The 53299-nt window shown below is 62.8% G+C and carries 61 protein-coding genes and 5 pseudogenes (2 of these 66 only partly in view); 33 read left to right on the forward strand and 33 right to left on the reverse strand.

Going from position 1 to position 53299, the window contains the following annotated elements; translation table 11 throughout:
* Positions 1 to 43: the beginning of an AAA family ATPase gene (locus EWH10_RS12080; protein ID WP_083198951.1), read on the reverse strand. Its footprint begins 1292 nt before the window's first position; only the first 43 of its 1335 coding nucleotides appear in the window; it begins with the start codon at positions 41 to 43; the stop codon falls past the left edge of the window.
* Positions 44 to 54: 11 nt separating this feature from the next.
* Here EWH10_RS12080 and traF point away from each other — a divergent pair.
* Positions 55 to 462: pseudogene (traF, locus tag EWH10_RS12085) on the forward strand (conjugal transfer protein TraF); the annotation flags it as partial.
* A 53-nt stretch (positions 463 to 515) separates the two neighbouring features.
* Here traF and EWH10_RS12090 read toward each other — a convergent pair.
* Both EWH10_RS12090 and EWH10_RS12095 read right to left on the reverse strand, forming a co-directional pair.
* On the reverse strand, positions 516 to 914 hold the full coding sequence (locus tag EWH10_RS12090; RefSeq protein ID WP_044660699.1) for a type II toxin-antitoxin system VapC family toxin: 399 nt from the start codon (positions 912 to 914) through the stop codon (positions 516 to 518).
* Positions 911 to 1162 carry an AbrB/MazE/SpoVT family DNA-binding domain-containing protein gene (locus EWH10_RS12095; RefSeq protein ID WP_044660700.1) on the reverse strand — a complete coding sequence of 84 codons (252 nt, stop codon included), beginning with the start codon at positions 1160 to 1162 and terminating at the stop codon, positions 911 to 913. The genes EWH10_RS12090 and EWH10_RS12095 overlap by 4 nt, the downstream gene beginning before the upstream one ends.
* Positions 1163 to 1226: 64 nt before the next feature.
* On the opposite strand from EWH10_RS12095, the gene EWH10_RS12100 reads away from it, so the two are divergent.
* The 4 genes from EWH10_RS12100 to EWH10_RS12115 are packed head-to-tail and all read left to right on the forward strand — an operon-like array spanning position 1227 to position 2623.
* Positions 1227 to 1664, forward strand: coding sequence for a hypothetical protein (locus EWH10_RS12100; RefSeq protein WP_065846177.1), 438 nt, complete (start codon positions 1227 to 1229; stop codon positions 1662 to 1664).
* Positions 1665 to 1692: 28 nt separating this feature from the next.
* Positions 1693 to 1920: a hypothetical protein gene (locus EWH10_RS12105; RefSeq protein ID WP_065846178.1), complete on the forward strand. Its 228-nt coding sequence runs from the start codon at positions 1693 to 1695 to the stop codon at positions 1918 to 1920.
* Positions 1921 to 1928: 8 nt separating this feature from the next.
* The gene (locus EWH10_RS12110) at positions 1929 to 2123 is read left to right on the forward strand and encodes a hypothetical protein (RefSeq protein WP_083198954.1); all 195 of its coding nucleotides are present in this window, start codon (positions 1929 to 1931) and stop codon (positions 2121 to 2123) included.
* Complete coding sequence (locus tag EWH10_RS12115) at positions 2090 to 2623, forward strand: alpha/beta fold hydrolase (RefSeq protein ID WP_207212582.1); 534 nt, start codon at positions 2090 to 2092, stop codon at positions 2621 to 2623. The genes EWH10_RS12110 and EWH10_RS12115 overlap by 34 nt, the downstream gene beginning before the upstream one ends.
* A 63-nt stretch (positions 2624 to 2686) precedes the next feature.
* Here EWH10_RS12115 and EWH10_RS12120 read toward each other — a convergent pair whose 3' ends face one another.
* Entirely contained in the window at positions 2687 to 3412 is a 726-nt protein-coding gene (locus tag EWH10_RS12120) for an SDR family NAD(P)-dependent oxidoreductase (RefSeq protein ID WP_065846179.1), read from the reverse strand.
* A gap of 80 nt (positions 3413 to 3492) precedes the next feature.
* On the opposite strand from EWH10_RS12120, the gene EWH10_RS12125 reads away from it, so the two are divergent.
* On the forward strand, positions 3493 to 3900 hold the full coding sequence (locus tag EWH10_RS12125; RefSeq protein WP_065846180.1) for a winged helix-turn-helix transcriptional regulator: 408 nt from the start codon (positions 3493 to 3495) through the stop codon (positions 3898 to 3900).
* A gap of 19 nt (positions 3901 to 3919) precedes the next feature.
* Here the strand turns inward: EWH10_RS12125 and EWH10_RS12130 are convergent, their stop codons facing one another.
* A complete protein-coding gene (locus EWH10_RS12130) occupies positions 3920 to 4810 on the reverse strand; it encodes a LysR family transcriptional regulator (RefSeq protein WP_065846181.1) in 891 nt (296 codons plus the stop codon).
* A gap of 109 nt (positions 4811 to 4919) precedes the next feature.
* Here EWH10_RS12130 and EWH10_RS12135 point away from each other — a divergent pair, with 109 nt between their 5' ends.
* Complete coding sequence (locus EWH10_RS12135) at positions 4920 to 5984, forward strand: SDR family oxidoreductase (protein WP_229742574.1); 1065 nt, start codon at positions 4920 to 4922, stop codon at positions 5982 to 5984.
* Between the two features lie 500 nt (positions 5985 to 6484).
* The gene (locus EWH10_RS12140; protein WP_044660721.1) at positions 6485 to 6856 is read left to right on the forward strand and encodes a VOC family protein; all 372 of its coding nucleotides are present in this window, start codon (positions 6485 to 6487) and stop codon (positions 6854 to 6856) included.
* A 116-nt stretch (positions 6857 to 6972) separates the two neighbouring features.
* On the opposite strand, the gene EWH10_RS12145 is transcribed toward EWH10_RS12140, so the two are convergent.
* Entirely contained in the window at positions 6973 to 7605 is a 633-nt protein-coding gene (locus EWH10_RS12145) for a tyrosine-type recombinase/integrase (protein ID WP_044660722.1), read from the reverse strand.
* A 118-nt stretch (positions 7606 to 7723) separates the two neighbouring features.
* Here EWH10_RS12145 and EWH10_RS12150 point away from each other — a divergent pair, with 118 nt between their 5' ends.
* Both EWH10_RS12150 and EWH10_RS12155 read left to right on the forward strand, forming a co-directional pair.
* Positions 7724 to 7960 carry a ribbon-helix-helix domain-containing protein gene (locus tag EWH10_RS12150; RefSeq protein WP_044660723.1) on the forward strand — a complete coding sequence of 79 codons (237 nt, stop codon included), beginning with the start codon at positions 7724 to 7726 and terminating at the stop codon, positions 7958 to 7960.
* Positions 7960 to 8286, forward strand: coding sequence for a type II toxin-antitoxin system RelE/ParE family toxin (locus tag EWH10_RS12155; protein ID WP_044660724.1), 327 nt, complete (start codon positions 7960 to 7962; stop codon positions 8284 to 8286). The genes EWH10_RS12150 and EWH10_RS12155 overlap by 1 nt, the downstream gene beginning before the upstream one ends.
* 332 nt (positions 8287 to 8618) lie before the next feature.
* Here the strand turns inward: EWH10_RS12155 and EWH10_RS12160 are convergent, their stop codons facing one another.
* Positions 8619 to 9101, reverse strand: coding sequence for a carboxymuconolactone decarboxylase family protein (locus EWH10_RS12160; protein WP_229742572.1), 483 nt, complete (start codon positions 9099 to 9101; stop codon positions 8619 to 8621).
* Between the two features lie 198 nt (positions 9102 to 9299).
* Between EWH10_RS12160 and EWH10_RS12165 the strand changes: the two genes are divergently transcribed.
* A complete protein-coding gene (locus EWH10_RS12165; RefSeq protein ID WP_274054253.1) occupies positions 9300 to 10163 on the forward strand; it encodes a sigma-70 family RNA polymerase sigma factor in 864 nt (287 codons plus the stop codon).
* Between the two features lie 177 nt (positions 10164 to 10340).
* On the opposite strand, the gene EWH10_RS12170 is transcribed toward EWH10_RS12165, so the two are convergent.
* On the reverse strand, positions 10341 to 11270 hold the full coding sequence (locus EWH10_RS12170; protein WP_044660725.1) for an AraC family transcriptional regulator: 930 nt from the start codon (positions 11268 to 11270) through the stop codon (positions 10341 to 10343).
* Between the two features lie 102 nt (positions 11271 to 11372).
* Between EWH10_RS12170 and EWH10_RS12175 the strand changes: the two genes are divergently transcribed.
* From EWH10_RS12175 to EWH10_RS12190, 4 genes and pseudogenes are all read left to right on the forward strand, one after another.
* Positions 11373 to 11807, forward strand: coding sequence for a nuclear transport factor 2 family protein (locus EWH10_RS12175; RefSeq protein WP_044660726.1), 435 nt, complete (start codon positions 11373 to 11375; stop codon positions 11805 to 11807).
* A gap of 54 nt (positions 11808 to 11861) precedes the next feature.
* A pseudogene (locus tag EWH10_RS22115) lies at positions 11862 to 12188 on the forward strand (alcohol dehydrogenase catalytic domain-containing protein); the annotation flags it as partial.
* Between the two features lie 197 nt (positions 12189 to 12385).
* A pseudogene (locus EWH10_RS12185) lies at positions 12386 to 12769 on the forward strand (alpha/beta fold hydrolase); the annotation flags it as partial.
* Positions 12770 to 12835: 66 nt separating this feature from the next.
* Positions 12836 to 13669 (forward strand): SDR family NAD(P)-dependent oxidoreductase, encoded by an 834-nt coding sequence (locus EWH10_RS12190; RefSeq protein ID WP_044660729.1) that lies wholly within the window; start codon positions 12836 to 12838, stop codon positions 13667 to 13669.
* A gap of 323 nt (positions 13670 to 13992) precedes the next feature.
* Here EWH10_RS12190 and EWH10_RS12195 read toward each other — a convergent pair whose 3' ends face one another.
* Entirely contained in the window at positions 13993 to 14382 is a 390-nt protein-coding gene (locus EWH10_RS12195; protein ID WP_065846182.1) for a type II toxin-antitoxin system VapC family toxin, read from the reverse strand.
* On the reverse strand, positions 14369 to 14641 hold the full coding sequence (locus tag EWH10_RS12200; RefSeq protein WP_065846186.1) for an AbrB/MazE/SpoVT family DNA-binding domain-containing protein: 273 nt from the start codon (positions 14639 to 14641) through the stop codon (positions 14369 to 14371). The genes EWH10_RS12195 and EWH10_RS12200 overlap by 14 nt, the downstream gene beginning before the upstream one ends.
* Before the next feature lie 168 nt (positions 14642 to 14809).
* Between EWH10_RS12200 and EWH10_RS12205 the strand changes: the two are divergent.
* Positions 14810 to 15441, forward strand: a pseudogene (locus tag EWH10_RS12205) (tyrosine-type recombinase/integrase).
* A gap of 147 nt (positions 15442 to 15588) precedes the next feature.
* On the opposite strand, the gene EWH10_RS12210 reads toward EWH10_RS12205, so the two are convergent.
* Positions 15589 to 15891, reverse strand: a complete 303-nt coding sequence (locus EWH10_RS12210) for a hypothetical protein (RefSeq protein ID WP_130029988.1) — start codon at positions 15889 to 15891, stop codon at positions 15589 to 15591.
* A gap of 11 nt (positions 15892 to 15902) precedes the next feature.
* Here EWH10_RS12210 and EWH10_RS12215 point away from each other — a divergent pair, with 11 nt between their 5' ends.
* Positions 15903 to 18722 (forward strand): TonB-dependent receptor domain-containing protein, encoded by a 2820-nt coding sequence (locus tag EWH10_RS12215; protein WP_130029989.1) that lies wholly within the window; start codon positions 15903 to 15905, stop codon positions 18720 to 18722.
* 103 nt (positions 18723 to 18825) lie between these two features.
* On the opposite strand, the gene EWH10_RS21750 is transcribed toward EWH10_RS12215, so the two are convergent.
* Positions 18826 to 18996 carry a hypothetical protein gene (locus tag EWH10_RS21750; protein ID WP_165363360.1) on the reverse strand — a complete coding sequence of 57 codons (171 nt, stop codon included), beginning with the start codon at positions 18994 to 18996 and terminating at the stop codon, positions 18826 to 18828.
* 281 nt (positions 18997 to 19277) lie between these two features.
* Complete coding sequence (locus tag EWH10_RS12225; protein ID WP_065846726.1) at positions 19278 to 21839, reverse strand: AAA family ATPase; 2562 nt, start codon at positions 21837 to 21839, stop codon at positions 19278 to 19280.
* Positions 21840 to 21989: 150 nt separating this feature from the next.
* Here EWH10_RS12225 and EWH10_RS12230 point away from each other — a divergent pair, with 150 nt between their 5' ends.
* The 3 genes from EWH10_RS12230 (at position 21990) to mddA (ending at position 23213) form a co-directional block, all read left to right on the forward strand.
* Positions 21990 to 22262 carry a DUF4242 domain-containing protein gene (locus EWH10_RS12230; protein ID WP_065846724.1) on the forward strand — a complete coding sequence of 91 codons (273 nt, stop codon included), beginning with the start codon at positions 21990 to 21992 and terminating at the stop codon, positions 22260 to 22262.
* A gap of 11 nt (positions 22263 to 22273) precedes the next feature.
* Positions 22274 to 22402 (forward strand): hypothetical protein, encoded by a 129-nt coding sequence (locus EWH10_RS22120; protein ID WP_257557231.1) that lies wholly within the window; start codon positions 22274 to 22276, stop codon positions 22400 to 22402.
* 79 nt (positions 22403 to 22481) lie between these two features.
* Positions 22482 to 23213: a methanethiol S-methyltransferase gene (mddA, locus tag EWH10_RS12235; protein WP_065846722.1), complete on the forward strand. Its 732-nt coding sequence runs from the start codon at positions 22482 to 22484 to the stop codon at positions 23211 to 23213.
* 129 nt (positions 23214 to 23342) lie between these two features.
* Here mddA and EWH10_RS12240 read toward each other — a convergent pair whose 3' ends face one another.
* Positions 23343 to 24266 (reverse strand): LysR family transcriptional regulator, encoded by a 924-nt coding sequence (locus EWH10_RS12240; protein WP_065846720.1) that lies wholly within the window; start codon positions 24264 to 24266, stop codon positions 23343 to 23345.
* A 140-nt stretch (positions 24267 to 24406) separates the two neighbouring features.
* On the opposite strand from EWH10_RS12240, the gene bdcA reads away from it, so the two are divergent.
* Entirely contained in the window at positions 24407 to 25120 is a 714-nt protein-coding gene (gene bdcA / locus EWH10_RS12245; protein WP_065846718.1) for an SDR family oxidoreductase, read from the forward strand.
* Between the two features lie 310 nt (positions 25121 to 25430).
* Here the strand turns inward: bdcA and EWH10_RS12250 are convergent, their stop codons facing one another.
* From EWH10_RS12250 to EWH10_RS12270, 6 genes are all read right to left on the reverse strand, one after another.
* The gene (locus EWH10_RS12250; RefSeq protein WP_229742570.1) at positions 25431 to 26189 is read right to left on the reverse strand and encodes a UPF0149 family protein; all 759 of its coding nucleotides are present in this window, start codon (positions 26187 to 26189) and stop codon (positions 25431 to 25433) included.
* A 115-nt stretch (positions 26190 to 26304) separates the two neighbouring features.
* Positions 26305 to 26577: a hypothetical protein gene (locus EWH10_RS12255; RefSeq protein ID WP_229742568.1), complete on the reverse strand. Its 273-nt coding sequence runs from the start codon at positions 26575 to 26577 to the stop codon at positions 26305 to 26307.
* Entirely contained in the window at positions 26540 to 26671 is a 132-nt protein-coding gene (locus EWH10_RS22125; protein WP_268236504.1) for a hypothetical protein, read from the reverse strand. Before EWH10_RS22125 ends, EWH10_RS12255 begins: the two co-directional genes overlap by 38 nt.
* A gap of 43 nt (positions 26672 to 26714) precedes the next feature.
* The gene (locus EWH10_RS12260; RefSeq protein ID WP_130029990.1) at positions 26715 to 27179 is read right to left on the reverse strand and encodes a hypothetical protein; all 465 of its coding nucleotides are present in this window, start codon (positions 27177 to 27179) and stop codon (positions 26715 to 26717) included.
* 241 nt (positions 27180 to 27420) lie between these two features.
* Positions 27421 to 28008 carry an alpha-ketoglutarate-dependent dioxygenase AlkB gene (locus EWH10_RS12265; RefSeq protein ID WP_229742566.1) on the reverse strand — a complete coding sequence of 196 codons (588 nt, stop codon included), beginning with the start codon at positions 28006 to 28008 and terminating at the stop codon, positions 27421 to 27423.
* 25 nt (positions 28009 to 28033) lie between these two features.
* Positions 28034 to 28552: an SOS response-associated peptidase family protein gene (locus tag EWH10_RS12270; RefSeq protein ID WP_065846716.1), complete on the reverse strand. Its 519-nt coding sequence runs from the start codon at positions 28550 to 28552 to the stop codon at positions 28034 to 28036.
* 61 nt (positions 28553 to 28613) lie between these two features.
* Between EWH10_RS12270 and EWH10_RS12275 the strand changes: the two genes are divergently transcribed.
* Together EWH10_RS12275 and EWH10_RS12280 are read left to right on the forward strand one after the other, a co-directional pair.
* On the forward strand, positions 28614 to 29237 hold the full coding sequence (locus EWH10_RS12275) for an SOS response-associated peptidase family protein (RefSeq protein ID WP_065846714.1): 624 nt from the start codon (positions 28614 to 28616) through the stop codon (positions 29235 to 29237).
* Complete coding sequence (locus EWH10_RS12280) at positions 29234 to 29653, forward strand: DUF1810 domain-containing protein (RefSeq protein WP_065846712.1); 420 nt, start codon at positions 29234 to 29236, stop codon at positions 29651 to 29653. Before EWH10_RS12275 ends, EWH10_RS12280 begins: the two co-directional genes overlap by 4 nt.
* Positions 29654 to 29698: 45 nt before the next feature.
* Here EWH10_RS12280 and EWH10_RS22000 read toward each other — a convergent pair whose 3' ends face one another.
* Complete coding sequence (locus tag EWH10_RS22000; protein ID WP_229742564.1) at positions 29699 to 29905, reverse strand: hypothetical protein; 207 nt, start codon at positions 29903 to 29905, stop codon at positions 29699 to 29701.
* Between the two features lie 110 nt (positions 29906 to 30015).
* Here EWH10_RS22000 and EWH10_RS22005 point away from each other — a divergent pair, with 110 nt between their 5' ends.
* Both EWH10_RS22005 and EWH10_RS12290 read left to right on the forward strand, forming a co-directional pair.
* Entirely contained in the window at positions 30016 to 30513 is a 498-nt protein-coding gene (locus tag EWH10_RS22005; protein ID WP_229742562.1) for an ImuA family protein, read from the forward strand.
* A complete protein-coding gene (locus EWH10_RS12290) occupies positions 30431 to 31306 on the forward strand; it encodes a Y-family DNA polymerase (RefSeq protein ID WP_229742560.1) in 876 nt (291 codons plus the stop codon). Before EWH10_RS22005 ends, EWH10_RS12290 begins: the two co-directional genes overlap by 83 nt.
* Before the next feature lie 341 nt (positions 31307 to 31647).
* Here EWH10_RS12290 and EWH10_RS12295 read toward each other — a convergent pair whose 3' ends face one another.
* From EWH10_RS12295 to EWH10_RS12320, 7 genes and pseudogenes are all read right to left on the reverse strand, one after another.
* Positions 31648 to 33939 carry a TonB-dependent receptor gene (locus tag EWH10_RS12295; protein ID WP_065846708.1) on the reverse strand — a complete coding sequence of 764 codons (2292 nt, stop codon included), beginning with the start codon at positions 33937 to 33939 and terminating at the stop codon, positions 31648 to 31650.
* A 10-nt stretch (positions 33940 to 33949) separates the two neighbouring features.
* Complete coding sequence (locus EWH10_RS12300) at positions 33950 to 35785, reverse strand: methyl-accepting chemotaxis protein (RefSeq protein ID WP_130029991.1); 1836 nt, start codon at positions 35783 to 35785, stop codon at positions 33950 to 33952.
* A 274-nt stretch (positions 35786 to 36059) separates the two neighbouring features.
* A complete protein-coding gene (locus EWH10_RS12305) occupies positions 36060 to 37025 on the reverse strand; it encodes a carbon-nitrogen hydrolase family protein (RefSeq protein ID WP_065846704.1) in 966 nt (321 codons plus the stop codon).
* Between the two features lie 61 nt (positions 37026 to 37086).
* Positions 37087 to 37488, reverse strand: a complete 402-nt coding sequence (locus EWH10_RS12310) for a ketosteroid isomerase-related protein (RefSeq protein ID WP_065846734.1) — start codon at positions 37486 to 37488, stop codon at positions 37087 to 37089.
* Between the two features lie 5 nt (positions 37489 to 37493).
* A pseudogene (locus EWH10_RS22230) lies at positions 37494 to 37665 on the reverse strand (2Fe-2S iron-sulfur cluster-binding family protein); the annotation flags it as partial.
* A gap of 48 nt (positions 37666 to 37713) precedes the next feature.
* On the reverse strand, positions 37714 to 38571 hold the full coding sequence (gene fghA, locus EWH10_RS12315; protein WP_065846702.1) for an S-formylglutathione hydrolase: 858 nt from the start codon (positions 38569 to 38571) through the stop codon (positions 37714 to 37716).
* A gap of 69 nt (positions 38572 to 38640) precedes the next feature.
* Complete coding sequence (locus EWH10_RS12320; protein ID WP_048576202.1) at positions 38641 to 39753, reverse strand: S-(hydroxymethyl)glutathione dehydrogenase/class III alcohol dehydrogenase; 1113 nt, start codon at positions 39751 to 39753, stop codon at positions 38641 to 38643.
* A 144-nt stretch (positions 39754 to 39897) separates the two neighbouring features.
* Here EWH10_RS12320 and EWH10_RS12325 point away from each other — a divergent pair, with 144 nt between their 5' ends.
* Positions 39898 to 40821 carry a LysR family transcriptional regulator gene (locus tag EWH10_RS12325; protein ID WP_065846700.1) on the forward strand — a complete coding sequence of 308 codons (924 nt, stop codon included), beginning with the start codon at positions 39898 to 39900 and terminating at the stop codon, positions 40819 to 40821.
* Here EWH10_RS12325 and EWH10_RS12330 read toward each other — a convergent pair.
* Entirely contained in the window at positions 40796 to 41371 is a 576-nt protein-coding gene (locus EWH10_RS12330) for a TetR/AcrR family transcriptional regulator (RefSeq protein WP_065846698.1), read from the reverse strand. The genes EWH10_RS12325 and EWH10_RS12330 overlap by 26 nt on opposite strands.
* A gap of 241 nt (positions 41372 to 41612) precedes the next feature.
* Here EWH10_RS12330 and EWH10_RS12335 point away from each other — a divergent pair, with 241 nt between their 5' ends.
* Positions 41613 to 42419 carry an SDR family NAD(P)-dependent oxidoreductase gene (locus EWH10_RS12335; RefSeq protein WP_025550200.1) on the forward strand — a complete coding sequence of 269 codons (807 nt, stop codon included), beginning with the start codon at positions 41613 to 41615 and terminating at the stop codon, positions 42417 to 42419.
* A 36-nt stretch (positions 42420 to 42455) separates the two neighbouring features.
* Here EWH10_RS12335 and EWH10_RS12340 read toward each other — a convergent pair whose 3' ends face one another.
* Complete coding sequence (locus EWH10_RS12340; protein WP_229742558.1) at positions 42456 to 42602, reverse strand: pepsin/retropepsin-like aspartic protease family protein; 147 nt, start codon at positions 42600 to 42602, stop codon at positions 42456 to 42458.
* 15 nt (positions 42603 to 42617) lie between these two features.
* On the opposite strand from EWH10_RS12340, the gene EWH10_RS12345 reads away from it, so the two are divergent.
* The 3 genes from EWH10_RS12345 (at position 42618) to EWH10_RS12355 (ending at position 44598) form a co-directional block, all read left to right on the forward strand.
* Complete coding sequence (locus tag EWH10_RS12345; protein ID WP_065846696.1) at positions 42618 to 43163, forward strand: autotransporter outer membrane beta-barrel domain-containing protein; 546 nt, start codon at positions 42618 to 42620, stop codon at positions 43161 to 43163.
* A 164-nt stretch (positions 43164 to 43327) separates the two neighbouring features.
* A complete protein-coding gene (xth, locus tag EWH10_RS12350; protein ID WP_065846694.1) occupies positions 43328 to 44131 on the forward strand; it encodes an exodeoxyribonuclease III in 804 nt (267 codons plus the stop codon).
* Entirely contained in the window at positions 44131 to 44598 is a 468-nt protein-coding gene (locus EWH10_RS12355) for a GFA family protein (RefSeq protein ID WP_083199127.1), read from the forward strand. The genes xth and EWH10_RS12355 overlap by 1 nt, the downstream gene beginning before the upstream one ends.
* Positions 44599 to 44712: 114 nt before the next feature.
* Here EWH10_RS12355 and EWH10_RS12360 read toward each other — a convergent pair whose 3' ends face one another.
* From EWH10_RS12360 to EWH10_RS12370, 3 genes are read right to left on the reverse strand one after another with little or no spacing between them, the layout of a single operon-like run.
* Entirely contained in the window at positions 44713 to 46263 is a 1551-nt protein-coding gene (locus EWH10_RS12360; protein WP_083199124.1) for a sulfatase family protein, read from the reverse strand.
* Positions 46263 to 47681 (reverse strand): sulfatase family protein, encoded by a 1419-nt coding sequence (locus EWH10_RS12365; RefSeq protein WP_065846690.1) that lies wholly within the window; start codon positions 47679 to 47681, stop codon positions 46263 to 46265. The genes EWH10_RS12360 and EWH10_RS12365 overlap by 1 nt, the downstream gene beginning before the upstream one ends.
* 6 nt (positions 47682 to 47687) lie before the next feature.
* Positions 47688 to 50132 carry a TonB-dependent receptor gene (locus tag EWH10_RS12370; RefSeq protein ID WP_065846688.1) on the reverse strand — a complete coding sequence of 815 codons (2445 nt, stop codon included), beginning with the start codon at positions 50130 to 50132 and terminating at the stop codon, positions 47688 to 47690.
* Between the two features lie 259 nt (positions 50133 to 50391).
* Between EWH10_RS12370 and treA the strand changes: the two genes are divergently transcribed.
* From treA to glgX, 3 genes are all read left to right on the forward strand, one after another.
* Positions 50392 to 51972: an alpha,alpha-trehalase TreA gene (treA, locus tag EWH10_RS12375; RefSeq protein ID WP_229742556.1), complete on the forward strand. Its 1581-nt coding sequence runs from the start codon at positions 50392 to 50394 to the stop codon at positions 51970 to 51972.
* A gap of 126 nt (positions 51973 to 52098) precedes the next feature.
* Positions 52099 to 52311 (forward strand): DUF2934 domain-containing protein, encoded by a 213-nt coding sequence (locus EWH10_RS12380; RefSeq protein WP_025550207.1) that lies wholly within the window; start codon positions 52099 to 52101, stop codon positions 52309 to 52311.
* Positions 52312 to 52341: 30 nt separating this feature from the next.
* Positions 52342 to 53299: the start of a glycogen debranching protein GlgX gene (gene glgX / locus EWH10_RS12385; protein ID WP_065846686.1), read on the forward strand. It continues 1148 nt past the right edge of the window; only the first 958 of its 2106 coding nucleotides appear in the window; its start codon is at positions 52342 to 52344; its stop codon lies beyond the right edge, outside the window.

Below are 53299 nucleotides of genomic sequence, written 5' to 3' on the forward strand. Positions count from 1 at the left end.
GTTCGATCGCGCCTGTCTGCTTGTTGTCGCCGAGGAAGAGAATCCGAGCGCCGGTATGCCCTCGTCATGTTCAGCCGGACAAGCTGTGGCTATTGCCGCGTGCAGTGGCCGATCGCCCAGCGCTTCCAGGAGGAGTTTGGCTGGCAGGTGATCCGCCAGGATCTCGATACCCATCCTGAGCTGGGTCAACGATTCGGCGTCGAGGTGACGCCAACGACCATGGTCATCAAGCGCGACAGTCAGCAGCGGATGATCATCGCCAGCGGGGTGGAGGCATATCCCAATCTCTCGGCAATGGCCTATCAGGCGGTGCGGCTATTGAACGGCGACATCCGGCCCGAGCAGTTCATGACGGGCGCAGGCGAGGAAGGTGGCTTCTTCGACGCGCTAGCCAATGGTCCGGTTTCCGCCAGCGCGGCTGATGATGCGCCCGGCGCCACCGAACAACGGGCTGACCGGTAATGAGCGCGCCCTTCCCTTTGAACTCCACTCCATGGGCTGAGCGCATATCCCTCTCAATCGGGATGGGCGGCGTTATGCCCTGTGGCCTGCAGAAGCTTCACAGCCTTTTTGTCAAAGCTCATGAAGACATCGGCGCCCAGCCACTGGCCATCATGCGCGATGACGCCATCGGCAAAGTCGCCGCCAGCATCGAGCAGGGCCAGGCCGGCCTCTGCCGCTCCCCGATCCATGACGACATTGCCGGCGTTCAGCAGCAGCCGAACAGAGTTCGCAATCTCCGCAGAGCTCAATTTGTAGCCGACCTTGAGAACCCAGCAGAACTCGCAAAGTGCCGAAAGCGGCACAGCGACCAGTTCCGCGCTCGACACGAGCTTACGAGCAATTGGTCCTTGTTTCGCATCATCCTGCGTGGCCGCGCGAACCAGAATGTTGGTGTCCGCCGTGACCTTCACAGCTCTCCGGCCCAGCCTTTGCCGATGATCTCGTTCATTTCTTCGATCGAAAGAGACCGCTGCCCTTCCCGCTTCAGCGATCCGCAGAAATCGGCAATGCTTCCCGAAGGCCGCTCGGCCCGGATCCGGATTTCGCCTCCCGGCATCTTGTCGATGCTGAGCTTGTCGCCGGGATGGATACCCATATGCTGGAGCAAATCCCTCTTAAGCGTGATTTGTCCTTTGGCGGTGACGGTAAGCGCGTTCATCCGGATAATCCTTTCAATCTGTCATGTAATGGAAACTTCCATTACATTCAAGCCGCGAGGGCTCATGGCATTCCTTCCCCTCGCGCTGCTGACCGTGTCCACGTACGCAAATGCCGCGGGGAATGACAAGGCCAAGGCTGAGCGCGCAGCGATCCATCCTGTCACGACACCCCGCGAACTGAGCGCCTGGCTGGCAAGGGTTCCTCGCACGCGAGATTTTCCCGCGGATCTCGACCCGACCTTGCGCGCGGAGGGCGGAACTTTTGTCGTCGAGATGAGCTCGGCTCCCGGCTGCCTACCTTGCGGCGATCTTTGGACGCGCCTCCTCCGCTTCGGCCGCAGCTATGGCTGGCAGGTCCGCACCATTTCCTCCAGTGAAGCGCTGCTACGTTCCGGACGGCTTGGGCTTCCATGGGTTTCCGCCAACTATGCCGGCCTCCTTCGTCAGCGCGACCAGGATGCCCGCAACGCCGCCGGCGTCGCCGCCAGTCGCAATCGCTGAAGGGAAAGGCTGACCCATGCATACTATAATGCGCCCTGCCCTTGCGTCCCGGCTGACCAGCACGCTGGCAGCGGCCCTTGCCGCCCTCCCCTCGCCTGCCCTGGCGCTGGAGGCGAGCTATCACAGCTATGACGGCTTTGAGGAAACGGTCGATGCCTTCCGCCTCGTCTCGATGATCTTTGCCGAACTGGCTGCCCATCCGCTGCGCGTCGGCCTGTCGATGGAAGCCGAGATCGACGTCTCGGGGAAGGAATAGGTGACGCCATGACTGCCAACGCATCTACTCCGGCACCGCTCAGCGGCACCACCTTGATACTTGCCGGGGTGGTGCTGGCGGTGACCAATTTCATGGTCGTGCTCGACACGACGATCGCCAACGTTTCGGTCGCCCATATGCGCTCGCCTATCCCGACGAGGTGCAGCGGTTGGCGCTGTTCGATGCCGGCATTCCCGGCGTGACTTTGCCGGATCTGCTGCCCGCCGCGCCGGACCGTGCGTGGAAGACGTGGCACTTCGCCTTCCACACCGTCCCCGATTTGCCGGAGGCGCTAATCACCGGGCGCGAGCGGGAATATCTCGACTGGTTCCTGCGTCGCAAGGTCGCCGATCCACGCAGTATCGGCGATGCCGATCTTGACGAATATGTCAGGATCTTCACGCTTCCCGGCGCACTCAGGGCGGGCTTGGCCTATTATCGCGAGGTCGGTGTGTCCGCCGAGCAGAACCGGGCGCTCGTACGAGACGGCAAGCTGACCATGCCGGTGCTCGCGGTCAGCGCGGACCAAGGGTCCATCCCAGACATGGCGGCGCCGCTCCGAGCTTATGCCGATGACGTGCGGGGTGAGACCGTGGCTGACAGCGGGCACTTCATTCCCGAAGAGCAACCCGAGGCGGTTGCCGCGCTCCTCGCCTCCTTCTTTCAGGGGCGCGCCGAAGCCGGTTGCCCGATCGGCGCTTAGTGCCTGTGGAAGGCTCGCGTCCTTAATCTGCCCCCCCTTTCATGCTGACGGCGTTTGACCGCGCTAAACCTGCGCCATACCACCGTCGACCGGCAGTTCGGTGCCCGTGATGAAACTGCTTTCCTCGCTGGCGAAGAACAGCGCAGCTGAAGCAACCTCGCTGGCCCGGGCCATGTGCCCAAGCGGGATCAGCTTTGTCAGGGTGTCACGCACTTCGTCGGAAGCCGCCGCCATCATGGCCGTGTCGGTCGGTCCTGGCGCCACGACGTTGACGCGGATTTTGCGGGGGGCGAGTTCGTTGGCCCAGGTACGCGCGAACGAGCGTACCGCCGCCTTAGTCGCACCGTAGACCCCATACCCCTTGGTGCCGATTCCATCAGCAATCGAACCCACCAACACCACCGAGCCGCCATCCGGCATGATCGCGGTCGCGGCCTTGGTGGCGAACAGCAGCGCACGCACGTTGAGGCCGAACGTCCGGTCGAAGTGATCCTCGCTGACCTCGTCCAGGGTCGCGAACTCGGAGATCCCCGCGTTCACGGCCAGGACATCCACCCGGCCCGCCTCGTGCCGCACCGCCTCAAAGAAGGCGCCCAACTCGGCCAGATCGGAAGCATCGACGCGGCGCGGTCTCGGCACGCCAGCCCCATGCGCCGTCTCCCCTTCCGCCGCGCGCCGGCTTGTGGCGTAGACTGTGGCGCCTTCCGCCGCGAAGCGCTCGGCAATGGCGCCGCCAATGCCTTCATGGCCGCCGATGACGACTGCGATCTTGTTTGAAAGGCTACCCATGATTCCTCACGTCATTGATGATGACGCGTAGATATATTCGCTATATCTACGCGCAAGAACGCACCGAGGAGTGACTAGATATGGCTGTGTATACTCGCGACCCCTGCGCTATCGAACTGCCGCTGGATGTGACCGCGACGCGACCGATTCTCGAACAGATCGCCAATAAGTGGACGGTGCTGATCCTCAGCGTGCTGTGTACGCAACCGGCGCGGTTCAATGACCTTAAGCGCCGACTCGACGGAATCACCCACAAGGCGCTGTCAGATGCGTTGAAACGGCTGGAGCGCGACGGCTTGATCAGCCGCAAAATCCTGCCGACGCAGCCGATCGGCGTCGAATATGCCATCACCGCGCTCGGGGCCTCTCTGCGGGAGCCTTTCGCCGCGCTCTACAACTGGTCGCTCGTCCACGGCACCGCGCTGGCTAATGCCCAAGCGGCCTATGATGCATCGAGAAAGGGCGACGGCCTGTCGGCAGCGGCATGAGCGAGTGGGGCTGAGGCTTTCACTTGCCGATGTAAGCGGCCAGCTCGTCAGGCGTCCCGTTCGGAAAGGCACGCCTGAGATGATCGAGGAAGGCCGAGACCCGCGCGCTCAGCAGCCGCCTGGTCGGATACAGCGTCCATAGCGCGATATCGGGTGTATCCGCGTCACCCCAATGGTTGAGCGTACCGTCGGCGATATCGTGACTGACCAGCGAAATCGGCAAGCGCGCGGCGCCAACGCCGCTGCGCACCGCATCGCGGATCATGATGAGCGAGGACAGGCTCAACACCGGTTCGATGGCGATGCTCGCGGGCCCCGAGGACGACTTGACCCGCCACGCTGCGGCGTCGGCCGGCGTGCGCACGACTGCGGGCACGGCTGCGCCCCCGACCGGCGGCGTCAGTCCCGGCGGGGCGACCACCACCAGACGGTCACGCAAGAAGGCGCGGCCGACCAGAGTCTCGTCGGCGTCGGGGTTCACGCGGATCACGAGGTCGAACCCTTCCTCGATCATGTCGACCGCGCGATCCTCGGTCGTCACCTCAAGCCGGACGTCAGGGAAGCGCCGCGCGAAGTCGGCGGCTAACTTGCCCATCGCGGTCTGACAGAACAGAAGCGGCGCGCTGATCCGCAGCCGCCCGCGCGGGCGCTCGCCACCCGAGGCGATGGCCGCTGCGGTTTCCTCCAACTCGCTAAGAAGCCTGCCGGCACGCTCGAAGAGCGCCCGCCCTTCTTCGGTCAGCTTGAGGTCCCTTGCGCCGCGTTCGAACAGGCGCAGGTTGAGCCTCGCCTCCAGTTCGGCGACGCGCCGGGACAAGGTGGCCTTCGGCCGTCCGGCGGCGCGCGCGGCTTTTCCGAAGCCCCCGTACCGGGCCACCAGGTTGAAATCGGCGAGGGCTAGCAGATCCATACTGTTCCACCATAGAGACGGACAGTCTAAACATAGCATCTATTTGCAGGAATATGGATCGATCATTTTCGGAACTGCCAACCGGCTCAACCGAAAAGGAGTGACCCTCATGACCATTCTCGTAACTGGCGCGACCGGCAATGTCGGACGTAATGTCGTCGATCAGCTTGTCCGCCGCGGCGCCAACGTGCGCGCCCTTGTCCGCGATCCCGCGAAAGCCGGCCTGCCGGCAGATGTCGAACTGGCGAAGGGCGATCTGCTCGACGTCGATGCGCTCCGCTCGGCCATGTCGGGCGTCTCTACGCTGTTCCTGCTCAACGGCGTCGTCGCGGATGAATTCACGCAGGCGCTGATCGCGCTGAACGTCGCCCGAGACGCCGGGGTCGAGCGGGTCGTCTATCTCTCGGTCATCCACAGCGATGTCTATGTCAACGTGCCGCACTTCGCCGGCAAGTTCGGCGTCGAGCGAATGATCGAGGCCATGGGCTTTAGCGCCACCATCCTGCGCCCGGCCTATTTCATGGAAAACGAAGCCACCATCAAGGACGTGGTATCGAGCTATGGCATCTATCCGGTGCCGATCGGCGACAAGGGCCTCGCCATGATCGATGCGCGCGATATCGGCGAGATCGCCGCGATCGAGCTCATCCGCCGCGAGCAATCGCCCGAGTCGCTGCCGCTGACCCGCATGAACCTGATCGGGCCCGATACCCTGACCGGCGCCGATGCCGCCGCGATCTGGTCCGACGTGCTTGGCCGTCCGATCGCCTTCCCGGGCAACGACACGGCCGGCTTCGAGCAGAACCTTCGCCAGTTCATGCCCGCGTGGATGGCCTATGACATGCGCCAGATGGCCGAGCGCTTCCAGACCGACGGCATGGTTCCCGAAGCGGGCGACGTCGAGCGCCTGACAGCGCTGCTCGGCCGCCCCTTGCGGACCTATCGCGATCATGTGGCCGAGCTCGTCGGCTGTACTGAGTGGTCGGGGCGACGAGCTCATAGAACTCGCCAAGACCAATCTTCGATAACCGTGATCGGCAGATGGTCGCTTCATCTGGAAGCGCCCAGGTGCGATCAGAGCATGGGGTTAAAGCGGACGGGCAGCTTCAATCGGTTCGGTACCAAGACCGGACCGAGCAGTTTCCCACCACAGTTGCGCGTTACGCGCCGGTGATCGATCCAGGTGGTAATGACCGCTTCCGTAAGAAGCCGCCGTCGCCACGAAGCTCAGGGAATGGCGGCTTTGTCCGACATTGCAGCCACGAGCACGAGCTGATTTTATGTCCGCTTTCGGTAGATCGGCCCAGATGCTTCCACGACCGAAGTGGGGCGCTTTGCCGACCTTCTGCTTTCCCCTCAGCGATAGGCAGGTTTTGGTTTGATGCGACATTCACTGCTGCAAGCCTGAGCGACCGGGTCTGGTCGGCAGTCGCCAACATAGCCGACCTTCATGGCCCCGAAGACGATTGCCGTTGGTTCATTCAGCCTAGCCGGGGCTATTCGTGTTCATCTGTAGGGCGACAGCCAAAGTGACCGCAATGGGCGCTGGAAGTCTGGTTTCTGGAGGCAGCTGCCCATTCAGCGCTGGTCATCCGGCGGTAGATGGATTCGACCTGCCGGATCCTGTCTGCGAATTGCGCGTTTGGAATAACGATAAAGGAGGAGGCTCCTGTGATGATCCATCACGTATCGCTCGGCACCAACGACGCTGATCGCGCAATCCGCTTCTACGATCCAGTGCTCGCGGTAATTGGAATGTCGCGCCGGAGCCTGAAGGGTGGGTCGGTTGGATATGGCAGCGCCGCACACGAATATCTTTTCGCTCTGGAGAAGCCTGTCGATGGTAAGCCGGCGACCGTTGGTAACGGTGTGCACATCGCGTTGGCCGCTGCTCGTCGGACGGTTTACCGGGTCGCTCTCGCCAATGGTGGCACAGACGGCGGCGCACCTGCCCTACGGCCTGAATACGATGGCAATTATTACGGAGCCTTCGTTCACGATCTCGATGGCAACAAGATTGAGGTCGTCACCTACTCGGCAAGCTAGCCATGGCCCGGGGTCGCCGACATAGCGGTCGTTCTCGGGGTCAGCAGCACTCGTGATACCTGCGGGTCGTACATATGGTGAACCGGCTTCCCAGAAATATCAGGAAGCCGGAAATTTCAAATTTCAGTCCGTTCGGACAGCGTCAGAGCATCATCGACATCTACGCCGAGGTATCTGACTGTATTTTCGATGTTGGTATGGCCAAGCAGGATTTGCACAGCGCGGAGATTGCCTGTGGTTTTATAGATCAGCGCCGCCTTGGTCCGTCGCATCGAGTGCGTGCCATACTCTCGTCTGTCGAGGCCGATCGTCGAGACCCATTCGTCGACGAGACGCGCATATTGCCGTGTGCTCAAATGACCAAGGTAATCGATCCTGCTTGGGAATACGAAGTCGCGGATCGTCCCGCCGCGCCGATCAAGCCATGCTTTGAGGCTCTTACGTGCCTCGGTCATGATCTCGAATTGCACCGGACGACCGGTCTTTTGCTGGATAACCGTCGCGCGATCGCGAAATGACCCTGCGCTCATCAGGTCGCCTATCCTGATCTTGACCAGGTCGCAGCCACGCAATTTGCTGTCAATCGCAAGATCGAACAGGGCCCGGTCGCGCAGGCGCCTGTGTTCGTCTAGATAGAAACGGATTGCCCAGATATCGCGCGGCTTCAGAGGGCGCTTCGGCCCCACATTCTGCCCTGCATTCCAAGGGCGCCGATCATGTATGGCGGGGTCGAGGTCCGAATGTCCCATGATAGTTCTCCGATAGCCGGAATTGGCCGATCGGAAGGTATCGGAACGTTGCTATGTTCGGCGACTGGAGCCTCGCGGCATCTTGCCAAATTTTGCCAAACCTCCTATATCATAGTCCATGTCGACGATGAACATCTCGCTTCCGGATGCGCTCAAGGCGTTTGTTGACCAGCAGGTCAACATGCGTGGTTATGGCACGAGCAGTGAGTATGTGCGGGAATTGATCCGTAAGGACCAGGACATTCAGCGCCTTCGTGAAATGCTCTTGGACGGCGGCAGTTCTGAAGCCTCAGCACCGGCCGATGCCGGATATTTTCAAGGCCTTCGTGACCGTGTGGCGCAACGCGCCGGGTAGTGACTGCAAAACCGATCATACCGCGCGCCAAAGCGCGGGCGGATGTCGACCTTGCGGTCGAACATTACGCTGATGTAGCCGGCGCTGATGCCGCCTTCGGCTTCATTGATGCACTTGAACAGGCCTATACTTTCATCGGGGAAATGCCGGCGGCAGGCTCTCCGCGATGGTCTCACGAGCTGAACTTACCCGGGTTGAGAACCATAGGGCTTAAAGGATTTCCTTGGCTAGTTTTCTACCTTGAATTCGAGACCCATGTGGATGTCTGGCGCGTGCTTCATGCCAAGCGGGACATGCCAGCTTGGTTGGTCGATGTAGACGATTAAACCGCCAACATAGCCGTCGTTCGCGGCGGTTCGCCTGAGCGTCGAAACCGGCCGTTCATTCACGCGGCGAGTTATGGCGCCTTCTGGGCGGACAGCCGACGGGCCGCTTTTGGAACTCGAACTGCGAAATCGGACATTGCATTCGATCGCACGAACGGCCGCATCTGGGCCGACCGGGTACTTACAGGTTGGGAAGGCAGCTGGGAAAATCAGCCGCTGCGCGCTTATCCTTCGCAGAACGAAGCCGCTGAACCAATACATCCAGCAGCCCGTCCAGTCCCCCGATAGACGTTCGGGTCTTTCATTAATTGAGATGGCCCTTCCGTAGCGGTTCACGCCTGCGCCTTGACGGGCAACCGAAATGGTGCGCCAAGGCGATTGAAGGCATTCATTGCCGCAATGGCGATGGTGAGATCCACGAGGTCCTTCGGTTCAAATACCGCCGAAGCAGCTGCATATGCTTCGTCCGAAGCATGTGTTTCGCTGACGAGCGTAACCTCCTCGGCCCAAGCCAGCGCGGCGCGGTATTGCTCCGGAAAAAGATGCGGAACTTCCGCCCAGACCGGGATCAAGGCAACTTTGTCGACCGGCATCGTCTTGAGTAGGTCGCGCGTGTGGAGGTCGATGCAATGCGCGCAGCCATTGATTTGCGAAACCCGCAGGAACACGAGATGTATAAGTTCCTCCGGCAGGTTGGTGCCGGTTGTCACGTAGTGATGGATACCGAACAACGCCTTCGCGCCCTGTGGCGCGATCTCGTGCCAGATCAGCCGTTTCGTTTCGCTCATCATCATGTCCTTGGCCTGTGGCGCCATTCAGCGGCGCTCGCGGACTTGACGAGGCAAGACGGGCAAGTGTGACATCTTCGGAGAAATTTTTCGTGAATGGCCGGGTTTATGTCACAACCGGGCACGCTGCATCGTCTTGTACACATGACCATGAAGGAGACATTGGTGTCGACGCGCGCCGGCGGAAATGCCGCCGACCGACGGACGGCGAGACGTGAACAGCGCATCTCCGGATATGAGGCCGAACGCAATCGATTGCATCGGCTCGCATACCGAATGCTCGGCTCCCACAGCGATGCCGAGGATGTTATGCAAGATGCCTGGCTGCGCTGGGAAGGGATCGAAGATGATATCGACTTCCCTACGACCTATCTGACCCGGATTGTCACCCGCTTGTGCCTCGACCGCAAGAAATCGGCGCGCGCACAACGCGAGACCTATATAGGTCCGTGGCTACCCGATCCGCTGATCGGGTCCGTCGAGCCGGACGAAACAATCGCCGACGACATAACTGTCACGCTTATGCTGGCGATGGAGCGCCTGTCGCCGCTGGAGCGGGCGGCCTTCCTTCTTCATGACGTGTTCGACGTGGCATTGCCCGAGGTGGCCATAACCCTGGGTCGAGAGCCTGCCGCCGTCCGTCAACTCGCTTCACGAGCCCGCAAACATGTTCAGGCTGCGCGACCGAGGTTCGCCGTTGAGCCTGCCGAAGCAGACAGGCTTGCACGCGCCTTTTTCACCGCCGCGCGGGATGGAGATACGACCCGACTTTCGAAAATCCTGGCGGAGGACGTCGAGATTCATACCGATGGCGGTGGTAAGGTACTCGCTTTCCGCAATGTCGTGCGGGGGATCGAGTTTGCGCTGCGTGTCTTTGCCGGAGTACGTCGCAAGAACGCGCCACCGCCCAGATTGCTTCGCACCGTAATGATCGATGGCTTGCCCGGCTACATCAGCCGCAATCAGGGCGGCGCACTGCAAACGACGGCACTCGACCTGCAGGACGGCAAAATCGTCGCGATCTACATAGTTAAGAACCCCGATAAGCTTGCCCACATTTCGTCCACAATCCAAACCAGCCACGCTTGAAAGGTGATGGTCGTACACGTTCTACGGTTGGCCGCACCAGGGCACCACTTAGAGCAGGATGAACGAGTATCAGTTTAGGACATGTCGGCCCAAGCTGAGCGACTGGGATTGGGGCTCATAGCAGCTGACGAGCTGAAGGCGTTGCTGATCGACTGCTAACGACGTCCTTGCGGGCGTTCATACGGGTGCGATTTCCAGCCCGATCTTCTTCCTGAAAGCGCCCGGCGTCTGGCCGGTTTCCTTTTTGAACGCGCGATTGAACGCTGCCGGCGACTCATAGCCGATGCTGCGGGAGACCTCCGCCAGAGCTGTGCCACGCCTCTGGATCATCCGCGTCGCCCGATATATGCGCCAGTGGGTCAGATACTCCAACGGCGTACGGCCGACCACGACCTTGAACCGGGCCGCAAACGCTGATCGCGACATTCCCGCTTCCCGCGCGAGAGCTTCGACAGTCCAATCCCGCCCGGGCTCCGCATGAACGGCCTTTATGGCCTGCGCCAGATTGCGGTCGGCGAGCGCCGCCAGCCATCCGTGCGTGGGACCGCCAGGCTGCGACGCGAGCGCGCGTATGGCATGGACGAACAGCAGCTCGAAGAGCCGGCTCGTGACCGCCTCGGAGCCAAGACCCGGCGCCTCGGTCTCCGCTGCAAGCAGCTCGAGGACTGACTGGAAGGCAAGCGACCGGTTCTGATCGAGCTTTAGATGAAGCAGCTTCGGCAACACGGCGAGAAGCGGCTGGGCATCGAGCGCGTCGATCTCGAAAGCGCCGCTCACAAAGGTGGTGAGCGCGCCCCCGCCGCCTAGCTCTATCCGATGCCCCACGCGCAGCTTCTCCACGTCGACACAGTCGATCATCTGCGAGCCTTCATGGTCGAACAGGCGATAGGGCTCGTCATCTAGCATGATGAAGACATCGCCGCCGCGCAGCGGGATCGGTTCGGCATTGTTCCCCGAAATCAGGATTCCCGATCCTCGCACCACGAGCACGAACTTCACGGCCTGCTCGCCTTTGGACATGAAGCCCCAGGGCGCGGTCGCATCGAGCCGCGTGAAGCCCGCCTTGCGAATGCGCATTTGCGTGAAGATCTCTGTCAGAGGGTCCATGATCAGCCATCCTTCTGGACGATAGAGCAACAAATATGGCGGTCTGATATCTATACGTTTCTACTCCTTGGCGCAATATCAGTCACAGAAAGGAGACCGGCGATGGATACCGCCATAGACAATATCGAGCAGGTTCGGCGCGCCAAGGCGCGCTACGCCCGCTTCCTCGACACCAAGGATTGGGACGGTTTCGCCGACCTCTTCGAGCCGGCGGTCGAGGTGCGCATGTTCGATCCGGCGGGGAACCTGGTCGTTTCCCACGACGACCGCGACAGCTTCGTGGCTGCGGCCCGGGCCGGGCTCGAAGGCGGGCAGTCGATCCACCAGATGCACAACGACGAAATAGATCAGATCTCCGATACCGAGATTTCCGCGACTTGGTCGATGGAGGACATGATCATCTTCCGCCCGGGGTCGGAAGGGCCGCGCCGGATGCACGGCTATGGGCACTATCACGAGCTCTGGCGCCTGGGGACCGACGGCTGGCGGATCACGCGTCTCGAGCTTCGCCGCACCATCCTCGAGTTCACGGAATAGGAGGCGGCGATGAGCGAGAACTCGAACAAGGTCGCTACGATGCAAGCGCTGGTCATGGCGCGCGCCGGAGGGCCCGAAGTGCTCGAGCTGCGAGAGATCGCAAGGCCGCGCATACTGGCCGATACCGACATTCTCGTCCGCGTGATGGCGGCAGGCATCAACCCCGCAGACTGGCAGAGCCGCAGGAACGGTGCAGTGTACGGCGACGGAGCGATCGACGCCTTCACGATCCTCGGAATCGACGGGACGGGCGTCGTCGATGCCGTCGGCGCCGCCATCAAGCACCTCCAGCCGGGCGATGCGGTCTGGTATGTCGACGGTGGCTATGCCGGCAAGTTCGGCAGCTATGCCGAGTACAAGGTGCTGAACGGGCACTATGCGGCCCGGATGCCGGCCAGCCTCGACTTCCTTGAGGCGGCCGCGCTGCCGACCGTCGCGCTGACCGCGTGGCAGGCTGTGTTCGACAAGGCCGACATCCACCCCGGCGACTTCGTGCTGGTCCAGGGCGGCGCAGGCGGGCTCGGACACATCGCGATCCAGTATCTCCGCGCGCTGGGCGCGCGGATCGCGGCGAGGCGCTGGCCGGCAACCGCGCGCGGTTCTTCCGCGACGTTGCCTCGGGGCCGTTCTACGGCTTCAACCGCCCCGGGGCGGACGTCTCGCAGGCGATCATCGACAACTGGTGGCGCCAGGGCATGATGGGCAGCGCGCTCGCCCAATACCAGGGCATCAAGGCATTCTCCGAGACCGACCAGACCGAGGACCTGACGGCGATCGACGTTCCGATCCTCGTCGTGCAGGGTGACGACGACCAGGTGGTGCCTTATTCCGCCGCGGCGCTGAAACAGATCGGGCTGCTCCGCAACGGCACGCTGAAGATCTACGAGGGCTACCCGCACGGGATGCTGACGACGCATGCCGACCTCATCAATCCCGACCTGCTCGCCTTCGTGAAGGCGTAGCTCGGCCGCTCGCGCGCAGCGGACGGGGAGTGGCTCCGCGGGTCCTCCGCCTGAAAGGAAACCATCATGACTGCTCGAACCTGGTTCATCACCGGCGCCTCCAGCGGCCTTGGCGCGGCGATCGCGAGAGCTGCGCTGCGCGCCGGCCATCGCGTCGCTGCGACAGCCCGCGACAACACCCGTCTTGCGAAGCTGACCGAGACCGCGCCCGAGCGGGTGCTGGCGTTGTCGATGGACCTGACCGCTCCGGACCAGATCGAAGGGGCCATTGCGGCAGCCGAGGCGTGGCATGGCGGCATCGACGTCCTCGTGAACAATGCTGCGCTGGGCTATCTCGCGGCGATCGAGGAAGGGGAGGATGCTAAGATCCGCACGCTCTTCGAAACCAATGTCCTAGGGGCAGCACACGCCATCCGCGCCGCTCTCCCGGGAATGCGGGACCGGGGCAGAGGCGCTATCATCAACGTGTCGTCGTTCAACGGGGTCGTCGCAATGCCGTCGCTCGGCTACTATAGCGCCACCAAGTTTGCCCTCGAGGGGCTTACCGAAGCGCTCGCGCAAGAGGTCGCGCCGCTCGGGATCAAGGTGATGGCGATCGAGCCCGGCGGCATCCGTACGGGAATCGTCGAGCGCAACCTTCGCAGCCCCCGGATCGACGCATACGCTGAAAGCGCCCACGCGATCATCGACCTTCTGGACAACGACAAAGATTTCGCGCTGGCGCCCAGCGATCCCGACCGGATCGGCGAAATTCTGGTCGGGCTGGCAGAAGCGGGCGAGATGCCGCGACGCCTAATTCTTGGCGCGGACAGCTGGGCCGGGATCACAGCGGCGTTGGAGGGGCGGCGTGAAGAATACGAAGCTTGGAGAGATCTGTCGCACAGCACGTCTTTCGCATGACGGCGACCTGAACCACCCTGTAGAAGTACGTTGCGGAACTCCCTAGCCGTTAGGAATACGTCTGCTTTTGAGGGCATCTATGCGGGCGCTGAACGACGGCAATCAGGGCGCCAAGCTGACAGGTCGGTCCGCCGTCCGGAACGTCCGGTATCCCTATCAGCGCTCCCGAAAGGAGCCGTTCCGGATCGTCCAACGAAGCGGACATGATGACCGGCCCGAAGGCAGCAATGAGATGTCCGCTCCTGGTGAACGAAATTTGGCCGCTGAGCGGCGAGGAAGGGTCGTGACCACCTCGTCATTCGCCTTGTCGCCCGGATTGAGCGTTAGGGCACGACGACGGGGATCGCGTCCAATTTTGCAGCGCGCTTGGCGAACTTGCGGTCGAAAGTCAGAAATTCAGTGCATTGTGCGGATCGCGCAAGGTGAAGGGCGTCGGCGAAATCCATTCCCTGTTCCATCCAGTCGAGGGCTAATGCTATACGGGCAGGTTCTTCTACCAGCATTCCTGGAAGGCCGGCTAGGCCACGTAGCACGCGAGCAATTTCGTCTGGCGCGAAGCCATAACCCGCGCGCAGCACCCATTCTGCCTCCAAAAGCACTGTTACGCCGAGAAAAATTTCGTTCCCATCAACGATGCTGCGGGCTGCCTTCGCCTGTTTTTCATCGTCAGCGGTCAGCAAGCGGACGACGATGTTGGTATCAATCCCGCGCACGCCGCTTTGCTTCCTCCGATATGACCATATTCATCTCATCGATAGAGAGAGCGGGCTTTGTTGATCGTAGCGACCCAAAGACAGATTCGATATCCGTGGCGGCAAAAACAGGCGCAGCTTTCAGGAGCACGCCTTCGTCCGTTTCTTCCACAATCAGCTTGGTGCCCGCCGTCCAGTGTTTCTGTTCACGGATCGCTTTGGGCAAGATAACCTGCCCTTTAGTTGAAAGCGTGGTGGTGATCCGTTCCTGAATGCCCATGGCGGCCTCCGTCAGTAAGACAGAGGTAAGATAGCAGTGGCTGTAGTCGGTGGCAAGGAGCGGCCGGTCCGCACCTGAAGAGCAAATATGGGCAGATGAATGTCGGCACAGGGTCGGCCTATTTTGAAGCGTTATTCCTGCGGCCATCATGGCCACAGGAGACGTGTCATGGGATTATCAGAATTTGATCCCGCCGCTCGGCAGAGAGTATCATGGAACGCCGGACGCAAGCTTGGCGCGAAACGAGCGCTGAAACCCCGTTAGATTTGGGCGATCCGCTTCTTTCTCGACCAACATGGGCGCATCCGGGATCGCGCCATCTTCGATCTCGCCATCGATAGCAAGCTGCGCGGTTGGACCTGGTGAAGATCAGGATCAGCGATATCGTTTGTGATCGGAAAGTTCGCACCCGGGCCACCGTCGTTCAGCACAAGACCGGAAGGCCAGTCCAGTTTGAGCTGATGGACGATGTTCGGGCCAGCCCCCTCAAATGGCTTGAGCTACGAGGGGGATCCCTCGAGGATTTCGCCTTCCCGAGCCGCACCGACCACACGACCCACATCAGCATACGGCAATATGCCCGTCTTGTTGACGAATGGGTCACAGGAATTGGACTGCCGAGCGAGGATTACGGTACCCATTCCCTGCGGCGAACCAAGGCGTCGATCATATACAAAGCTGCTGGAAATCTCCGAGCGGTCCAGATCCTGCTGGGACATACGAAGATCGAAAGTACGGTCAGATATCTCGGGGTGGATGTAGAGGACGCACTGACATTGGCAGAGGGCACGGAAATCTGAGGTTTCCTGGCTCCTCACCGAAATCCACCATTAGGAGCTGTGACAGAAGCTAGTCAAAAATAGCAAATCCATCAAAATAGTCGTCGAGATAAATATATTCGGATTGATGGCGTGCCTAACCTGAAAAGTAATATGCCGGATTAGTCTCTATGCTCTTAGCCACCACGGCCACCGTATCCTTGACGCCGGTGCTTCAGCAAGCGCATGCGAGAGCGGGATTCTTTTACGCTCCAGAAGGGTTGCTACAATCTGTAGCTTTTCGATCAACTCTTCATGACGAACATGAGCAAAGCGGGCGGCCTGTTCAATCGTGGAAAAGACGCGACAAACAGTTTGTTGCCAAGTAGCAACATATTGCAAAAAAACGACATAGGTTGTGCGCCGCAACAGAAGTGCGATTGCCAGCCGGTAGCAGAGCAGCAACACTCCACTCCAGGGAACGACGGTCAAGGGGTAAAATCATGCGATTGAAAAATACCTTGTATTGCGGCGTCATGCTTTCGGTTCTTGGAGCGACTGCGCCGGCATTAGCGCAGTCCGCTGTTCCGCAGGCCGATGACGGCAACGCCATCATCGTCACCGGATCGCGCATTCGCCGGGATCCCACCGAACAAGACAAACCCATCGTCACGGTGGATCAGGAATCCATCGCGCGGACCGGCCTGACCTCGATCGCCGACGTGCTGCAACGTATCCCAAGCGCCGCAGGCGGCCTCAACACCAAGACTAACAATGCGGGGAATATCGGTGGGCCGCCCGACGGCACCGGCGTGAGTTCGGGTTCAGCCGAAATTGACCTACGCTATCTGGGTGCCAAGCGGACACTCGTGCTGGTCGACGGTATGCGCTACGTCAACGGATCGGCGGCTGGCGGCATTCCGGCCTCGGTTGATCTCAACACCATTCCGCAGAGCATGATTGAGCGGGTGGAAGTGCTGCAGTCGGGTGCTTCCCCGCTCTATGGCTCGGACGCGGTCGCGGGCGTGGTGAACATCATCACCCGCCAGTCGCAAAAGGGCCTCGACATGTCGGCCCAGTTCGGCACCTATCGTCAGGGCGACGGACACACCTACGACATCAACGCCAGCTACGGCATCCAGTCCGATCGCGTCTCGATCGTCTTTGGCGGCAATTATGTGAAGCAGGAAGGCGTCAGCACCGCCGACCGCTCGATCTCGCAATGGCCCGCCGCCGGCGGTAGCAGTTGCGCGGATGGCGGTTGTTCGAGCGCCACGCCCAACGGCCGCTACGACGTGCTGGGACAAAGCCTGACGTTGAGCAATCCGATCATAGGCCGCGCGCCGGTGCTGAGCGACTATCGCCCCTATGTGTCCGCAACGGACTCTTTCAACTTCGCGCCTTATAATTATCTGCTGACGCCCTCGAAGCGTTATGGCGCCTTTCTGAACGGCAAGTTTGAATTTTCCGACGCTGTCAGCCTGCGGACAAGGCTGGTCTATCAGCACCGCGAGTCGACCACGCAAGCAGCGTTCCTACCGCTGTTCATCGGGCCCGATGCGGGTAACGGCAACCTGCTGGACACGATCTCGGTCGATGCCAGCAACCCCTATAATCCATTTGGCGTCACGCTCTCGGCCGATCCGGGATCGGCTAACTATTCGACGATCCGCCGCCGCTTCGTAGAGGGCGGACCGCGCATCTTCAGCCAGGAAGTCGATACGCTCACAATGGCGGCCACGCTGGAAGGCACGTTCGATGTCGGCGATCATAAATGGTATTGGGACGTCAATGGCAGCTATGGCACCAATAATGCGCACCAAGTCTTCACCGGCAACCTCAACGCCGCCAGGCTCGCCCAGGCGCTGGGGCCAGTCGGCGCCTGTACCGGCGCTTGCGTGCCGTTCAACATCTTCGGCGGCGCCGGGTCGATAACTCAGGCAATGCTCGATTATGTGACCTTCGACGAGCGCGACCGCAGCGAACAGGAATTGTGGGACGTCACTGCCAACCTGTCGGGCGACCTGTTCGACCTGCCTGGCGGCGCGGTGGGCTTCGCTGTCGGCTATGAGCATCGCGATCAGCAGGCATACTATACTCCCGACCCGATCATCACAGCGGGCCTGGGGGCGGACGTGCCGACCAGCCCTGCACGCGGCGGCTTCAATGTCGATGAATTCTATGGCGAACTGCGCATCCCCATCCTGTCCGACACGCCCTTTTTCCAGAAGTTGGAACTGAACGGCGCGGTGCGCCATTCCAACTATTCCAGCTTCGGCAGCAACACCACCTACACGGTTTCGGGCCTGTGGAAGCCGACCCGTGATCTGCTCCTGCGCGGCGGTTATGCCGAAAGCCTTCGCGCGCCCAGCATTGGTGAACTCTATGCCGGCCGTTCCCGCACTGACGCGACGATCAACGATCCCTGCACGAATGTGCCGGGCAGCCCATGGCAGACCAACGCGACCGTCCGGGCGAATTGCATTGCCAATGGCGTCCCTGCCAGCGGCAGCTATGCCGAACCGCAGGGCGGTCAGTTGGGCGTTTTCTCGCAGGGCTTTACGGGTCTGAAGCCGGAAACATCCAAGACTTGGACCGCAGGCGGCGTCTATAGCCCGGCCTGGGCCCGCGACAGCTTCGCCAGCGCGTTCAGCATCGAGGTCAATTACTACACGATCAAGCTGAAGAATGCGATTGACTCGGTGCCCGCCACGCTCACACTCCAGCGTTGCGCGTTCGAGGCCGATCCGATCAGCTGTGCCGCGATCACCCGTACCGGCAGCGGTGCGGTCGCGGGTATCGACGGCGTGCTCCAGAACCTCAACGCGATTGAAACCGACGGGATCGACGGCACTCTGAACTACCGCTCGAAGATGATCGGCAACGGCTCCATCGGTCTCAACATCAACGCCGCTTATTTGCTGAAGTACAACATCAAGCCCCCAGCTGATCTGGGCGCGCCGACGATCAAGTGCGCCGGTACGGAGCGGTGCGGGGCGAGCGATCAGGCCTATCCGCATTTCAAGGCGAACGCCACGCTGGACTACTCAACCGAAAGCTATGGATTGTCCTTCACCGGCCGCTATCTCAGCAAGGTCACTGAAAGCGACGGCCATGTCATGAAGGCGACCTTCTACGGGGACATCCAGGCCTATTTCTCGCCCGACTGGCTGGATCATCGCACCCGCCTGACAATCGGCGTCAACAATGTGTTCGATAAGGATCCGCCGCTTTGCGGAACATGCGACGGCGCGAATTTCGACACGACCAGCTACGACGTGCCGGGGCAGTTCGGCTATCTGCGCTTGTCCTACAAGATGTAAAATTCAAACGCTTGAAAACGAACGGGCGCGTCCGCCGGGCGCGCCCTCAGGCGCGATCAACCTAGCCTAATCTTCACACGTTCGTCTCCTTCTCTGCTTAGGACTACCGCTGTTGGGCTTTCACGCCAAGTGTGGAAACTGGTTTCGGAGAGGAAAGCCGGCTGGTCAGTTTCAGTCCGCCAAAGCCCTTCATTGTCTGGATATCGCTTAGTTTTAAGGACGGCTGAAGGAGGGCGAGGTCATCCACATCATCTGCGACAGGATCACCGATCATGACGAGATGCCAAGATCGGGCGGACGCATGGATTTTTAGTCTTGCGTCCAGCCGGGGCGATGGCGCTAGCCATGGCGGCCGCTCGCCTGACGAACAGACACTGACCGCCCGGTTGATCGGTTGGTGAACCGAGAAGCCTTCAAACCACTTGCGACCCAGTCACTGCCGTTCGAGATAACCTAAGGAACGGCAGCGCCCCATAGGCTAAACCGAAGTGGAAAAGGCGGCATTGTTGGCGAAATGGCACAATATTAACGATAACGGGTAGATTGACGGCACGTTCAGGATGCCAACAAACCTCGTTCTCTCGCAATTGCTGCCGCTTCACCGCGGGTACGCGCATTGAGCTTGCCGAGGATGGCGGAGACATGATGATCAACGGTCTTGGCCGATACGAACAAGCGTTCGCCGATCTGACGATTGGTCATGCCTTTGTCGATCGCATTCAGTACGTCGACCTCACGCCTCGTCAGGCCGAAGCCATTGTTCCGGGTCGAAGCGCGAGGACCGCGAACGCCACGCCGGATGCCCCGCTGAATGAAATCCGCCCGCACCCGTGCGGCGCTGGCGGTCGCGCTGAGACGCTCAAGGATGGCCAGGCCCTGCGTCGCCTGCAATTCATCTCCTTCGATCAATGCGAGAGCCTGCTCGAACGGTAATCCAATTTTCGAGAAAGCTTTTGCCGCGCCGACGATGTCCTCTTTCGCTAGGCAGGCGAATGGCACGGGGATATCCGCGGGCGGGTCTTGCGCATCGCCGAGCTTCCTGCGCCAGAACCAGAGTGCGGCTCGATCCCAGCGACTGCTGTCGGGTGCCAGCAGCCCCTGTGCTTCTTCAAGGAGCGCAAGTGCCTCGGAGGGATCGAGTCCGCTGACCCAGCAATGTTCCGCAACGATCAGTGCCAGGCTGGTGAAGCGGGGTGCTTCGCGACCGCGGGCCATATGTTCGCGCAGTTCCTCGACCAGCCGCTCGAGATCGGGATCGCCGCGCCGCACGGCGAGCAGAGCGAGCGCCCGCACCGCCGGATTGCGCATCAAATAGCTGTTGTTCTGATCAAGCACGACGGGCTCCGCCGTCTCGCGCGCCTCGCCCCAGCGACCGACGTCGAGCAGGCTCAGTGCCTTGCCGCCCAGCATGTAATCGCGCCAGGGATCAAGATCGCGCTCCCGGCAATAAAGGATGCCCTCGTCGTGTATGGACAGTGCTTCCCCATGCCTGCGGCACTGCATGAGCACCCACCCCTTGTTGGTGTATGCGCGCGCGACATGCTCCTGACTGCCGGAAGCGATCCCGAGCGCGATGCTCTGATCGAGCAGGTCGAGGCCGCGCTCCAGATCGGAATATTGCAGGCCCGTTCCGTAATTGTTGTACAGAGTGGAGAGGATATCTTTGCGCCCGAGCCGATGCGCGATGGGGATTGCCTTCTCGCTCCACAGCGCCGTTTCGCGCGGTTGATCGGCAAGCATCGCGAGATGCGCCAAATTGGCATAGGCAAGCGCCAGTTCCGGCGTTTCGGAATGAGGCTCGAGCAGGGTGACGGCGGCCTCGCCGGCTTCATCGGCAAGCACACGGTCGCCATTGACGTAATGTAATCGGGACAGGAAGCGCAGCGCGTCCCCTTGGCGCAGCGCATCGCCGGCCGCGCGGTGAATGGCCAGAGCGCGCTCCTGCCATTCGATCGCGCCGGCCGTGTCGGCAGTCACGTGCAGCTCATAGGCATATTGTTGGCAATGCTCCGGATTAAGATCTTCCGCCTCTCGTTTAAGCAGAGCGCCCCATGCGCGTGCGGCTTCGCGGTGAGCACCAAGCGACGAAGCATGTCGGGCGGCGAGCGGCGCGAGCCTACGAATGGTGTCTAGATCGTTCGCGCCGATCGCATGATGCAGGCGCCGCGCCGCACTGGCGCCTGCCGCTTCCAGCCGGGCCAGCTCGCGGCTGTGAAGCTGCTTGCGCTTGAGCGGAGACAGCGCGTCTTCGACCGCGCGTCGCGTGATCTCATGCCGAAACGCAAGACCGGCGCCATCCGTCAACAGCAGGCCCGTTTCCATGCAGGCGGTTAGGGCATCGTCCGGCGTGCCATGTGCCTCCACCTGATCCAACGACACCCGGCGCGGGATGATCGAACAATAGTCCAGAAAGTCGCGCGCCATTTCGTCAAGGCGATCGGCGCGACCGACGACAAGGTCATCGATCGAGCTCGATCGGCTGCCGCCATTGGCAAGGATTTCGGTGACCAAAAGGGGATTGCCGTTCGTCACTTCATGAATGGCCGATCCGATGAGGCCATGCGCTGCGGCAAGCTTGCCGACGGCCGCAGAGGACAGGCGGGCCAGGTCGAACCGGCGGCGCGACGCGGGCGGAAGATCGTTGGCGGCGCGACCCAGGCGCACGCGCGCAGCCAGATCCTCATTACGGGACGAGATAATGAGGAGAAGCGGCTGGTCCGCGATCCGACGGCCGAGATAGCGCACGAAGTCAATGCTGCCGTCGTCAGCCCAATGCAGATCCTCGATGAGGAGGGTGGTCGGTACATCGCGCAGGCGCGCGATCGCCTCATTGAACAGTGCAAGCCGCGAGCCGCTGTCATTCGCGCGATCAAGCGCGTCGGCTTCGATGACGGGCAGATCGCGCAGCAGCGTGAGCGCCTCGGCCGCGCTCAGATCTTCGCAGGCGGCCCAGAGGAGCCGCAAATGCGGTTCGAGCCGAACGGCGGCTGCGCGCAGCACGCTGGTCTTGCCGATGCCAGCCTCGCCGACGAGGAACACGACCCGGCCCTGGCCAGCGAGCGCGTCGCGCCCAAGCTCGTCCAGTTCGTCGAGGATATGATCGCGCTCCAGCAGCATTGCGGGCGCTACAATACAAGAACGGGCGCGGCGAAAATAGGGAGATCAAAAATGGGGAAGCGGTTCCCGCAAAATAGGGAGTCCCGCCGATGCGGCAGCCCAGCATTTCGACGATCCAGCCCTTGCTCAAGAAAGCAAAGGAATATTGTCATGCCACGTTATATTGTCGAACGTACCTTCCCGTCGGGTCTCCACATCCCGTGCAACAGCGATGGCGCAGGTGCTTGCCTCAACGTCGTCGACCAGAATGCGCAGGGATCAGTGACCTGGGTGCAGAGCTTCGTCTCGATGGACAAGCAGAAGACCTTCTGCGTGTACGACGCCCCCACTCCATCGGCAATCGAAGCCGCGGCGGACCGGACGGGCCTGCCCGTCGACAGCATCACCGAGATCCGGGTGCTGGATCCCTATTTCTACTACTGAAAGGACATCCGATGAAATGGCTGTCAACCTGGGCGGGAACCGCTGCTTATGCTGTCGGTCTCGCGATCTTCGCGTCGACGATGCAGCTTGCGCTGCTCTTTCAGCTCCTCGCGCACTTCTCTTTGCGCCTCATTGCCTGAACCTCCGCTGCGGGGCGCTCCAAAGGGCGTTCCGCAGCAGCTGCAGGCGCGCAACGCAATCCCCTGGGGAGTATGGATCATGAAGCGGCTGGCTTTTCTGTCATTCAGCGCGATCGCCTATGCGGTCTTCCTGTCGACCTTTCTCTATCTCATCGCATTCGTCGCAGGGCTGCCGATCCTGCCGAAAAGTGTCGATCATGGCGGCGGCGCTCCCGTCATCATTGCCGTCCTCGTCGACCTGCTGCTCATCACGGCCTTCGCCCTGCAGCACAGCATCATGGCGCGGCCCGGCTTCAAGCGGCTCTGGACCATGCTGGTGCCCGAGCCGATCGAGCGGAGCATCTACGTGTTGGCAGCGAGCCTCGCCCTCATCCTGCTGTTCATGCTCTGGCAACCGGTGCCGGACGTGCTGTGGCGAGTCGGCGGTAGCGGCGCCGTGCTGCTCTGGGCGGTTTTCGGCCTCGGCTGGCTGATCGTGCTGCTGAGCACATTTCTCATCAGCCATTTCGAACTGTTCGGGCTGAAGCAGAGTTGGGACCATGTGCACGGCCGTGCTCGGCGGTTGGCGGTCTTCCGCACACCGTTCTTCTACCGGCTGGTGCGCCATCCGCTCTATTCCGGCTTCTTCATCGCCTTTTGGGCGACGCCATATATGACGCTCGGGCACCTGATGTTCGCGACTGGCATGTCGACCTTCATGCTGGTGGCGATCCGGTTCGAGGAGCGCGACCTGGTGGGCACGTTCGGAGAAGACTATGTCCGCTACCGCGCAAGAACCGGCATGCTGGCGCCGCGCCTGCGTCGAGGATGAACAAAACTCTGCTCTCTGGTGCGGCGCATGTCGCGCCCTAAGCTGACCATCCGCAACCAGCGAACCTGAATTCGCCGTTCAGCGACCAAAAAAGGCTCGGCCTATTCTGGAGCGTTCGACCTGTAGCCATCATGGCTTTTCCCAATAGGGTGGCGTACCGAAACTGCGCCGCAAGCTGTCACCGAACGCGCGGATCTTGGCGGCGGCGCCGTGGTCCTTGGGGTAAGCCAGAAACAATTCGGCACCTTCGGCCTGCAGTCCGATATTCACTTCGATGAGCGCGCCGCTGGCCAGCGCGTTGTGGACGAAGAAGGTTGGCAGCAGGGCAATGCCAAGACCCTCCATGGCCGCATCGCGCATGACGAGGCCGCTGTTGACGCGCAGCGCCGCGCGAGGCCGGACCACCGACCAGCCACCGTCTGAGCGGCTTCGTCCATTTTCCAGCGCGGAGAAACGCCAGTCGCTTGCGCGGTTCGAGTATAGGATGGCGCTATGGCGTTCAAGGTCGCCGAGCGTGGCAGGAGTGCCGTTTCTGTCGAGATATCCTGGGGAGGCGACCAGTAACCGCCGGCTGCTCGCGAGCCGCCTCGCGATCAGGCGTCCATCGCCCATCGCGCCATGCCTGAGGACAGCATCGAAGCCTCCGGTCGCGGCATCGACGAAACTGTCGTCGAGTTCGAGCGAAAGCTCGATCTCGGGATAATCGCGCAGAAAGCGCCCCACTGCGGGCCCTAAGTGGAGAATGCCGAAGCCGACCGGCGCGGAAATGCGCAAGGGGCCAACCAGCTTGCCGCTGCGTGCTGCGAGCTCTGAAGTCGCCTCCTCTGCTTCGCGAAGGATGCGCTGCGCCCGCGGCAGGAAGGTCAGCCCGCTGCCGGTTAGCGAGAGCTTGCGGGTGGAGCGCTGGATCAGCGTGGTGCCGAGCGTGCGTTCGAGTTCGGCAAGGCGCTCGCTGACCACGGATTTGGCCAGTCCAAGGCGTCGAGCGGCCATGCTGATCGAGCCGGCCTCAGAGGTCATCACGAAGGCGACAACTCCCTCAAGCTTCATCATTGTTCGGGTATTCCGTCAGTTAGAACCAATTTTCGCCGTCTAGTGCGAACAATGCAGCAGGTTCATCTTGAGGTCCAGAGGCCGGAAGCAGCGAATGCGACCACCTACTTCGGCCCCAACCTGAACCTTGGAGATGTGTCATGAACGATTTTACCGGCAAGAACATACTCGTCCTGGGCGGAAGCCGTGGCATCGGTGCCGCCATCGTACGTCGCCTTGCCTCAACCGATGGTCTTGTTGCCTTCACTTATGCGGGCTCGCGTCAGGCCGCCGAGGACTTGGCGAGCGAAACCGGCGCCACCGCAATTCGCACCGATAGCGCCGACCGCAGTGAACTGATCACCACGGTGGCCGGGCGCGGCGCGCTCGATGTGCTGATCGTCGTCGCCGGTGCGCTGGTTCTCGGAGACCCGTTGGAGATCGAGGCTGACGCCGTCGATCACATGATCGACGTCAACGTGCGGGCACCCTACCACGCCGCCGTGGAGGCCGCGCGCCGCATGAACGAAAACGGCCGCATCATCGTCATTGGATCGGTCAATGGCGATCGCATGCCGTTTGCAGGCGGGGCTGCCTATGCGCTCACCAAGTCGGCGGTACAAGGCATGGTGCGCGGATTGGCGCGGGATTTGGGGCCGCGCGGGATTACGGTGAATTCCATTCAGCCAGGCCCCACCGACAGTGACATGAACCCCGCCGACGGACCGATGGCAGCAACCATGCACAGCTTCATGGCGATCAAGCGTCACGTGCGGCCGGACGAGGTCGCCGAACTAACCGCTTACATCGCTGGGCCGCACGGGGCGATGATCACGGGATCGCTGCAGACGATCGACGGCGGGTTCGGGGCCTGAATCCACAGCCGTCTGCACGCAAAAGGCGGGCGTGGCGCGAGCCTCTCCCGCCTTTTGCCGGAAGAACATCGCTCGGGCCACAAGCGACGTAGACAGTTTCCCGTTGCTTTCTGCAATTGGCTGCCACGACGCACGGGCAAGATGTCTGGGCTGCCGCCAGAAGCCGTCCTCGATAAGCTAACCTTGGAAAGCGACGGCCGGACTTGTGAGTGATAGATTGGCGCTTGAACGTTCACAAAGGTTCGGTTTTGCCCCGGCAGCTTTGCCGCAACCGCGCAGGCTTTCCCTGCACATCGTGGTGCCAGGGAAATCAATTCAGACCGCAACATTTTTTGTATTTTTTGCCTGATCCGCACGGACAAGGATCGTTGCGTCCTACCTTGTCACCCTTCACGGAAACCGGCCTGTATTGGTCATTCTCCAGCCGCCATTCGTGCAGCAACTGGACCCAGATGGGAATGAGATGAGGAGCTTCCCTGTCCCATTGGTCTTCCTCGACCTCCTTCAACGTGACTCGGCCACTTGAAAAAGCTGCGAGTTCCGAAATTCCCGCTAGCGCTGCTTTCGGTCCTTCGTCATCGCTGGCCCTGATACGGTTCCACCCTTTGGGAGCCAGTTTCATGGCTTTGGAAAAACCCTCGATCCAAAGCTCCCACAGCGTTTCATTGGTGCGGGTATCGACCTCGAATATCGGTTCATATTCGCCGGGATGATTAAGGGAGGCCAAAATCTCGTTGTAATGGCGCATCACCAGATCGAAGAAAGTTTGGAGCCCGGCAGCGTCGTCAAACTTGGGAGTGTCTGGACCCCATATGTGTTTGAACCAGACGGACGGGTTGATGAGATCTGGACTGAGGATGATGCCGGTCAGGAAGCCGTCCAGTTCCGACAGAAGCATCCCGTCATCGAACTGGTTAAGCAGAATATCGTCGAGTTCGTCCAGATAGCGTTCCATGGCGACGATCTTAGCAGCAACCTCGCGAGCGGCTATCCTCATTGATGCTGGTTTGGCCGATTGCAGCGCGGCGGCTTTCTTAACGACCAGATGGACAGCTTTGCCGAGCCGCATGCGGTTAAGCCGTCATTCTGGAATCGGCCAATCATCGGTATCCAGATTGGGCAAGAAGATCACTCTACAATGGCACAAATTCGTGCATATAGAAATCTTTACGGTAATATCGCCTTCATCGGCGCCCGCGCTGGGCCGCGCGACGATCCGCCTTCGACAGCAGTCCTTGCTCGAGCTCCGGCCTGTTCCATCGCGCCGCCGGCCCCAGTGTCATCAGGTCGTCGCCGCGCGTAAGGAAGGTGAAGACCTTGTTCGTCACCTCTATCATCAGCGCCTTCATTTCCTCTTCGGAAATGCGCGAGAGATTGGTCCAAGGAATTTCGCCATAGGGCGTGATGACCTTGACGTCGCTATAATCGCCGCTCGAGTTGCTGGGCGTCACCCCCATGGAGATTCTCCAGCCCGTTGTTGCGCACGCATTGTTCGACCAGAGCAAGGGTGAAGAGGGCCTTTTCATCGTCGGTCAACATGTCGTCAGCCATGCTCGGCTCCATTTGTCGGATCGCGACGCTCCTTCAAGGCCCGTCAGACCCTATCATCCCTGCCGGCGCATTGGTCCAGCGCGTCCTCATATTTAGCGCAGGCTTTATCGATCGTTGCCTGAAATTTATCGGTAAGTTCCCTACCCTCTTTCCGCACCTTGGCAATCTGCGTTCCGATGCGGGCGCGCTCTTCCTCCACCTCCGCAATGCGCGCCTCTAGGGACCGGCGATAGTCGTCCAGTTTCTGCTCCGCCAAATCCAGCGCCGTTCGGCTGGATCGCGGCCGGGGCTTTGCTGGAGGCTTCGCAGGGATCACCCTGCCCTCTGCCTTGCGCGGCGTCGCCTTCATCGACTTGTCCGCCGAGGCCAGATGTTCGGCAGCGGTCCCGCGGGCGCGCTTGATGACGGTGCCGGGCTTTTCGGCCGCTTCCGCCAAAAGCTTTGGATCGTCGATCCTTTCGGCAATGCCTCGCGCGAAGAGATCGGCGTCGGCTCCCCAGGCCTTCAACGCCGCCTTCTGGCTCTTGCTGCGACATAGGCGTCATGAAAGCCGATTGGTGTCCGGAAGAGCTTCAGTCTGGGCGCCATACAGCCTGCCCTCTACGACATGAAGGCGGCCCGCCAGTCGGGGAACTGACGGGCCGCCGATATCATCGAACCGCGCGAGGGGGGGGGGCAAAGATGCGCGGATCGATGACGGGCTAACCAGCAAAGCAGGGTCTGGTTCCTAACGTTACGGCTGCGTGTCGCTACAAGATCGGCTTCCGCAGGCTCCTGAACGTGATCGACCATCGCAGGGCCTCCATGGGCGCGATGCTGTGCTCCCAGTCATACCTGGCTTGCCCGCTCATATGATAGATGGAGCGCGGCGCAAGCATCGCATTTGCCCGGCTGAAGCCTGTGCCCGTGCGCCGCCGGAAGCGCATGGTGGCAGGTTCTCCCAGCGAGATGCCGATCACATGCTCGAACGCCGCACGGTCGCGATGCCAGCCAATGCCCGCGCCTGGGTCATAGCGGATCAGCAGCATCTGCTCGAGTTCGTCCGGTGTCAGCCCCGCGAACCGCGCGGCGCGCGTCCTGGCGGTCATCGCCCAGTCCGGGATGGGCTCGCACGGTCCGAATTTGCCCGTCTGGAAATCATAGCTCCAGCCGAAGCTCTTGGTGAGCCGTTTGCCAGTCCACTGCTGAAAGAGGAAAGGCGTGAGCCCTGCACCATCGATCCCATGGATTAAGGTGCGTTCTTCTTCCGCTGTGATGAAGCCCTCCTCCTGGGTCAACCCAGGCAGCACCGGCTCGCGCGGCGGCGGCGGCAAATCGAGGGGAAGCATCATGGCCATCGGCGTTATCGTCTGCTCTGGCCGATCAAAGCGCGAGGCTCGTCTGCACCGGCTTGGTCAGGATTTCCTCGATCTTGAAGATGTCGCCGGGCGGCGTCACAAGCAGTTCCTCTTGCGGAACCAGCAAATCCAGCCACTGCATGACCTGCCGCCGTTCGATGATCGCGCCATGGCGGCCCTGATAACGGATGACGTCAGGGTTCGCGTCGACGGTGAGGATGCGGTAACTCACTGGCCAGTCCCCCATCGGCGGTTCCCAGATGGCGGCGAGATAGAAGAAATTGCCGTCCTCGCGGAAGGCGCGGGACTTCTTCTCACCGTTGCGGATGTGGAACTCGGAGGCTGGAACGAGACAGCGGTTGCTGGGAAAGCTTTTGCCTTCCGATCGGATGAACTCGTAGGAGACGCCGTCGGCAAAGCGCGGGTTGGAACCCCAGGCCGCTTCAATCATCTCAATTTCTCGGGCATCATCCGGGTTGCGTCGGATGATGGCACGGCGACTTCCGAGGGCGTCGGAGTCGAAGGGAGTTGCTTTCGAGTCCATGGTGAGAACATAAAGCGAACGGACGCCAAGGGCAAGCTGAGGAAACCCGCGCGGAGAGCCTATGTGCAACGATTACCGGTTGAAGGTGGATATCGCCTCGATCGTCGAGGATTTCGAAGACCTCAAGATCAGGATCAAGATGCCCGAGGGCAAGCCCAATGTGCCGGCGCGCGACGATATCAGGATGACCGATATGGCGCCGATCGTGCGCAGCGTCGAGGGCGCGCGGGGCATGGGCGAACTGGTCAACCGTAGATGGAGCTGGCCGGGCAACCGCGGCAAACCGATCTATAATTTCCGCACCGAGGGCCGCGAGTTGAGATCCCACTGCGCTCTCATCTTGGCGGACGGCTTCTACCAGTTCACCGACCCGCCGGTGCCTCGCCCAAAGGATAAACGCCTCGACAAATGGCTGTTCACGATGAAGGATCATGACTGGTTCTGCATCGCCGGCATTTGGCGCGAAAGCCCGGCTGGAGAAGCCTTCACGATGCTCACCATGAACGCCGGACCCGACGTGTCGCCCTATCACCACCGCCAGATTATTCCGCTCACTCACGATCAATGGGGGCACTGGCTCGATCCCACCGTGCCCGCGAAACACGTGCTGGGACGGCTGCCGCAGGGCAGCCTGCCGGTGATCCAGGTCTATGGCGCGCCGCCGGCGCAAGCCGCGCTGCTATGACGCAGGACGCCACCCCCGCCCGCTTTCTCGAGGCTCAGGCAAATATCTATGACACAGCGCTTGCCGAGATCCGGGCCGGCGCCAAGCGCAGCCATTGGATGTGGTATATTTTTCCGCAGCTCCGCGGCCTGGGCCGAAGCCCGACCGCGCACTATTATGGGATCGCCACGCTTGCAGAAGCCCGAGCCTATCTCAGTCATCCGGTCTTGGGTTCGCGCTATCTCGAATGCATAAAAGCGCTTCAAAAGCTGGGTGACAATGACCCGGTTGCTGTCTTCGGCTCGGTCGACGCGATGAAGCTCCGCTCGTCGCTCACCCTGTTCGCTGCGGCGGGTGGGCCGCCGCTGCTCGACGATGCCCTCAAACGATGGTTCAATGGCGAGCGAGATGCCTCGACCCTACACCTCCTCGCCTAAGTCTCAGACGAGCCGAGAGTCATGCCGCTTGACGAGCGGACAGATTCAAAGGAACATATAGGGAACATTTTGAGTCGTCGTTCCCATGCCCGCTTGTCCCTTTCCCTCGACCATAAGCAGGTCGATCAGCTTGCCGCGCTCCGCGCAAGCCTGGCGCACGCCCGCACCGCCCGCGGGCCGGCTCTGGCCTTCGGACTGCCCGAGCTGGACGAGCGCCTCGCGGATCATGGTCTCGATGGCGCGGGACTGCATGAAACCGCTGCTGCCTCGGCCAGCTCACCGATGATGGCTGCGCCACGCTGTTTGCCGCCGGAATCGCGTCGCGCTTTTGCGCGAAGCCCGGTTTAACCATCCTCTGGGCCGTGACGCGTTTCGACCTTTATGCGCCGGGCCTTGAGCAGATCGGCCTTAGCCCTGACAAGATCCTCTATGCCCAGGGCCGCAAGGATTCCGACGTCCTGGCGCTTGCCGAAGATGGCCTGCGCGATGGATCGCTCGCCTGCGTGGTCGCGGAAGTGAAGGCGGCCGACCAGACCGCGACCCGCCGGCTTCAGCTGGCGGCCTGCGACGGCAAGACGCCTATGCTGCTTTTCCGCCGCCATCGCAGCCGCGAGCGTTGCCCGTTGAGCGGCCTCTCCTCGGCGATGACGCGCTGGCGCATCGGTGCTGCGCCGTCGAGCCCCCTCCCCCATGCCGGCCTTGGTCGGCCGCGTTGGTCAGTCGAGCTTGTCCGGCAGCGGAACAGCAATCCCTTCTCTATCGAACTGGAGGCGTGCGATGACACGGGTCGCCTCGCTCTACCTGCCGCAGCTCCCGATAGAGCGATTGCGGAAGGCAGAGCGGCCCGCCAGGCTGCCTGAGCCGGCTCCTGCCCCGGTCGCACCGCGCTTCGCACCGCCGATCGACGATAATCCTGGCGCCTGTTCCGTCCCCAAGGCGGGCGGCTGGCGTCCCGGCGCCCGCTGGGCGTGCGATGGCGCGCTCGGTAGTCGGCCAACCCAGGCCGATATCGACGCCATGCCAGCGCAACAACGGCCGACCATGCGCGAGATGGGACGGCGCAGCGAAGCAGCCGAGCATCCATTCAAGGCCATGCCCGCCGATAACGGTGGCGGCCGCGCAGCATCGCTCCCCGTATCCGCGCTCACATGGGCGACGCTCTGGGGGAAGCCCACCGTCCTTATCACGCGCACCGGGCAACGAGACGTCGTGACCGCCGCCTGTCCGCTTGCGCTGGAACTTGGCCTTGGCCCCGGCATGGCCGCCGCCCATGCGCGAGCGCTGGTGACCGACCTTGAGGTACGCGACGCGCAGCCAGTGGCGGACCAGGCCTGGCTGGATCGGCTGGCGCTGCACGCGGTCGCGCATTGGACGCCGACAGCCTGCGTCTCTGGACCCGACGGCCTCTGGCTCGATCTCACGGGGACGACCCATTTATTCGGCGGCGAGGCGCGCTTCTGTCGGCGGTTGCTGCCGTTTCTTGAACGCCTCGGCTTCACCGCCAGCATCGCAATCGCCGGCACGCCGGGCGCCGCCCATGCGCTCGCGCGCTACGGGAACGAGGCCATCATTCTCCTTCCCGACGGCACCGAAACCCAAGGCCATTGCCGATCTCCCGCTCTGCGCGCTTCGATTGGAGCCAGGGGTAGTTGACCGCAGCCCGATTCGGTCTGGAGCGTATCGCTGACCTCTATCCCATAACATAAAGCGTCGGAACCATGTGCCTCTGCAAAAGACATCCTGGTCCAAGCATATAGACTTATCTTTCTGTAATAAAAAGATTTTCTGTTCCGCATGCGGCGCTCGGAGACGTTATGACAACAAAGAGACCGATTGCGCCGACTGACCGAACAGGTCGTGCAGCGCTGACCGCGCGTCACAAGCACATTCGATCTGGCATGACGTGAGGGATCAAGTCGGCAAGGGTATCCGCGGCCGGCAGCGTTACCGGGCGGGCGCAATCGTCGCGAGTGCGCCGTGGGAATCGCGGATCGTCACCGGAACCGCAATCGAAGGTCGACGCCGAAGCTGCGTGGCTGGGCGATGCCCCAGCTATTGGCGGGCGTGAGATCGCCGCCATTTTCCACCCCTCTGACGAAATAGGCGTCAAACAGGTTCTGCGCATAGGCGACGATTTCGACGCCCCTGCCGCTGTCATAGCCCAGCCTCAGATTGATCTGCGTATAAGCTTCCCGTCGGGTGATGCCCCGCCAGTCGAAACTCTCCCTTCGACGCCCCTCGTGCATCCACTCGCCTTGCAAATAGATCTCGGCCGGGCCCATCGGATAATGACCGGTCGCGACGCCCGCGCTCGACCAGATCGGGTTGGGCAGGCCGCCGCAGTCTTTTTGTCCACAGTCGCGGTCGCCCTGCTTTTCGGTTCGCGTCCAGGTCACATGGCCCGACAGGTCGAAATAGCGGCTCGGCTTCCAATTGAGGGCGCTTTCCACGCCATATCCGGTCACGCTGCCGACATTCACGACCTGCTGGGTCCGGCTTTCTGTGTCGAAATAAACCGTTTGAAGATTGCGATAGCGATAATGGAAGCCGGTTATGTCGAAGCTCAGCGTCCTGGCGAGGTCCAGGCCCTTTATCCCCAGCTCCTTGCTCCATATCGTCTCCGGCGCGAAGGCGTCGGGCTTCGTTCCGTCGGGCACCAGCCGATACGCCTCAACCGGGACAGGCGCGGCGACCGTGAACGATCCGAATCCGCCCGCCTTGTAGCCGCGGGTGATGCTGGCGTAGAGGTTGATGTCCGGTCCCACCGCATATCGCACATAGGCGCGTGGCGTCAGTCCGCCCCAGCTCTTGCTGGAAGAAACGGGACCATCGGTGAAATAGGTGAAGGTCCAGACATTGCCGAGGCTGCTTTGGCTGGGCAGCACATCGATGCTGAAATGCTTGCGGTCGCGCGCATATCGAATGCCGATGCCAGCCTCCAGCGCTTTCGAGAAATGAAAGTTGGTGTCCAGGAAAACGGACCATCCGCGGTTGCGGGACCGCACGTCGTTGATGTCGGTCAGCAGGCCGCCCGGCGCCGGCCGGTAGGGCGCGCCGTAAAGGTCCATGGTCATCCCGTCGCAATCGGCATAGCCATAGCCCGCCGTGCAAACGAGATCTTCGGCAGCCTCGTTGGCGAAGCGCGCCGCGACATCCTCCCAATAGAGCGAGACCCCCGCCGACCAGGTCAGGCGCCGATCGTCTCTGGACATCAGCCGGAAGTCCTGGCTGACATAGCGGGCATGCTGGCGCTGGTCGTAATTGCCCAGTTGCAACGCCGTTCCGTCATAGTCCTCCAGATAATGGAAATCGGACTTGCGAAAGGCGGTCAGGCTTTTGAGGCGCGCCGATCCAAGATCGAGATCGATCGACGCGGTCAGGCTGGTGATGTCGCCATCGTCACGCGGCCTGAGGAGATCGGTATCCACGTCGCGGCGAGACCCCCGGATAATAATATCCCGCTGCAAGACTTCGCTGAGATAGTCGAGAACTTCACGATCGTCATTGGATGCCCGATAAGGCGCGCCGTCGAGCCGCCGACGCTCATGTTCGGCACTCAGCAGGACATCGGCATCGCCGGCCCTGTAGCGCAGGGCGACGCGGCCGGCCTGCTTGTTGCCGCCCATCAGGCGATCATTGCGGCCGGCCGTGAAGGCATTGTCTATCCAGCCATCATAATCCGTCGCATAGCCCGCAATGCGAAGCGTCCAGTCCTCCGCCACCGGCAGGTTGATGGCGCCTTCTGCATCCTTGCGGTCGAAGCTGGCAACCCCGACATAGAGATGCCCGGAAATACGCCCTGGATCCGGCTTGTTGGTCACGATGCTGATCGCACCGGAAATGGCATTGCGGCCGAAGAGGAACCCCTGGGGCCCTCGCAAGGCTTCCGCCTGCGCGGCATCGAACAGGGAGGTCACGGCAGCGCCTGTCCTGCCCTGATAGACCCCATCCTTGAAGATCCCGATCGAAGGATCGCCGCCAATGCCATAGTCATTGGAGGTGATGCCCCGGATGGCGATGCTGTCGATATAGCTGTCGTCCGAATTGCCTGAAAAGCCGGGCGTGAAGGTGACGATGTCCTTGACGTCGTCCAGCCGCGTGCGGTCGAGAAAGACTTCGCCGAAGGCGGAGATCGCCACGGGAACGGTCTGGATGGCTTCCTCGCGGCGTTGCGCCATGACGGTGATCTCCGCCGCCGATATGGGGTTCGGCAGGTCCTCGGCAGAGGCGGAATGCGGCAGCATGACGGCACAGGCCGTCAGGGCCGGGAAGATACGAAGATGCATGATTACTCCTTCACGCCGCGCGCAGGCGGGCGATGACCAGATCGAACCGCTGCCTCAGCTCGCTGGCGCTGGACCGGACCGCCGCCCCCACATTGAGCGTATGTTCGGCGTTCGCCTTCACCGCATCCAGGCCCGCGGCGATGGCGCTGATGGCGTCGTGCACCGCTTGCGCGTCGCCGCCGACGCTCTGACTGCTCGCCAGGATCGTACGGGCCCCCTGATGGTGCTTATCGGCGGCCAGGGACACATCCGACACGTTGCGCTCCAGTTGGCGGACGACGGTGTTCAGCAGGTTGAGCAGCGACGCGATCGAGGAGGCGGATGCGTTCACCGCCTCGATCCGCCGCTCGATCTGGCCCGCCATGTCGCCGGCCCTGTTCGCCAGCGTCTTGATCTCGCCGGCGACGACCGCAAAGCCGGCTCCCGCCTCGCCGCCCCGCGCAGCCTCTATCGTGGCGTTCAGGGCCAGCATGTTCGTCTGGCCCGCTATTTGCCGGATGGTGCGGGTAGCAAGGTCGATCGCCTCTATCTCCCTTTGCAACTGGTCATTGGCGCCCATCACCGCGCGAGCCTCGACCTCCGTCTTGTCCATGTTCTGACGGGTGGCGATCGATTGGGTGTGGATCTGGCCAATGGCCACGCTCAACTCCTGCACATGCGCCTCGATCTCGTGCACGGCCTGCGCCGACGCACGGCTGCGGTCGCGGACCAGGGCCGTCCCGGTGAGCTGTTCCGCGAGAGCGGCCAGCGTGTCGCGGGCGCTGGCTTCAAGCTGATCCGCCTGCCTCAGCAAGGATCCCGACAGGTCACCCACGCTGGTGGAGAGAAGATTGGCGACCTCATGCGCGGCGTTTCGCAACGCTTCGCGATGTTCGGCCTGTTCCCGCCCTTCCCGCTCTGCAATGGCGGCGATCTGCTCCCTCGCCTGTTCCGCCTGTTGGCGCGCCTCTTCCGCAGCCAGAGTCGCATTCTCCCGATCCCTGGAGATGCGTTCGGCCCGCAACCGGCCGGCGAGCAACGACGCATGGGTCCGCAACATGGCGCGCGAGACGGCGAGGAAAAACAGGATGAAGAGCGCGGCGGCCGATGCCAGCAGCCATGAAAGGCTCTTGAGCGCCGCTATGCCCGGGCGCACCGGCAACCAGTGGATATGGCCCAGATCGGTCCCGTCAGGACTGATCAAGGGATGACCGGGCGATGTCTCGGCATCCGCTTCCGGCGGGTTGAAGCTGATGTCCGCCAATGCATAGGCCTGTTCCCAACTGGCGAACAGCTCGGCATCCAGCGGGCGAACGACGACGACATGGCGGAGCGGCCCGGACGGGAGCGGCCGGTTGGCGGAAAAAGGAAGGATCGGGGCGCCGGCGAACAAGGCCGGACGGCCCCGATAAAGCTGGATGAAGGGGCGGATGGGGAAATTGCGGCGATCATCGACATGCTTGGGCAGCGTGCGTTCAAGATGCCGAAGCGCTTCCGGCGCATCCTTCATCAGCGTGGTTCTGACGGTCGATCGGGGTTGCCAGCCGAATATGGTCCCGCCGCGCTCGTCGAGAACATATAGGGGCATGGCGCCGCCGAAGTTCGAGGCGGCCCATTCACGGTCGATCCGGCCGTATAGATGATCGACGGCGTCATCCCAGAGCGCATAATCCCGGGCCGTGGCTGCAAGAGCATTGGTCTCCCGCTTCATGGCGCCGTTGACCATGCGCGCCTTTTCCAGCGCCGCCGCATCGTCCATCCTCGAAACAAGCACGGTCACGAGGATGCCGCAGGTCATGAAGGTCACGAGCGTCAACGCGATGAGCGGCAGGATGGCGCCGGGCAGGCGGCGAAGTGCACCTGTCAATGGGGCTAGATGCCGCACGATGTAAGAGCCCCCGTCTGACCAGCCTTGTCTTGCCGTTTGACTGCGCCCCGAATGGTTATGATTGATTTAACGCTTCTGTCATTGGACTGAAAATTGTTCTGCGTTTAACCTATGTCAGATAACTTAGGTAATAGGGTCCGGCGACTTTGGGCGACCTGACAGGAATATCCTGTATCTGCTTGGTGGAAATGAGAGGATATGGCGCGAGGCATCTGCGCCAGCTTCGGTCAGGCTCGATAAAATCGATGGCTGCTCATTCAAGACTTCCGAAGATCGGTTCGGGACGATCCTCAGACCTGTCCGGAGCCGTGATTGGAGCGGGAGGCGCAGGCTCGTCACGGCAGGCATCATCCGGTCGCATGGGCGCATCCTGCTCGGGCCAATGGAGGAAGGGCAGGACCGTACCGGAGCCACGCCACACATCAACCTGATCCAGCCGGACATCCGAGAACAGCCATTGCGGCCGGTTGACTTCACCGACCGCGAATACGCCATTATCCGGCGCGATGCCGTCGGGCGGACCGTAAATGGCTGCCGCGCCGTGATTGTCATCCAGCGAGGGCAGCCAGGGCGCCTGCCCCACCGTGGGCGCCTGAACCACATAGCATTGGTTTTCCAGCGCGCGGGCCTGCGCCCCGATGCGGACGCGCCAATAGCCCTGCATGCTGTCGGTCGCAGACGGCACCAGGATGATCCTGGCGCCCGCCTCGGCCTGTGCCCGCGCGATCAGCGGAAATTCGGCATCGTAGCAGATGGAAATTCCCACCCGACCGAAGGGCGCATCCAGGACATGAACGGCCTCGCCGCCCGTTATGCCCCAGATTTCCCGTTCGAACCGCGTCATGACGATCTTGTCCTGATAACCGGTCCGGCCATCGGGGCAGAAGAGCCGGGCGCGGTTGACGACCGCTCCCCGTGCGCCGCGGCACGGGCGGCTGCCGCCCAGAATCGTCACGCCATAATGGATGGCGAGTTGCCGGTGCAGTTCGTCGATCCGTTCCCCCAGCGCCACGACATGGTCGAGCGAAGCATGAAGATCGGCCGCCGCCGCCGGATCGGTGCCGGCCAGTTCCATGGCGGCATATTCCGGAAAGACAAGGAGCTGCGCGCGCCTGACCGCCGCCTCCGACACCCAGCGGCTGAGCTTCGCTTCCCAGGCGCCGTAGCTCGGCAACAGTTCGATCGGATATTGCGCGGCTGCAATGCGGACGTCGGTCATTCGGAGTCCCGTAGCGGCTTCCGCCCGAAGCGCATCGGATGATCGCCCTCCCCGGCCTGCCTCATTCCGCCTTTACCTGATCCAGCCAGTCGGCCAGATTATAATGGTTGCTGACCCGCGCGATCGCGCCGTCGCGCAGTTCGAAGAAGGCGCCGACGCGCAAAATATAGCGCTGGCCGGATGCAGGAGGCAGATCGCCGTCCGTTTCCAGATATTCGCCCTCCAGCATGAATTCCGCGGCCGCCCGTTTTCCATCGGCGGAGGCCAGGAACACGGGATCGATGACCCTTTCCCTGTAGCAGCGGTTCATATGGTCGAGGAATTGCGCAAAGGCCGCCTTCCCTTCCCGCACCGAACCCTGCGAGGGTTCGTGCACGACATCCTGCGCCAGCAGATCGAGCATCGCCGCGCTGTCGCCGCGATTGAAGGCCTCATAATAGCGACCGAGCAGGTCAGCAGCCATGGCGTTCAATCCTCCGGCGCGATGGTGACGAAGGCCGTCCAGTTCGACCGTCAGCGGAACCTGGCAGGACAGGCGCGACCGGTCGATACGATGATCGCTGCTGTCGAGCAGGTCGTTCTCATCAGGGCCGAGCGGCGGCAGACCGGCTGCGCGTTCGTCATCCACATGGGCATGGCAAGCATGTTCTGCGCCGTCGCGGCCGGTCACGAAAATCTGCACCATCGATCAATCCTTGCCAAGACGGGCCGCATGCCAGCGCAGATGGTCCGCCATGAAGGTGGAAATGAAATAATAGCTGTGATCATAGCCGTCGCGCAGATTCAGCGTCAGGTCGATCCCCGCTGTCTCGCAAGCCGCCTTCAGCAGTTCCGGGCGCAATTCCTGTTCCAGGAAATTGTCGGCCGTCCCCTGGTCGACCAGCAGCGCCGGAACCCGGGCGCCATCCTCGATCAGCGCGACCGCGTCATGCCGACGCCACGCGGCCGGGTCGTCGCCCAGATAGCCGGCCAGCGCCTTCTGTCCCCAGGGCGCCTGCCCCGGCGCGACGATCGGCGCGAAGGCCGATACCGCCTTGTACCGGTCGGGAAGTGTGAGGCCGACGGTCAGCGCGCCATGGCCGCCCATGCTGTGACCCATGATCGACTGGCGTTCCATGTCCGCGGGGAAATTGGCCGCGACCAGCGCGGGCAGTTCCTGGGTCACATAGGACCACATGCGATAATGGGCGGCGAAGGGGGCCTGCGTCGCGTCGACATAGAAACCGGCGCCCAGACCGAAATCATAGGCCCCGTCCGGATCGTCCGCCACGGCATCGCCATTGCGGTCCGGGCCGCGGGGGCTGGTGTCCGGCGCGACGAAGATCAGGCCCAGTTCGGCGCAGGCGGCGCGGAACTCGCCCTTTTCGGTGACATTGGCGTGGGTGCAGGTCAGTCCGGACAGATACCAGACGACCGGCAGTTTCGTCCCCTCCGCATGGGGCGGCACGTAGACCGAGAAGGTCATGTCCGTCCCCGTCGAGGCGGAGGCGTGCCGGTACACGCCCTGCACGCCGCCAAAGGCCTTGTTGGCGCTCACCTGTTCCATGATCACCTGCCATCCGATCGCGTGGGAACGGCACCGGAAGTCACCGCCATAAATTTTCTCCTCGCCGTATCAGAACAGCACGACGCTGCGGATGCTCTCCCCCGCATGCATCAGGTCGAAGCCCTTGTTGATCTCCTCCAGCGTCAGGACGTGGGTGATCATGGGATCGATCTCGATCTTGCCGTTCATGTACCAGTCGACGATCTTGGGAACGTCGGTGCGGCCCTTCGCGCCGCCGAAGGCCGTACCCTTCCAGACCCGGCCGGTGACGAGCTGGAACGGGCGGGTGCTGATCTCCTTCCCCGCTTCGGCGACGCCGATGATGATGCTTTCCCCCCAGCCGCGATGACAGCATTCGAGCGCGGTGCGCATCACCTCCGTATTGCCGGTCGCGTCGAAGCTGTAGTCGGCGCCGCCGTCCGTCACCTCCAGAATCCTGGCGACTGTCTCCTCGCGCGACAGGCCCCTGCTGTTGATGAAATGAGTCATGCCGAACTTGCGGCCCCATTCCTCCCGGTCCGGGTTGATGTCGATGCCGATGATCTTGTCCGCGCCGACCATCTTCGCGCCCTGGATGACATTGAGGCCGATGCCGCCCAGGCCGAAGACCACGACATTCTCGCCCGCCTGCACCTTGGCCGTGTTGACGACCGCGCCGACGCCGGTGGTGACGCCGCAGCCGACATAGCAGCTCGTCTGGAAGGGCGCATCGTCGCGGATCTTCGCCACAGCGATCTCCGGCAGGACGGTGAAGTTGGAGAAGGTGGAGCAGCCCATATAGTGGAAGATCGGCTGGCCCTTGTAGCTGAAACGGGTCGTGCCGTCCGGCATCAGTCCCTTGCCCTGGGTCGCGCGGATCGCGGTGCACAGGTTCGTCTTGCCCGACAGGCAGCTTTTGCACTGGCGGCATTCGGGCGTGTAGAGCGGGATCACATGGTCGCCGGGCTTCACCGAAGTGACGCCCGCGCCGACCTCCCGCACGATGCCGGCGCCCTCATGGCCAAGGATCGAGGGGAAAATACCCTCGCTGTCGAAACCGTCCAGCGTATAGGCGTCGGTGTGGCAGATGCCCGTCGCCATGATCTCCACCAGAACCTCGCCCGCCTTCGGGCCTTCCAGATCGACTTCGACGATCTCCAGTGGCTTCTTCGCCTCGAAGGCGACGGCGGCGCGGGTCTTCATCTCTCATTCCTCGTCATGATCATTTGCGAGAAGAGAGGCCATGGCTCCCGCCGCGCCCTCTCTCTCCATCCTCCCTAGCGCTGTTCCGCAATGGTGATAATATAGTGTTTCGGAAAATCATTATTCCTGAGCTGGTATAATCACATGTCCAACTGGGATGGCATAGACGAGTTCATCAGTGTCGCCACCGCAGGCTCCTTCACGCGCGGGGCAAGGGCGCTGGGTGTCTCCACCACCCATGTCAGCCGGTCCATCATGGCGCTGGAGCAGCGCGTGCAGGCGCAGCTTTTCCACCGGACCACCCGGACCGTCCGGCTGACCGACACCGGCCGTGTGTTCTTCGAACGGTGCGAGCGCATCGCCAAGGACAGGGACGAAGCCATCGCCCTGATCGGAGAGAGAAGCGAGCCGCAGGGAGAGTTGCGCGTCACCTGCTCGACGGCCATGGGGGAGCGCTTCGTGGCGCCGATCATCCGCCGCTTCGCCATGCAGCATCCCAAGCTGGCCGTGTCGATCGAATTGTCCAACCGGGTCATCGATCTGGTCGGCGAGGGATTCGACGTCGCGGTCCGGACGGGGACGGTCAACGACCCTCGCCTGATCGCGACGCGGGTGGCGTCGCGCACGCTCTACACCTGCGCCGCCCCCAGCTATCTGGCTTCCGCGGGCCGCCCCGCCAGCGTCAGTGCGCTGGCGGGGCATGAATGCATCGCGGGCTCCGCAGGCACATGGCATTTCAAGGTCGACGGCCAGGAAATGATCCATCGGCCCAAGGGGCGCTTCAGGTGCAATAGCGGACATGCCGTCATGGAAGCGTGCATTTCGGGGCTCGGCATCTGCCAGCTCCCGGATTTCTACATCCTCCCCTATCTCAAGCACGGCATGGTCGAACTGCTGCTGGAGGATGTCCAGCCGGACGATGAGCCCATATGGGCGGTTTATCCCCAGCGGCGGCATCTGCTGCCAAAGGTGCGGCAGGTCGTCGATTGCCTGCTGCATGAACTGGGGCCGGCGATGAACACCCCCCGAAGGGAAGCCGCGGTCAGGCCAGACCGATACGTTCCTTGAGCCGGTCGCGAGACGAAGCGAGGAAATCCAGCGCCGCGCCTTCATCCGACATCGCCCGCGCCAGCGTCATGGCCCCGACAAGCTCCGCAAGCAGCGAATGGGCGAGCACCGCGCCATCGGACCGGCCTGCAATCTCCAGCGCCCGCGCAATCCCTTCTCGAAACCGCCTGACCCCCGCTTCGAACCGCAAGCGCGCGTCGGGTGGCATGCGTGCGGCCTCCCCCGAAAGGCCGGGCAAGGGGCAACCACGGTCCACCGCCCGATAGGCGCTTTCCGACAGATAATGGTCGATCAGGCCGGCAAGGTCCGGCCTTTCCCCCAGAAAGCGGTCCAATATCATGGCGCTTTCCTCGAACATGCGGTCGACGGCATGCGCCACCAGATCGTCCCGCGACTCGAAATGAGCATAGAAGCCGCCATGGGTGAGGCCCGCCCGCTGCATCAGCGCCGAGACGCCGATGCCTTGCACGCCCGCCATGCGCATGGCCCCGGCCGCCTCGCCCAGGATACGCGCGCGCGTCTTCGCCTTGTGCGCGCTCTTGTCAGCCATGACCGTTCGTCCTCCTCTTCTTCTGCGTCTTTGCCATGCCCCTTCCCTCTGGACAAATGATAATCGTAATATATATGATGGTCGTCATATTCGCAACGGTGTCAGGAAGGGCGATGATGCAGCCCGAGATAATGATAGGATCCACCGGCACCAGCCCGTGCTGGAGCCTGCCGCTTTTCCGATGCCGCCGCTGATGTGACGGGCCTCACCGGCTCTTTCGACCATCCCCAGGAGTATTGCCATGACACAGGCTGAAAAGAACATCGCCCTTATCACAGGTGCTTCGACCGGTATCGGCGCGGTCTATGCGGACCGCCTGGCCAGACGCGGCTTCGACCTCATTCTCGTCGCGCGGGACCGGCCGCGCCTGGATGCGCTGGCCGAAAGGCTGCGCGGCGAAGCGGGCGTGGACGTGGAGGTCATCGCGGCGGACCTGACCGCCGAGGGCGACCTGCAACGGATCGAGGAGCGTCTGGCCGCAGGCGACGTCACCATGCTCGTCAACAATGCGGGCATGTCGCTGAACGGCGGCATATTGGACAATGACACGCCGCAATTGTCGCGGATCATCGCCCTCAACGTGACGGCGCCGACCCGGCTCGCCTCCGCGGCGGGCAAGGCCTTCGTCGCGGCGGGCCGTGGCGCGATCGTCAACCTGTCCTCCGTGCTCGCCCTCGCGCCCGAGATGTTCGATGGGGTGTATAGCGGAACCAAGGCCTTCATCCTGAACCTCAGCCAGTCGATGGCCACACAATTGCGCGACAAGGGCGTGCGCGTCCAGGCCGTCCTGCCGGGCGCCACGCGAACCGAAATCTGGGCGCGGTCGGGCAAGGATGTCGATGCCTTTCCCGCAGGCTTCGTGATGGAAGCGGGCGATATGGTGGATGCTGCGCTGCTCGGCTTCGACAGGGGGGAGACCGTCACCATTCCGCCGCTGTCCGACGAACAGCAATGGCTGACCTTGCAGGAGGCGCGCCTCGCCATGGGGCCGAATCTGTCCAAGAGCGATGTCGCGCCCCGTTATCGGGACGCCCTTCTTACCGCCTGAGCGGGCCGCCGATGCAGGAGGCGGCTTCCCTTTGCTTCAGCCGTCCCGATCCTTGGCCGGCACCAGTATCAGCTCGCGTCCTTCCACCCGCCAGGACGCGAGCTGCGTCAGAAAGTTCATGCCCAATATGTCGACATTTCCCAGCGCCGGGGAAATGATCACCTTGAGGTTGCGGGCTTCCATTCCGCCGACCTTCAGATGCGCGACGGTGCCGGTGCACGCCGCTCGGTCGCCTTCGCCGGGTTCGCGGATAGCCTCAGCACACGGTACCGCGCCACGACGACCCAGGCCTTTGCCGAGGCGGCCCATCGCTTCGCCCTGTCCGCCGGAGCGCTGGAACCCTTCATCAGCATGGCGCATGTGCAGCTTCGCGTCGGAAAAGGGCAGGAAAGCGGCGGCGGCGCGGCGCTGGCATTTGGGCGGGGATTCGATGCGGACCAGCTTCGCGACCGCCGGTCTGCGCGGCGACACCGGCTGCAATGGGGGGCTTCATCGCTGACGCTGCGCGCTTCGGCCGGTTGGCAGCATGCTTTCGGAGATCAGCTTCCGGTGGTGGGAGCCGCCCTGGGCGGCCAGCATTTCAATGTGACGGGCCTGCCGATCGCCCGCGACACGCTGGTCAGCGAGATCGGGCTGGAAGCGGCGGTGGGATCGAACATGCGGATCAATCTCGGCTACAGCGGCGCGCTCTCGCCGGCCAGTCAGAACCATGCCGCGCGGGCGGGGCTGCTATGGCAATTCTGACGAAGAAAGCCGCGCCGCATGGATAATGGCCGAAGAAGCGACATGAGGGCGGAACGAGTCCCGCGGACGGGCGTCTCCTGAATCACCATGAAGACAGGCGACGATATTTTGGCGCGAGATGCGGCGGTCATGGCCCATGACGCCCGCCGGCTGTCGCCCGGGCCGTGAAGGTCGCGACCTACAATGTGAACGGGGTCAACGGCCGGCTCCCTGTCCTGCTTCGCTGGCTGGCCGAGGCGCGGCCTGACATCGTCTGCCTTCAGGAACTCAAGGCGCCCGACGAGAAGTTTCCGGAAGGGCCGATCCGTGACCTTGGATATGATGCGGTCTGGCATGGCCAGAAAAGCTGGAACGGCGTGGCGATCCTCAGCCGCGTCGGCGAAATCCACGAAACCCGCCGCGGCCTGCCCGGCGATCCCGACGACAGCCACAGCCGCTATATGGAGGCGGCGGTGAACGGCATCCTCATAGGCGGCCTCTATCTTCCCAACGGCAATCCCCGCCCCGGCCCCAAGTTCGACTATAAGCTCCGCTGGTTCGACCGGCTGATCGACCATGCCGCCGGGTTAATCGACCAGCGGCTGCCGGTCGTGCTCGCCGGCGACTTCAACGTCATGCCCACGGACCTCGACGTCTATAAGCCGGAACGCTGGCGCGACGACGCGCTGTTCGCGCCGGAGGTCAGGGCGGCCTATTTCCGCCTGCTCGACCAGGGCTGGACGGACAGCCTCCGCACGCTTCATCCCGATGAAACCATCTACACCTTCTGGGATTATTTCCGGAACGCCCATGCGCGCAATGCGGGGCTCAGGATCGATCACCTGCTGCTCAGCCCGGCCCTTTCGAACCGGCTCGCCGCCGCCGAAGTGGATCGCGACGTGCGCGGCTGGGAAAAGACCAGCGACCATGCGCCGGTCTGGATCGAACTGGCGGATTCGCCGCCGCCGCGCGCCAGGGAGAAGGGATGATGAACGCCTCTGCCATGCTTTCCGGCGGCTGCGCCTGCGGCGCGGTGCGTTATGCGCTTCATTCCCCGCCCTTCGATGCAGGTTATTGCCACTGCCGGCTATGCCAGTTGACGAGCGGCGCGCCGGTCATGGCCTTCGCCACGGTTCCGGTCGGGGACTTTCTCATCGTCGCGGGCGAACGCGCCGTCCGCCGGTCCTCCGACTTTGGCGAGCGCGGCTTTTGCGCCGCGTGCGGAACGCCTCTCACCATGCAGGTCGATCACCAGCCCGACACGATCGACTTCACGATTGCCACGCTTGACGATCCCTCCGCCCTTGCCCCTCAATTCCATATCTGGGATGCCAGCCGCATTGCCTGGTTCGAAATGGCCGATGCCTTGCCGCGCCATGCCGGTTTCCGGCCCGATACGGTGGGACTGGACGATGGCGTTTCCGGCGGCGATTCCTCCGCTGGCAGAGGTGCATAGCTGTCGTCGAGCGCAACGAGTTAGGGCGCGCGGTGATGGCGGCGTCGGCAACGGTTCGATGACCAATCTCATCTTCCGGTCCCCTTCCGTCCGCCCCGCCCTATCTTCGCGTCGCTATCTTCCCGATGGCCGATAGAAGCGCGGCGGGAAAGGAGCGGCCGGCGAGCCTTTGGGATCGCGCAATTCGTTCCGCTCCCCGGCATCCGGGCTGAGCGGAATCTGCATGCCGCCCGTTTCCTCCAGCATCCGGAACAGCTTCGCGCTCATCCGTTCGGCCAGTTGCTCATGCCCCGGCCTGGCCAGCAGATTGTCGCTCTCCTGCGGATCGGCCGCCAGGTCGTACAGTTCGTCCACGTCCCAGATGCCGTGGAAGTGGATATATTTATACCGATCCTCGCGCAGGGCATGGACGGTCGGCGTCTGCGGAAAGTTGCGTTCCCAATAATATTCATAAACCAGATCCTTGCGCCACGGGACCGCCCGTCCCTGCGCCAGCGGCAACATGTCCATGCCGGCAAGCCCATCCGGCGCCTCCAGCCCCGCGGCGGCGAGCATGGTGGGCGCGACGTCGAGATTGGCGACGATGTCCTCCACCGTCCGCGGGCCGAAGAGGGAGGGGCAACGCATCAGCATCGGCACGCGCATCGATTCCTCATAGGCGGCGCGCTTGTCGATCAGCCCATGTTCCCCGAACATGAACCCGTTGTCGCCCATATAAAGGATCAGCGTGTCGTCCAGATCGCCCCTTCGTTCCAGCAGGTCCATGATACGCGCCAGTCCTTCGTCGACGGCCAGCAATGTTTCCATATAGCGCTTGTAATAATCGGCGATGTCGAGCTTGCCGTGATAGGCATAGTCGACGCCGTGCCAACTGTTGCGCTGGTTTTCGACCCACATCGGCCGGCCCGGAACATCTGGCTTCATCGTGTCCGGATAGCGGAACGTCTCCCCGGAATAGCGCCCTGCATGCCGCTCGGCCGGAATGAACTCCGAATGGACGGCCTTGTGCGCCAGATGCATCATCCACGGGCGCCTGCCGTCGCGTTTGTCGATCCAGTCCATCGCATAGTCGGTCAGTTCGTCGGTGATATAGCCCCTTTGCGGCACCTTGCGGCCATCGACGTTCAGGCCATCCTCGCCCGGCAGATAGGTGCCCTGCCCCTTGAAGCTGACCCAATGGTCGAAGCCGGGCTGGGGCTGGTCCGTTTCCTGCCCCATGTGCCATTTGCCGATAAAGGCGGTCTCATAGCCCGCCTGCCGGAGATATTCGGGATAGTAGATGAGGCCGGCCGGTATCGGATGATTATTGTCCACCACCCTGTGCTGATGCGCATAGAGCCCGGTGAAGATGGTGGCGCGACTGGGCGAACACAGGGCGGTGGTGACGAAGGCGTTCCTGAAATGCACCCCCTCCCGCGCCAGCCGGTCCAGCGTCGGCGTCTCCCCGAAGGATTGCGCCTTCATGAAGCCGATCGCGTCGTAGCGATGATCGTCGGTGAGGACGACCAGGATATTCTTCGGCCTGGTCCCCGCGCGGCGGCGCAGCTTCAACCGCTTCTTTTTGGCCGGGACGGCCGCGGCATCCGCCGCCGCCCAACTGTAAAGGCCGAATGCCCCCGCGCTGCCGGCCAGCAACAGGCCGCGCCGGTCCAGCTCGTCCGCCATCACGGCCGTCCCATATGCGAATAGGGATCGGTCTGTCCGGCCAGCCAGGGATCTTTGGTCGCCGTCCGCATGGCATGCAGACGTTCGGCCAGCGCCCGCTTCACCCCGGCATAGACGGGATCGGCGGCGACGTTCCCCAGTTCATCCGGATCGCGCGTCAGGTCGTAAAGCTCCTCCGCGTCCCGCTTGAGATAGGCTGCCTGCGTCCTCTTCCCCAGGCGGATGGCGGGATCGGTGCTGATCGCCTTCCACGCCGGAGAACCCGCCACGTCTCCGGCGATGGGATAGTCCAGCGGGGAGGCGAGGTTGAGAATATAGCTGTGCGTCCGCGTGCGGATGGCCCGCATGGGATAATATTGGTTGATCTCATGAAAGTCGTGGCTGGCGAACACGGCGTCGCGGTGCGGATCGGCGCGGCGGCCCAGCAGCGGCAGCAGCGAACGGCCGGAAAGCGCATAGGCGGTCGGCGCGGCGACGCCGGTCCATTCCAATATGGTCGGCGCGATGTCGACCCAGCTCACCATCGCATCGTTGACCGCGGTCGCGCTTCCCGGGGCGCGGATGATCAGCGGCAGGTGCAGTCCGGCGTCGTAAAGGTTGGTCTTCGCGCCGGGAAAGGGCCGCCCATTGTCGCTGAGGAAGATCACCAGCGTATCGTCGGCGCGGCCGGTCGCGGCAAGATCGTCCAGGACCATGCCGACCCCGCTGTCCAGACGGCTGACGGACTCATAATATTCCGCCAGGTCGGCTCTGATGGCCGGCAGATCGGGCAGATGGGACGGAACGGGCACTTTGCGCGGATCGTAGCGGGCCGGCTTCACGCCCGGCCACGGCCGGTCATTGCCATAATCGACGGCGGCGCGATGCGGATCGCTATAGGCGATGGTAACGAAGAAAGGCCGATCGTCCGTGGAGCGGATGAAGCTGGACGCCGCAATCGCCAGTTCGCGGACATCGCGGATGCCCGACCGTTCGGGCACAAGTTCCGCCTCATAGGGAAAGGCCGAGTCCGGCCCCACATGCTTCTTGCCCACAAGCGCCGTCGCATGGCCCGCCCGCCGCAGGAGCGAGGGCAGCGTTTCTATTCCCGGCAGCAACGATTGGTGATGGATGTCGTGTTGGAGCCCGTACATGCCGTTCTGGTGCGTGTAGAGCCCGCTATTGATCACCGCCCGGCTGGGACTGCAGGAGGATACGGCGGCAAAGCCCTGGGTGAAGCGCGTCCCCTCCCGCGCCAGCCGATCGATGCGCGGGGTGCGGATCGGCAAGCCATAGCAGCCGAGGTCCAGGCCCTGATCGTCGGAAATCAGCAGCAGCACGTTGCGCGCCCTGCCCCGCCGCGTCTGGGACAGGCCGGCCGGGGCGACGGACGCTGCCGCCGCCCCGGCCATTCCCTTCAGAAGGTCGCGCCGGTCCATCAGCGGTCAGAAATTGACCGCGGCGCTGAACCGGAAGGATCGGCCCAGGATCGGGCGCGCCAGGATCGGGCCGGAGCCTTGCCCGCCGATGATGCGCGGATTGCCCTCCGTCAATCCGATCTCGTCGGTCAGGTTGTTGCCCGTGACGGCCAGGCGGATGCGGTCGTTGACGGTGACAGCCACGCCCGCGTCAAGCTGGTAGAAATTCGGCAGCAACTGGTTGTTCTCCGGATCGGAGAAGCGGTCCCCGGTATATTGCAGCGTCGCGAAGACGGAGGGTTTGAGGCTGCCCACCGGTACTTCATAGGCCGGGGTGACGCGCCAGGCCCATTTGGGCTGCCGCTGCACGCGGTTGCCGGTGTTGTCGATCGTGCCGCCGCCGCTGAAAAAGCCGCGATAGGTGGCATCCAGCCAGGTCAGCGCGCCGGAAATGCTGAACCCCTCGAACGGCCGCAGCGCGCCTTCCAGTTCCACGCCCGTCGCCTTCGCGCCGCCATTCGAACTGATCGGCACATTGTTGATCAGCGTCGTGGTGGCAAGACCATCGAACTTGTTGTGGAACACCGTCGCATAGAGATTGGCGAGGGCAGTCGATATTTTCACGCCCGCTTCATAGGTATCCACCTCGGCAACGGCGGCAAGGCCGGTCTTGTCTGCAATATTGGTGGCGGACGCCTCGCGCAGATTGTCGAATTGCGGGAAGCTGTTGCCCCGGCTGTACCGGGCGAACACACCGATCTCCCGGCTGAAATCGTAATTCGCGCCCACGGTCCACGACCAGGCCGAGTCCCGGTAACGGATTGAGCGCGGCGGCCCCAGCCGAGTAATCGCATTGTCGTACAATGTGTTGGGATTGCCGTCCAGATCGAACGAACCGCCATCGGCCGATGTGCTGAGCGTCGCATCGACCACATGGCGCTGCCACCGCACGCCGCCATCCACGCGCAGTTCGGGCGTGATCTGCAATTCATCCACCGCGTAGAAGGCATAGTCCTTGCCCTCATAATTGCCGCGCACCTGGAAGGCGGGCCCGCTGGAGAAACCGTTGAGCGTCGCTGCCTGCAACACCCCGGCTCCACTGGTCAGCGTCATGTCGAGCCGCCGCGCATTGGGTTCCGCCTGCAACAGCACCTGATTGCCCAGCACCCATTGGTCGCGGGTGGTGTAGTCCGCGAAATAATAGCCGCCGGTCAGCTTGTTGTTGCCCGATGCCCATTCCAGCGCGCTGTCCGCGACGAAGGAGGAGATCTTCTTGCGCACTTCCCAGATGCCGGCGCGCAGCACCTGCGTATTGGCTCCGGTCGGAACCACGCCACCGCCATTGGCATAGGTGAGCGAGGCCAGCGTCGCGCCCGTTCCGCCCAGCGTCTGCGCCATGGCGGAAGCGGCCACCGGCGCCGCCACCGGCACCAGCCCCACCGTGTCGGCGCGCCCGCCCAGGAAGCTCATGCGCTCGCGGAAACGCAGCCCGTCGACCAGTTCGTAGTCGAAGGTGATGCCGGTGTTGATCACCTTGGCCCCGCGGCCGTCGGCCAGATCGACGGCGCGCCCGACCAGATTGGTGACGCGGCGCGTATCCGGACCGTTCAGCGTGTCCGTCCCCGCATCGAAGCCGGGATAGGCGCTGATCTTGCCGCCGTTCGAGACGACGGGGATCGGCAGCAGCCACTGGCCGTGATCGTTGAGATAGCGGGCATATACCTCCACGGAACCGCGGCCGCCAAAGTCATGATGGATGTTCGCGGTGATCTGGCCGCCCTTTTCCGCCCGATAGCGCGGATCGCGAATGCCGTTGCCCTGCGCGTAGAAGCCGCCGACCATGAAACCCGTGTCGGGGCTGAGCGGGCCGGAGACCCAGGCGTCGCCGCGAATTTCGTCATAATCGGTATAGGAAATCTTGGCGGAACCCTTGAAATCCGCCCCGCCGATCCGCGGCACGACGTTTACGGTCAGGCCCGGCTGGCCGCTGGAGAAGAGTGAGCCGGTGCCGCCGCGCACCGCTTCGACGCGCTGCACCGTCTCGTCCAGCCGGATGAGTTGCGAGTTTTCCAGGAAGGATAATGTCGGCGGCGGAAAGATCGGCACGCCGGCAAGCTGGAAGGTCACGAACTGCGCGTCGCCACCCGACGGATAGCCGCGCACGAAGATATTGGCGCCGTTCTGGCCACCGGAGCTTTCCGCCATGACGCCCGGCACGGTGCGCAGAAGGTCGGCGGTGCTGTTGGGCGCCGCCCGCGTGATCGCTTCGCTATTGAGCGAGGTGACGGCGAAGGACGCATCCTGCCGCCGCGTGCCCGCGCCGGCGGTGCCGACGACCACGATCTCGACGTCGCTGGCTTCTTCCGGCGGAGCGGCGCTGCTGCCTGCAACCTGGGCCAGGGCGGGAAAGGCGGTGAAAAAGGCGCTGACGGTAACACCCGCCATCAGGCGGCGTTGAAGGCTTTTCGGCATGACTTCCTCCCTCTTCCGAAGTCGGCGCGATCGATGCCCCGCCGATCTGCCGCTGACATACTGCATCTGTTTTCGATGACGGAATGGAAAGTGCATCCATAGCCGCTATGCTCTTCTTTTTTCCGCGCAATCGTTGCATTAATGTCTCAATGGAGAGAGGTTTTCCTTTGATCCCTCCCGTGAAGAGAGCGAGAAGAAGCCGGTCCGCGCGGCACGGGGGCGCATCATAATAAAGTCTTCGGTCAAGGAGAGAGGAACCATGCACGTCCGATCCGCCATGAAGTCGTCGCCCTGGCGGCGTATCGTCATGCTGGCTGCAATATTGACGCTGCCGGCGTCGATTTCGGCCCAAACCTCCCCGGCGGAGATTTATGGCGACCTGTTCCGGGCCGTGCAGACGCAGCGGCTGTTCCCCGACGGCAAGACCTTCGTCGACGCAGTGCCCCGGCGCGCGCCGGAAGCGATCATGGCCGATTTCCGAAGCAGCAGGCCGCAGGACAAGGAAGCGCTGCGCAGCTTCGTCCTCGCCAATTTCGCCGTGCCGGGCGTCAATGACCGTAACGCCGGCACCCTGCGCCGGCACATCCGGACGCTCTGGCCCACGCTGGTGCGCCAGCCCGAAGCGGTTGCGCCGGGCAGTTCCGCCCTGCCGATGGAGGCGCCCTATGTCGTGCCGGGCGGCCGCTTCCGCGAAATCTATTATTGGGACAGCTATTTCACCATGCTCGGCCTGGCCGTCGACGGGCAGCAGCCGCTGATCGAATCCATGCTGACGGATTTCACGGCGGCCATCGAGCGCTATGGCCATATTCCCAACGGCATGCGCAGCTATTATCTGGGCCGGTCGCAGCCGCCCTTTTTCGCGCTGATGCTGGGCCTGTCGAAACAGGGCGATCCCGCGGTCGACGCCCGACGGCTTGCCGCGTTGCGCCGCGAATATGATTATTGGATGACGGGCGCCAGCTGTGTCGACGCCGGCGGCGCATGCGCGCGGGTCGTCAAAATGCCGGACGGCACGCTGCTCAACCGCTATTGGGACGATGTTCCTCAGCCCCGCGACGAATCTTATGCCGAAGATGTGGCGACGGCGGCAGAGGACCGGACGCGCCCCGCCCAGGCGCTCTACCGCCATCTGCGCGCCGGGGCGGAAAGCGGATGGGACTTCAGCAGCCGCTGGCTGGCGGACCCGCGCCGGCTTTCATCGATCCGCACCGCCGACATCGTGCCCGTCGACCTCAACAGCCTGATGCTGATCGTGGAGGAGACCATCGCCCGCCGTTGCGGCGAAGCGCGGGACGGCGCCTGCGCCGATCGCTTCACCCGTCTGGCAAGGCAGAGGCGGGGAGCGCTGGACCGCTATTTCTGGGTGGCGCGCGAGGGCCGCTATGCCGATTGGGACCGCACCGCCCGCAAGCCGACGCCGGTTCTGTCGGCCGCCACGCTCTACCCGCTGTTCGCCGGCGCCGCTTCGCCCGCCCAGGCGAAGGCGGTCGGCGCGACCGTGCGGAGCCGGTTGCTGGCGGTGGGCGGGCTGCGCACAACGACGCTGCGCACCGGCCAGCAATGGGATACGCCCAATGGCTGGGCGCCGCTGCAATGGATCGCGATTGCGGGACTTGAGCGGTCGGGAGAAGCCGCGCTGGCGCGCGAAATCGCCAGGCGCTGGCTGGGCACGGTGACGGCCGCCTATGTCGAGACCGGCCGGATGCTGGAAAAATATGATGTGGAGGAACGCAAGCCCGGCGGCGGCGGCGAATATCCGACACAGGACGGCTTCGGTTGGACCAATGGCGTGACCAGCGCGATCATGGAGAAATATCCCGAACTTGCGCCCGAATGACGCGCACTGGCGCTGAGCGGGCTGACGTCCGGGCTGAAATTTTACTGATCCAGATCAGACCGCGCATCCTATTCGCATCCCGCGCATTTGACCGAGGCAGCCATCAGGGCCGCCGAGGGAGGCTCCATGCCGGACGATACCGAAGACAGGATTCGCGAGCGCGCCTATGCCATATGGGAGGCGCAGGGCCACCCCGAAGGATTGGCCGAGGATCATTGGCGCCAGGCCGAGGCGGAGATCGGCGGACTTCCGGAGGACAGCACCCTTCCCAATCCGCTGGCGACCGGTGCCGCCGCCGAGCTGCTCTCCAGGCCCGCCTCCCGAACGAAATCGGCCTGATTCGTCCATTCCAGCATAGCCGGAGCCCGCTTGAGCCAATATCCCGACCGCCTTGAGGGCGGATCACCCTACCCCCTGGGCGCCACCTTCGACGGGTTGGGCGTCAATTTCGCCATTTTCTCTGCCAATGCAGACCGGGTCGACCTTTGCCTGTTCGATCCGAAAGGCCGCAAGGAAATCGCCCGCCTGACCCTGCCGGAATGCACGGATGAGGTCTGGCACGGCTATCTGCCCGATGCGCGGCCCGGCCTGCTCTATGGCTATCGCGTGCACGGACCCTATGCGCCGGAACAGGGGCATCGCTTCAACCCGAACAAGCTGCTGCTCGACCCCTATGCCCGGCGTCTGTCGGGCAGCCTGCGATGGAACGACGTGCTGCACGGCTATCCGGTACGGGGGCGGCGCGCGGATCTGGGCTTCGACCGGCGGGACAGCGCGGCGGCCATGCCCAAGGCGGTGGTGACTCATGACAGTTTCGACTGGTCCCGCGACGTGCGGCCCAACGTGCCCTGGTCGGAAACCGTCATCTACGAAGCCCATGCGAAGGGACTGACCAAATTGTTGGAGGCCGCGCCGCCGCGGGAACGGGGCACCTTCGCCGCGCTCGCCCACCCCAGGGTCATCGACCATATGAAGCGGCTGGGCGTCACGACGCTGGAGCTGATGCCGATCCACGCCTTCGTGCAGGACCGCTTCCTTCAGGAAAAGGGGCTGCGCAACTATTGGGGCTATAACACGCTCAGCTTCTTCGCGCCGGAACCCAGCTATTTCGCCGGGGATACGCATGATGAACTGCGCGTCGCCGTGCGCCGGCTGCATGCCGCGGGGATCGAGGTCATTCTCGACGTCGTCTATAATCATAGCTGCGAGGGGAGCGAACTGGGGCCGACCCTGTCCTGGCGCGGTATCGACAATGCGACCTATTACAGGCTGGTGCCGGGCGAGCCGCGCTATTGCCTGAACGACACCGGCACCGGCAACACCTTCA

The organism is Sphingobium fuliginis (assembly GCF_004152845.1).
Classification (GTDB): Bacteria; Pseudomonadota; Alphaproteobacteria; order Sphingomonadales; family Sphingomonadaceae; genus Sphingobium; species Sphingobium fuliginis.

What these genes read in the sequence shown, in the direction of transcription:
- EWH10_RS12360 (WP_083199124.1), bottom strand. Translation starts at nt 46,263, where the DNA reads ATGGCGGACGAGCTGGACCGGCGCGGCCTGTTGCTGGCCGGCAGCGCG.
- EWH10_RS12255 (WP_229742568.1), bottom strand. Translation starts at nt 26,577, where the DNA reads ATGGGGGTGACGCCCAGCAACTCGAGCGGCGATTATAGCGACGTCAAG.
- EWH10_RS12370 (WP_065846688.1), bottom strand. Translation starts at nt 50,132, where the DNA reads ATGCCGAAAAGCCTTCAACGCCGCCTGATGGCGGGTGTTACCGTCAGC.
- EWH10_RS12225 (WP_065846726.1), bottom strand. Translation starts at nt 21,839, where the DNA reads ATGCTGCTGGAGCGCGATCATATCCTCGACGAACTGGACGAGCTTGGG.
- EWH10_RS12270 (WP_065846716.1), bottom strand. Translation starts at nt 28,552, where the DNA reads ATGGACTCGAAAGCAACTCCCTTCGACTCCGACGCCCTCGGAAGTCGC.
- treA (WP_229742556.1), top strand. Translation starts at nt 50,392, where the DNA reads ATGCACGTCCGATCCGCCATGAAGTCGTCGCCCTGGCGGCGTATCGTC.
- EWH10_RS12295 (WP_065846708.1), bottom strand. Translation starts at nt 33,939, where the DNA reads ATGCATCTTCGTATCTTCCCGGCCCTGACGGCCTGTGCCGTCATGCTG.
- EWH10_RS12305 (WP_065846704.1), bottom strand. Translation starts at nt 37,025, where the DNA reads ATGACCGACGTCCGCATTGCAGCCGCGCAATATCCGATCGAACTGTTG.
- EWH10_RS12105 (WP_065846178.1), top strand. Translation starts at nt 1,693, where the DNA reads ATGCGCCCTGCCCTTGCGTCCCGGCTGACCAGCACGCTGGCAGCGGCC.
- EWH10_RS12250 (WP_229742570.1), bottom strand. Translation starts at nt 26,189, where the DNA reads ATGCGGCTCGGCAAAGCTGTCCATCTGGTCGTTAAGAAAGCCGCCGCG.
- EWH10_RS12125 (WP_065846180.1), top strand. Translation starts at nt 3,493, where the DNA reads ATGGCTGTGTATACTCGCGACCCCTGCGCTATCGAACTGCCGCTGGAT.
- EWH10_RS22000 (WP_229742564.1), bottom strand. Translation starts at nt 29,905, where the DNA reads ATGCAGTCCCGCGCCATCGAGACCATGATCCGCGAGGCGCTCGTCCAG.
- EWH10_RS12140 (WP_044660721.1), top strand. Translation starts at nt 6,485, where the DNA reads ATGATCCATCACGTATCGCTCGGCACCAACGACGCTGATCGCGCAATC.
- EWH10_RS12345 (WP_065846696.1), top strand. Translation starts at nt 42,618, where the DNA reads ATGCGCGACGGTGCCGGTGCACGCCGCTCGGTCGCCTTCGCCGGGTTC.
- EWH10_RS12170 (WP_044660725.1), bottom strand. Translation starts at nt 11,270, where the DNA reads ATGGACCCTCTGACAGAGATCTTCACGCAAATGCGCATTCGCAAGGCG.
- EWH10_RS12325 (WP_065846700.1), top strand. Translation starts at nt 39,898, where the DNA reads ATGTCCAACTGGGATGGCATAGACGAGTTCATCAGTGTCGCCACCGCA.
- EWH10_RS12230 (WP_065846724.1), top strand. Translation starts at nt 21,990, where the DNA reads ATGCCACGTTATATTGTCGAACGTACCTTCCCGTCGGGTCTCCACATC.
- EWH10_RS12275 (WP_065846714.1), top strand. Translation starts at nt 28,614, where the DNA reads ATGTGCAACGATTACCGGTTGAAGGTGGATATCGCCTCGATCGTCGAG.
- EWH10_RS12190 (WP_044660729.1), top strand. Translation starts at nt 12,836, where the DNA reads ATGACTGCTCGAACCTGGTTCATCACCGGCGCCTCCAGCGGCCTTGGC.
- EWH10_RS12365 (WP_065846690.1), bottom strand. Translation starts at nt 47,681, where the DNA reads ATGGACCGGCGCGACCTTCTGAAGGGAATGGCCGGGGCGGCGGCAGCG.
- EWH10_RS22125 (WP_268236504.1), bottom strand. Translation starts at nt 26,671, where the DNA reads ATGGCTGACGACATGTTGACCGACGATGAAAAGGCCCTCTTCACCCTT.
- EWH10_RS12130 (WP_065846181.1), bottom strand. Translation starts at nt 4,810, where the DNA reads ATGGATCTGCTAGCCCTCGCCGATTTCAACCTGGTGGCCCGGTACGGG.
- EWH10_RS12120 (WP_065846179.1), bottom strand. Translation starts at nt 3,412, where the DNA reads ATGGGTAGCCTTTCAAACAAGATCGCAGTCGTCATCGGCGGCCATGAA.
- EWH10_RS12150 (WP_044660723.1), top strand. Translation starts at nt 7,724, where the DNA reads ATGTCGACGATGAACATCTCGCTTCCGGATGCGCTCAAGGCGTTTGTT.
- mddA (WP_065846722.1), top strand. Translation starts at nt 22,482, where the DNA reads ATGAAGCGGCTGGCTTTTCTGTCATTCAGCGCGATCGCCTATGCGGTC.
- EWH10_RS12265 (WP_229742566.1), bottom strand. Translation starts at nt 28,008, where the DNA reads ATGGCCATGATGCTTCCCCTCGATTTGCCGCCGCCGCCGCGCGAGCCG.
- EWH10_RS12340 (WP_229742558.1), bottom strand. Translation starts at nt 42,602, where the DNA reads ATGGAAGCCCGCAACCTCAAGGTGATCATTTCCCCGGCGCTGGGAAAT.
- EWH10_RS12200 (WP_065846186.1), bottom strand. Translation starts at nt 14,641, where the DNA reads ATGGGCATTCAGGAACGGATCACCACCACGCTTTCAACTAAAGGGCAG.
- EWH10_RS12280 (WP_065846712.1), top strand. Translation starts at nt 29,234, where the DNA reads ATGACGCAGGACGCCACCCCCGCCCGCTTTCTCGAGGCTCAGGCAAAT.
- EWH10_RS12240 (WP_065846720.1), bottom strand. Translation starts at nt 24,266, where the DNA reads ATGATGAAGCTTGAGGGAGTTGTCGCCTTCGTGATGACCTCTGAGGCC.
- EWH10_RS22120 (WP_257557231.1), top strand. Translation starts at nt 22,274, where the DNA reads ATGAAATGGCTGTCAACCTGGGCGGGAACCGCTGCTTATGCTGTCGGT.
- EWH10_RS12160 (WP_229742572.1), bottom strand. Translation starts at nt 9,101, where the DNA reads ATGGCGCCACAGGCCAAGGACATGATGATGAGCGAAACGAAACGGCTG.
- EWH10_RS21750 (WP_165363360.1), bottom strand. Translation starts at nt 18,996, where the DNA reads ATGATCGGTGATCCTGTCGCAGATGATGTGGATGACCTCGCCCTCCTT.
- EWH10_RS12175 (WP_044660726.1), top strand. Translation starts at nt 11,373, where the DNA reads ATGGATACCGCCATAGACAATATCGAGCAGGTTCGGCGCGCCAAGGCG.
- EWH10_RS12095 (WP_044660700.1), bottom strand. Translation starts at nt 1,162, where the DNA reads ATGAACGCGCTTACCGTCACCGCCAAAGGACAAATCACGCTTAAGAGG.
- EWH10_RS12135 (WP_229742574.1), top strand. Translation starts at nt 4,920, where the DNA reads ATGACCATTCTCGTAACTGGCGCGACCGGCAATGTCGGACGTAATGTC.
- EWH10_RS12310 (WP_065846734.1), bottom strand. Translation starts at nt 37,488, where the DNA reads ATGGCTGCTGACCTGCTCGGTCGCTATTATGAGGCCTTCAATCGCGGC.
- fghA (WP_065846702.1), bottom strand. Translation starts at nt 38,571, where the DNA reads ATGGAACAGGTGAGCGCCAACAAGGCCTTTGGCGGCGTGCAGGGCGTG.
- EWH10_RS12145 (WP_044660722.1), bottom strand. Translation starts at nt 7,605, where the DNA reads ATGGGACATTCGGACCTCGACCCCGCCATACATGATCGGCGCCCTTGG.
- EWH10_RS12100 (WP_065846177.1), top strand. Translation starts at nt 1,227, where the DNA reads ATGGCATTCCTTCCCCTCGCGCTGCTGACCGTGTCCACGTACGCAAAT.
- bdcA (WP_065846718.1), top strand. Translation starts at nt 24,407, where the DNA reads ATGAACGATTTTACCGGCAAGAACATACTCGTCCTGGGCGGAAGCCGT.
- EWH10_RS12330 (WP_065846698.1), bottom strand. Translation starts at nt 41,371, where the DNA reads ATGGCTGACAAGAGCGCGCACAAGGCGAAGACGCGCGCGCGTATCCTG.
- EWH10_RS12380 (WP_025550207.1), top strand. Translation starts at nt 52,099, where the DNA reads ATGCCGGACGATACCGAAGACAGGATTCGCGAGCGCGCCTATGCCATA.
- EWH10_RS12355 (WP_083199127.1), top strand. Translation starts at nt 44,131, where the DNA reads ATGAACGCCTCTGCCATGCTTTCCGGCGGCTGCGCCTGCGGCGCGGTG.
- EWH10_RS12110 (WP_083198954.1), top strand. Translation starts at nt 1,929, where the DNA reads ATGACTGCCAACGCATCTACTCCGGCACCGCTCAGCGGCACCACCTTG.
- EWH10_RS12335 (WP_025550200.1), top strand. Translation starts at nt 41,613, where the DNA reads ATGACACAGGCTGAAAAGAACATCGCCCTTATCACAGGTGCTTCGACC.
- EWH10_RS12290 (WP_229742560.1), top strand. Translation starts at nt 30,431, where the DNA reads ATGACACGGGTCGCCTCGCTCTACCTGCCGCAGCTCCCGATAGAGCGA.
- EWH10_RS12320 (WP_048576202.1), bottom strand. Translation starts at nt 39,753, where the DNA reads ATGAAGACCCGCGCCGCCGTCGCCTTCGAGGCGAAGAAGCCACTGGAG.
- EWH10_RS12215 (WP_130029989.1), top strand. Translation starts at nt 15,903, where the DNA reads ATGCGATTGAAAAATACCTTGTATTGCGGCGTCATGCTTTCGGTTCTT.